At 69.0% G+C, this 41,533-nt stretch carries 40 protein-coding genes and 4 pseudogenes; 19 read left to right on the top strand and 25 right to left on the bottom strand.

Annotated features, from left to right (window positions below; genetic code table 11):
• Positions 1 to 100: 100 nt before the first annotated feature.
• Both AB0L00_RS44175 and AB0L00_RS44170 read left to right on the top strand, forming a co-directional pair.
• A pseudogene (locus tag AB0L00_RS44175) lies at positions 101 to 575 on the top strand (IS3 family transposase); the annotation flags it as partial.
• Between the two features lie 70 nt (positions 576 to 645).
• Positions 646 to 1,095, top strand: a complete 450-nt coding sequence (locus tag AB0L00_RS44170) for a hypothetical protein (protein WP_364443928.1) — start codon at positions 646 to 648, stop codon at positions 1,093 to 1,095.
• A gap of 32 nt (positions 1,096 to 1,127) precedes the next feature.
• On the opposite strand, the gene AB0L00_RS44165 is transcribed toward AB0L00_RS44170, so the two are convergent.
• Positions 1,128 to 2,039, bottom strand: coding sequence for an isocitrate lyase/PEP mutase family protein (locus AB0L00_RS44165; RefSeq protein WP_364443926.1), 912 nt, complete (start codon positions 2,037 to 2,039; stop codon positions 1,128 to 1,130).
• Positions 2,040 to 2,199: 160 nt separating this feature from the next.
• A pseudogene (locus AB0L00_RS44160) lies at positions 2,200 to 2,813 on the bottom strand (helix-turn-helix domain-containing protein); the annotation flags it as partial.
• 407 nt (positions 2,814 to 3,220) lie between these two features.
• Here AB0L00_RS44160 and AB0L00_RS44155 point away from each other — a divergent pair.
• Positions 3,221 to 3,868: a hypothetical protein gene (locus tag AB0L00_RS44155; RefSeq protein ID WP_364443937.1), complete on the top strand. Its 648-nt coding sequence runs from the start codon at positions 3,221 to 3,223 to the stop codon at positions 3,866 to 3,868.
• A gap of 628 nt (positions 3,869 to 4,496) precedes the next feature.
• Here the strand turns inward: AB0L00_RS44155 and AB0L00_RS44150 are convergent.
• On the bottom strand, positions 4,497 to 5,783 hold the full coding sequence (locus AB0L00_RS44150) for a HAMP domain-containing sensor histidine kinase (RefSeq protein WP_364443923.1): 1,287 nt from the start codon (positions 5,781 to 5,783) through the stop codon (positions 4,497 to 4,499).
• Positions 5,784 to 6,183: 400 nt separating this feature from the next.
• Between AB0L00_RS44150 and AB0L00_RS44145 the strand changes: the two genes are divergently transcribed.
• Genes AB0L00_RS44145 through AB0L00_RS44130 form a run of 4 tightly spaced genes read left to right on the top strand, consistent with a single transcriptional unit; the run spans position 6,184 to position 10,704 of the window.
• On the top strand, positions 6,184 to 6,594 hold the full coding sequence (locus tag AB0L00_RS44145; RefSeq protein ID WP_364443921.1) for a hypothetical protein: 411 nt from the start codon (positions 6,184 to 6,186) through the stop codon (positions 6,592 to 6,594).
• A complete protein-coding gene (locus AB0L00_RS44140; RefSeq protein WP_364443919.1) occupies positions 6,591 to 7,301 on the top strand; it encodes an ABC transporter ATP-binding protein in 711 nt (236 codons plus the stop codon). The genes AB0L00_RS44145 and AB0L00_RS44140 overlap by 4 nt, the downstream gene beginning before the upstream one ends.
• Entirely contained in the window at positions 7,301 to 8,047 is a 747-nt protein-coding gene (locus tag AB0L00_RS44135; RefSeq protein ID WP_364443916.1) for an ATP-binding cassette domain-containing protein, read from the top strand. The genes AB0L00_RS44140 and AB0L00_RS44135 overlap by 1 nt, the downstream gene beginning before the upstream one ends.
• A complete protein-coding gene (locus AB0L00_RS44130) occupies positions 8,047 to 10,704 on the top strand; it encodes an ABC transporter permease (RefSeq protein WP_364443913.1) in 2,658 nt (885 codons plus the stop codon). The genes AB0L00_RS44135 and AB0L00_RS44130 overlap by 1 nt, the downstream gene beginning before the upstream one ends.
• A gap of 3 nt (positions 10,705 to 10,707) precedes the next feature.
• On the opposite strand, the gene AB0L00_RS44125 is transcribed toward AB0L00_RS44130, so the two are convergent.
• The 3 genes from AB0L00_RS44125 to AB0L00_RS44115 all read right to left on the bottom strand — a co-directional run bounded on the left by AB0L00_RS44125 (position 10,708) and on the right by AB0L00_RS44115 (position 13,333).
• Positions 10,708 to 11,406 carry a response regulator transcription factor gene (locus AB0L00_RS44125; RefSeq protein WP_364443910.1) on the bottom strand — a complete coding sequence of 233 codons (699 nt, stop codon included), beginning with the start codon at positions 11,404 to 11,406 and terminating at the stop codon, positions 10,708 to 10,710.
• Between the two features lie 600 nt (positions 11,407 to 12,006).
• Positions 12,007 to 12,843, bottom strand: coding sequence for a ZIP family metal transporter (locus tag AB0L00_RS44120; protein ID WP_364443908.1), 837 nt, complete (start codon positions 12,841 to 12,843; stop codon positions 12,007 to 12,009).
• 112 nt (positions 12,844 to 12,955) lie between these two features.
• A complete protein-coding gene (locus AB0L00_RS44115) occupies positions 12,956 to 13,333 on the bottom strand; it encodes a BlaI/MecI/CopY family transcriptional regulator (protein ID WP_364393435.1) in 378 nt (125 codons plus the stop codon).
• A 97-nt stretch (positions 13,334 to 13,430) separates the two neighbouring features.
• Between AB0L00_RS44115 and AB0L00_RS44110 the strand changes: the two genes are divergently transcribed.
• Positions 13,431 to 14,531: a M56 family metallopeptidase gene (locus tag AB0L00_RS44110; protein WP_364393437.1), complete on the top strand. Its 1,101-nt coding sequence runs from the start codon at positions 13,431 to 13,433 to the stop codon at positions 14,529 to 14,531.
• Between the two features lie 119 nt (positions 14,532 to 14,650).
• Here AB0L00_RS44110 and AB0L00_RS44105 read toward each other — a convergent pair whose 3' ends face one another.
• The gene (locus AB0L00_RS44105) at positions 14,651 to 15,034 is read right to left on the bottom strand and encodes a BlaI/MecI/CopY family transcriptional regulator (protein ID WP_364443906.1); all 384 of its coding nucleotides are present in this window, start codon (positions 15,032 to 15,034) and stop codon (positions 14,651 to 14,653) included.
• Positions 15,035 to 15,268: 234 nt separating this feature from the next.
• On the opposite strand from AB0L00_RS44105, the gene AB0L00_RS44100 reads away from it, so the two are divergent.
• The 3 genes from AB0L00_RS44100 to AB0L00_RS44090 all read left to right on the top strand — a co-directional run bounded on the left by AB0L00_RS44100 (position 15,269) and on the right by AB0L00_RS44090 (position 16,906).
• Positions 15,269 to 15,913, top strand: a complete 645-nt coding sequence (locus AB0L00_RS44100; protein ID WP_364443903.1) for a phosphatase PAP2 family protein — start codon at positions 15,269 to 15,271, stop codon at positions 15,911 to 15,913.
• Positions 15,914 to 16,004: 91 nt separating this feature from the next.
• On the top strand, positions 16,005 to 16,205 hold the full coding sequence (locus AB0L00_RS44095; RefSeq protein ID WP_364443901.1) for a hypothetical protein: 201 nt from the start codon (positions 16,005 to 16,007) through the stop codon (positions 16,203 to 16,205).
• 506 nt (positions 16,206 to 16,711) lie between these two features.
• Positions 16,712 to 16,906 (top strand): hypothetical protein, encoded by a 195-nt coding sequence (locus AB0L00_RS44090; RefSeq protein WP_364443899.1) that lies wholly within the window; start codon positions 16,712 to 16,714, stop codon positions 16,904 to 16,906.
• 251 nt (positions 16,907 to 17,157) lie between these two features.
• Here the strand turns inward: AB0L00_RS44090 and AB0L00_RS44085 are convergent, their stop codons facing one another.
• Complete coding sequence (locus AB0L00_RS44085; RefSeq protein ID WP_364443896.1) at positions 17,158 to 17,526, bottom strand: STAS domain-containing protein; 369 nt, start codon at positions 17,524 to 17,526, stop codon at positions 17,158 to 17,160.
• Between the two features lie 704 nt (positions 17,527 to 18,230).
• Positions 18,231 to 19,262 carry a hypothetical protein gene (locus AB0L00_RS44080; protein ID WP_364443894.1) on the bottom strand — a complete coding sequence of 344 codons (1,032 nt, stop codon included), beginning with the start codon at positions 19,260 to 19,262 and terminating at the stop codon, positions 18,231 to 18,233.
• A gap of 226 nt (positions 19,263 to 19,488) precedes the next feature.
• Here AB0L00_RS44080 and AB0L00_RS44075 point away from each other — a divergent pair, with 226 nt between their 5' ends.
• The 3 genes and pseudogenes from AB0L00_RS44075 to AB0L00_RS44065 all read left to right on the top strand — a co-directional run.
• Positions 19,489 to 20,097 (top strand): TetR/AcrR family transcriptional regulator, encoded by a 609-nt coding sequence (locus AB0L00_RS44075; RefSeq protein ID WP_364443891.1) that lies wholly within the window; start codon positions 19,489 to 19,491, stop codon positions 20,095 to 20,097.
• Between the two features lie 67 nt (positions 20,098 to 20,164).
• Positions 20,165 to 20,473: pseudogene (locus AB0L00_RS44070) on the top strand (RICIN domain-containing protein); the annotation flags it as partial.
• Positions 20,474 to 20,492: 19 nt separating this feature from the next.
• Positions 20,493 to 20,540: pseudogene (locus tag AB0L00_RS44065) on the top strand (hypothetical protein); the annotation flags it as partial.
• Position 20,541: 1 nt separating this feature from the next.
• Here AB0L00_RS44065 and AB0L00_RS44060 read toward each other — a convergent pair.
• From AB0L00_RS44060 to AB0L00_RS44045, 4 genes are all read right to left on the bottom strand, one after another.
• A complete protein-coding gene (locus AB0L00_RS44060; RefSeq protein ID WP_364443940.1) occupies positions 20,542 to 21,114 on the bottom strand; it encodes a hypothetical protein in 573 nt (190 codons plus the stop codon).
• Complete coding sequence (locus AB0L00_RS44055) at positions 21,069 to 21,509, bottom strand: hypothetical protein (RefSeq protein WP_364443889.1); 441 nt, start codon at positions 21,507 to 21,509, stop codon at positions 21,069 to 21,071. The genes AB0L00_RS44060 and AB0L00_RS44055 overlap by 46 nt, the downstream gene beginning before the upstream one ends.
• Positions 21,510 to 21,577: 68 nt before the next feature.
• Positions 21,578 to 22,666: a hypothetical protein gene (locus AB0L00_RS44050; protein ID WP_364443887.1), complete on the bottom strand. Its 1,089-nt coding sequence runs from the start codon at positions 22,664 to 22,666 to the stop codon at positions 21,578 to 21,580.
• Positions 22,666 to 23,604 (bottom strand): sigma-70 family RNA polymerase sigma factor, encoded by a 939-nt coding sequence (locus AB0L00_RS44045; RefSeq protein ID WP_364443884.1) that lies wholly within the window; start codon positions 23,602 to 23,604, stop codon positions 22,666 to 22,668. Before AB0L00_RS44045 ends, AB0L00_RS44050 begins: the two co-directional genes overlap by 1 nt.
• Positions 23,605 to 24,399: 795 nt before the next feature.
• Between AB0L00_RS44045 and AB0L00_RS44040 the strand changes: the two genes are divergently transcribed.
• Positions 24,400 to 25,056 carry an isochorismatase family cysteine hydrolase gene (locus AB0L00_RS44040; protein ID WP_364443882.1) on the top strand — a complete coding sequence of 219 codons (657 nt, stop codon included), beginning with the start codon at positions 24,400 to 24,402 and terminating at the stop codon, positions 25,054 to 25,056.
• A gap of 161 nt (positions 25,057 to 25,217) precedes the next feature.
• Here the strand turns inward: AB0L00_RS44040 and AB0L00_RS44035 are convergent, their stop codons facing one another.
• On the bottom strand, positions 25,218 to 25,613 hold the full coding sequence (locus AB0L00_RS44035; RefSeq protein WP_364443880.1) for a helix-turn-helix domain-containing protein: 396 nt from the start codon (positions 25,611 to 25,613) through the stop codon (positions 25,218 to 25,220).
• A 154-nt stretch (positions 25,614 to 25,767) separates the two neighbouring features.
• Here AB0L00_RS44035 and AB0L00_RS44030 point away from each other — a divergent pair, with 154 nt between their 5' ends.
• Positions 25,768 to 26,631 (top strand): SDR family oxidoreductase, encoded by an 864-nt coding sequence (locus AB0L00_RS44030; protein ID WP_364443877.1) that lies wholly within the window; start codon positions 25,768 to 25,770, stop codon positions 26,629 to 26,631.
• Between the two features lie 28 nt (positions 26,632 to 26,659).
• Here the strand turns inward: AB0L00_RS44030 and AB0L00_RS44025 are convergent, their stop codons facing one another.
• From AB0L00_RS44025 to AB0L00_RS43980, 10 genes are all read right to left on the bottom strand, one after another.
• The gene (locus AB0L00_RS44025; RefSeq protein ID WP_364443875.1) at positions 26,660 to 26,839 is read right to left on the bottom strand and encodes a hypothetical protein; all 180 of its coding nucleotides are present in this window, start codon (positions 26,837 to 26,839) and stop codon (positions 26,660 to 26,662) included.
• Between the two features lie 305 nt (positions 26,840 to 27,144).
• Complete coding sequence (locus tag AB0L00_RS44020) at positions 27,145 to 27,498, bottom strand: DUF4387 domain-containing protein (RefSeq protein ID WP_364443873.1); 354 nt, start codon at positions 27,496 to 27,498, stop codon at positions 27,145 to 27,147.
• A complete protein-coding gene (locus AB0L00_RS44015) occupies positions 27,491 to 28,927 on the bottom strand; it encodes an acyclic terpene utilization AtuA family protein (RefSeq protein ID WP_364443934.1) in 1,437 nt (478 codons plus the stop codon). The genes AB0L00_RS44020 and AB0L00_RS44015 overlap by 8 nt, the downstream gene beginning before the upstream one ends.
• A 16-nt stretch (positions 28,928 to 28,943) precedes the next feature.
• A complete protein-coding gene (locus tag AB0L00_RS44010; protein ID WP_364443871.1) occupies positions 28,944 to 30,005 on the bottom strand; it encodes an ABC transporter ATP-binding protein in 1,062 nt (353 codons plus the stop codon).
• Positions 29,998 to 31,728, bottom strand: a complete 1,731-nt coding sequence (locus tag AB0L00_RS44005; RefSeq protein WP_364443869.1) for an iron ABC transporter permease — start codon at positions 31,726 to 31,728, stop codon at positions 29,998 to 30,000. The genes AB0L00_RS44010 and AB0L00_RS44005 overlap by 8 nt, the downstream gene beginning before the upstream one ends.
• 31 nt (positions 31,729 to 31,759) lie before the next feature.
• A complete protein-coding gene (locus tag AB0L00_RS44000) occupies positions 31,760 to 32,890 on the bottom strand; it encodes an ABC transporter substrate-binding protein (protein ID WP_364443867.1) in 1,131 nt (376 codons plus the stop codon).
• A gap of 88 nt (positions 32,891 to 32,978) precedes the next feature.
• The gene (locus tag AB0L00_RS43995) at positions 32,979 to 33,773 is read right to left on the bottom strand and encodes a GntR family transcriptional regulator (RefSeq protein ID WP_364443865.1); all 795 of its coding nucleotides are present in this window, start codon (positions 33,771 to 33,773) and stop codon (positions 32,979 to 32,981) included.
• 2 nt (positions 33,774 to 33,775) lie between these two features.
• Positions 33,776 to 35,173, bottom strand: coding sequence for a HAMP domain-containing sensor histidine kinase (locus AB0L00_RS43990; protein WP_364443863.1), 1,398 nt, complete (start codon positions 35,171 to 35,173; stop codon positions 33,776 to 33,778).
• Complete coding sequence (locus AB0L00_RS43985; protein WP_364443860.1) at positions 35,166 to 35,846, bottom strand: response regulator transcription factor; 681 nt, start codon at positions 35,844 to 35,846, stop codon at positions 35,166 to 35,168. Before AB0L00_RS43985 ends, AB0L00_RS43990 begins: the two co-directional genes overlap by 8 nt.
• 3 nt (positions 35,847 to 35,849) lie before the next feature.
• Positions 35,850 to 37,997 carry an MMPL family transporter gene (locus tag AB0L00_RS43980; protein WP_364443858.1) on the bottom strand — a complete coding sequence of 716 codons (2,148 nt, stop codon included), beginning with the start codon at positions 37,995 to 37,997 and terminating at the stop codon, positions 35,850 to 35,852.
• A 175-nt stretch (positions 37,998 to 38,172) separates the two neighbouring features.
• On the opposite strand from AB0L00_RS43980, the gene AB0L00_RS43975 reads away from it, so the two are divergent.
• From AB0L00_RS43975 to AB0L00_RS43965, 3 genes are all read left to right on the top strand, one after another.
• Positions 38,173 to 39,081: a site-specific integrase gene (locus tag AB0L00_RS43975; protein ID WP_364443856.1), complete on the top strand. Its 909-nt coding sequence runs from the start codon at positions 38,173 to 38,175 to the stop codon at positions 39,079 to 39,081.
• Positions 39,082 to 39,568: 487 nt separating this feature from the next.
• Positions 39,569 to 40,738 carry an ISL3 family transposase gene (locus tag AB0L00_RS43970; protein WP_364443931.1) on the top strand — a complete coding sequence of 390 codons (1,170 nt, stop codon included), beginning with the start codon at positions 39,569 to 39,571 and terminating at the stop codon, positions 40,736 to 40,738.
• Between the two features lie 21 nt (positions 40,739 to 40,759).
• Positions 40,760 to 41,182 carry a transposase gene (locus AB0L00_RS43965; protein ID WP_364443853.1) on the top strand — a complete coding sequence of 141 codons (423 nt, stop codon included), beginning with the start codon at positions 40,760 to 40,762 and terminating at the stop codon, positions 41,180 to 41,182.
• Here AB0L00_RS43965 and AB0L00_RS43960 read toward each other — a convergent pair.
• A partial coding sequence (locus tag AB0L00_RS43960) for a transposase (protein WP_364443852.1) occupies positions 41,179 to 41,533 on the bottom strand: 355 nt, incomplete at its 5' end. The two genes, AB0L00_RS43965 and AB0L00_RS43960, sit on opposite strands and share 4 nt — an antisense overlap.

The raw sequence follows: 41,533 nt of genomic DNA, 5'->3' as shown, positions 1-41,533 counted from the left end.
ACAAACCGACGAATGGACCGAAGCCCGCCGCTACATGGGCCTGGAATTCCTCGCCAAAGCACGGCTACGCCTGGTCGCCGGCGAAACGCCGGACGGCCCGAACGAGTTGTGGATCACCGACATCACCGAACACCCCACCCGGGAGGGAAAGGTGTACTGCGCCGTTGTCCTGGATGCCTACTCTCGTCGAGTGGTCGGCTGGTCCATCGACTCCTCGCCCACCGCGGCGCTGGTCACCAACGCTCTCGGCATGGCCATCGATACCCGGACACCGCCCCCCCGGCGTGATCATCCACTCCGACCAGGGCACGCAATTCGCTTCCTGGGCCTTTACTCAGCGCGCCAAAGACTCCGGCCTGATGCCCTCGATGGGCAGCGTCGGGGACTGTTACGACAACGCGATGATGGAGTCCTTCTGGTCACGGATGCAGGTCGAACTACTCGACCGGCACCGCTGGCGCACCCGCGTCGAACTCGCCAACGCCATCTTCGAGTACCTGGAGATCCAACGACGACACAGCAGCATCGGCATGCTCACCCCGATAGAGTTCGAAAACACCCCCACCGTGGCATGAGATCCAACAACGCGGCTCCACCGAACCCGGGGAAGACCAGACGTACCGCTGGTTCTAGCAGTTTCGATAGTTGGTGCGCGACTTTGGTGATCTGGCGGCAGGCGGCGCGGTCGAGGGCGTCGCTGGCGTGTGCGGCGGCTGCGGGCAACAGCGTGTTCAACGCCAGCGCCAGCGCCAGCGCCAGGTCGAGGATTCGTTCGCGGATCAGGCGGGCCCGCCGCGCATCCAGCACCCCGCGGGCCGGGCCGCACACCTCAGCGATCACCACCGGTTCGAGGTCTGCGGGCATGCCGACACCCTCTGGACCGTGGTCAACGCGCTGGCGCATGCCCGCTCAGTGCCGACGCCGTCTGGCGTTTCGCCGCGGCGCCGCAGACCCCACCGGCATCTGGCCGTCGACCACCGGATCTGTGAGCAGCGCACCCGTGCCGCGTTGGGGGAGCAGACGTTCGTCACGTTGTTCGACGAGGGTGCCGGGGCTCCCGAGCAACCAGGCCATCGCCTACACACTCGCCAATGACGCTTCCGCCGATCGGGGCACCGGGTGACCCCTCAGGCCTGCGGGGGAACGTGAGAACGCGGATGATGCCGGCTGATGTTGCGTTCGAGGAGGGCTGTCGCGGCGGCCACGCCGACCGCGCCCGGGCGCGGCTCGGGAAGCCGCCCCTCGCGTTCCTTCAGCGCGACGAGATCCCTGTCGATCGCCTCCTGCGCGGCGAAGAGGCAGGGCGCGCTGTAGATCGCAACGTCGACCCCGAGCTCCCCCAGTTCGGGGAGCGACAGGCGGGGAGACTTCCCGCCGGTCATCTGGTTGAACAGCATCGGCTTGCCCTGGACGACGGCCCGGACCTTGGTGATCAGCTCGGCGGTGGGTATGCCGTCGACCAGCACGACATCCGCGTCGGTGGCCGCGAGCGCGGCCGCCCGGCGTAGCATCTCGGGTTCTTCGGTGGCGTCGGTACGGGCGACCACGACCAGGTCGCCGCGCGTCCGCAGTACGAGGGTCAGCTTCTCGAGGTACTCCTCCAGCGGGAGGATCTGTTTTCCTTCGGCGTGACCGCAGCGCCGTGGCCGCTTCTGATCCTCCAGGATCACTCCGGAGGCGCCGATCGCTTCCAACTGCTGGACGACGTGGCAGGCGACCTCCGGGTCGGCGTAACCGTCGTCGATGTCGACCAGGAGGTGATGAGCGGGAAAGGCCAGCCGCAGCCGCTGGACGAAGTTCACCATGTCGGGCCAGGCGATGAAGCCGATGTCGGGAAGCCCGTAGTACGAGGCGGAGAACCCGAATCCGGAGACGAACAGGCCGTTGTAGTGCCGGGCCGCCACCGAAGCCGAGAACATGTCGAATATCCCGATCAGCGCCGTGACCTCCGGCGAGGCGATCGCCTGGCGCAGTCGTTCCCCGGGCCGCGCCGTCTCGAACAGTGAGCCGTTGAGCCTGTCTTGCGTTGTCGAATCCATGGTTCCCCCCTGAGACATGGATGCATTTCCTAGACCCCCCATCAAGCTAGGGAGCTCGCGGTTAGCGGACTCGGTTCCGATGGCTAGACGACGGCAAAATGCGCTCGGCGGCGGACTCACGCGCCGTCACGGCCGACGGGCGGTGGGGACAAGCGTCTGACCGACCGGCACGAGCCCAGAACGAGCCGGCGGTGGGACGGATGCCGAGCGGACCGAACTCGTCGAACGCGAACACGCGGTCCGGGAAGCGGTACAGGACGTGCTCGATGCGGTCGAGCTTGGCGTCGCGCTCCGGGTCCGGCGACTCCTTCCACGTCTTGATCCGCTGGAAGGTGACGCCGCGGCGAGCGAGCAGGCACCGTAACGCCTCGCGGCCGATCCGGATCACGCGGCCGTGCACTTTCCGCAGGTAGGCGGCGAGTTTCCGGGTAGACCAGCGGGTGAAGGGCTGGCCGAGTTCGGCCGGGCGGGTGGTGGCCGTCTGGACGACGAAGTCCTCGTCGTCAGGACTGAGCAGGCGGGGACGGCCTCCCGTCCACCGAGGGGCCAGGCAGGCCAGGCCGATCTCGTTGAACCTGTGGATGAGTCCCGGACGGTGTCCTCGTCCGCCTGCACCAGCTTCGCGATCATCGGTACCCGGTTCCCGCCGGCCGAGGCCAGCGGCATCATCGCCCGACGGAACCGCACCGAACTGGTGCTGCTCCGGCGCACAATCTGCTGCAGCTTCTGCCCCTCCCGGTCGGTCAACCCGCGCACACGGACAGGCTGTGCCATGACACCCCCAACGGTCAGAGCAACGGACGTCACCGCACATCCAACCGCGGGGGCGGAACGCGGTCGGGCCGTCCAGGCTCCGCCTGGCTGTGCCCTGCGTGCAGGGCCGGGTCCCCGGTCAGGTCTTCAGCGCGGCACGGATGAGAGCGCGCAGTTCATCGTCAGTGACGGCCGCCATGTCCATGGACCGCAGCCACGCTCTCGCGGGAGGCGTTCTACTGGCTGACTGTCCTAGTCACCTTCGCTCGGCACCGCGACCGGCGACTGGACTCTGGAACTGACCGGCTGGAGCCCGGGCGTCTCAGTGCTGCTGCCGCTCGGCCTCAGCGCGGCGATCACGGCGCTGTGGAGGGTTGGTGCGAACCCGGTGCTGTCCTTCTGGTCCACCTACGTCCTGACCCGCCCCGCTGGGCGCGAACATCGGCGACTGGCTCGCCTCCCCCAAGGTCGCCCAGAACCCAGGCGACCCGACCGGTCTCGCGCTGGGCACGTTCACCACCAGCCTGATCTTCCTCGGCCTGATCCTGGCGACGGTGGTCTACCTGACGGTGACGCGCTCGGATGTGACCGAGACGTACGAGGCGACCCACGCCACACAGGTCACCAGCATCCCGCGCAAGGAGCGCATCGCGCTGGCCGGCTTCGGACTGCTGGCCGTCGCCACCGCGGCCCTGCTAGTCTGGGCCCACGGTCAGCCACACGGCGGCCCAGCGCCGGAGACCGGTGGCACCGCCACCGTCCAGCTGCCTCCCGGCCAGGCGGTGAAGAACGTCCCGCCCGCGAAGGTCGGCGCACTGCGGACCCTCGCATCGACCTCGCTGACGGACGCACGCTCGGGGGACGTGGCCGGGGCCCACGCGGCCGCCCAGTCGCTACGTGACCTGTGGGATGCCGACCAGGTTTCGCTGCAGCCGCTGGACGAAACCGGCTGGACCTCCATCGACGCCCAGATGGACAAAGTACTCAAGACCTTCGGCATCGATCACCCGAGGCCGCCAATGCCGCCGGCGCAGCAGGAGAGCGAACTGAACGCCCTCCTGGCGGACCTGGGCTGACAGACCGCGCAGCGCCCGGCCACCGCACCCGACCGACTGGCTCAGCGTCGTTGCTGTGAGGAAGTTGCCGATGGTCGGCACGTCGTTCTGGGCAATTAAGATCGTGGCGACCACGCTGGGCAAATCGGCATCGAACTACGTGGCGATAACGCCGCTGCCGCCGGGCTGGGCTACACCGGCGGCGCGGCCGTGCTGACCACCCTCCTGGTGCTCGTACTGATCGGCCAGCGGGCGACCAGGCAGACCATGGACGTCGAACGGATGCGGCCGAACAAGCGCTGAGTCATGAACACGCGAGCCCACCAGTCTGGCGCAGGCCGAGTCGGAACCCGAGCACGTCGAGGAACCCCGCGGTTATCGGAACCGACCCCCGATTGCTAGACGACGGCAAAATCCCGGACCTTCCGCGGGCCGAGGGCCGGTCGGTGGTCTCCGTGTAAACAGGAGGTTTCTGCGTCGGCGGTATCGCAGTTGGGTGGGCGTGGGTGCTCGGCTCTGCTCGCAGTCCTGTTCGCCCTGATGAGCTGGGCCTGCTTCCGGAACGACCGTCAGCCGGTCATGGCGACCACGCGCATCTCGTGAGCCGCCCGCCGCGGGCACACGAGACTCACCCTCGGCCGTACCCCGCTCAGTCCCGCGCCAGTGGGAGCAGGAGGGTGAAAGTCGCGGGCACGGGGCGGGTCAGGAGTAGGCGACCGCCTTCGGCCTCGGCGAGACTGCGGGCCATGGCCAGGCCGATGCCGTGTCCGGGGGTCCCTGCCGCGCGGCGGCGGAAGAGATCGTCCGGAGGCCGGCTGATGCCGGGGCCCTCGTCGGCGACGTCGACGGCGAGGGCGTCCCCGGCGTCGCGGACGCTGACCGTGACCAGGCCCGCGCCGTGCCGTACGGCGTTGTCGATCAGGACGTGGAGAATCTGGCGGACGGCCGCGCTGGAGGCATGGGCCGGTGGCAGGTCCGGTTCGATGGTCAGGCGCAGCGGGCGGTCGCGTGCGGCCAGGCCGGAGTGCCAGTTCTGGCGGATCTCGTCGATGAGGACCTTGGCGTCGAGGGTCCCGCTGCGGTCGAGGACGTCGCGCGCCAGGGCGAGCAGATCGTCGATGATCGTCTGGAGGCGGTTCGTCGCGGCGATGGCCGTCGTGATCGCCTCTTCGGAGGCGCCCGCCGGGGTGTCCCGCATGGCCTCCAGGGTGAGCCGCAGGCCGGTCAGTGGGGTGCGCAGTTGGTGGGAGGCGTCGGCGGAGAAGGCTCGTTCGCGGGCGAGCAGGTCGCCGAGGCGTTCGGCGGTGGCGTTGAGGCTGGCGGAGACCGAGTCGATCTCGGGGATTCCGCTGAGCCGGGTCCGTACGCTCAGGTCGCCGTCGCTGAGTCGCTGGGCGTCGGCCGACATCTCCTCCAGCGGCCGGGCCAGGCGCCGGGCCTGGCGCCTGGCGAGGATCGCGGTCAGACCGACCGCCAGCAGGGCGACCCCCAGCATGATGAGCCAGGTCCGTGCGATACGCCGGTAGACGACCTGCTTGCCGGTCGCCGCGCGGATCACACCGGTGACGCGTTCGTTGTCCGCGACCGGCACGGCGACGACGATGTTGGACCCTGCGGATTCGTTGACCGCGCTGCCGCGCAGCGCCGCACGGACCGCTCCGTCGGCGTGGGCCGGTCCGCGACCGGTGATCTTTCGTCCGGTGGCGTCGTAGACGCCGAGGGTCATGTCGGGTTCGCTGCGGGGTAGTTCGATGGGGTCGCCTCCGGCCAACTGCGCGGGTGCGACCGCGACGGTGGTCCCGGTGGCCAGCCGCGACAGTTCCGCTCGCTCATCGGCGGTGTAGGAGCGCGCCAGGCCGATGGCGAACGGTATGCCGAACAGGCTGATCGCCAGGACGGCGGCCAGCACCGCCAAGGTCACGATGCGTCTGCGCACGCCCGTCCCCCTCAAGCGACTGCCGATTGCGGGCCTGCTGCCAGTCTGCCGTCACGGTCACCGATCGGACCGCTCCGATCACTGATTTTGCCGTTGTCTAGCCATCGGGGCCAGGTCGGCTAACCGGGAGGTTCCTAGCGTCAGGTGTGACGGATGGATTTCTCCGAAAGATCGGGGGCCGCTCATGACAACTCCTCGAAGTGTGAGCCACGTCGGGGGCGCGGTTGTGCTCGTCGCAGCGTTGGCCGCGTGCGGCGGCGGAAACGGTCGGTCGGTCGCCACGTCGGGCCGAACCGCTGCCCGTGCGCCCTCGCCGCCGACGCCGACGCCGAAGGAGACCAACCCTCCCGGTGACATCCCCGACAGCCAGGTCTTCGTGCCGTTCACCGCGGCGGGCGGCTTGTTCACTGTCAAGGTCCCCGAAGGCTGGGCGCGAAGCCAGAACGGGCCCGCGACGGCATTCACCGACAAGTTGAACACCGTCCGTGTCGAGGCGCGCCCGGCGGCCAGCGCGCCGACCGTGACATCGGTGCGGGCGACCGAGCTGCCTCAGATCCGGTCCTCGACTCCCGGATTCACGCCGGGCGATGTCACGCTGGTGCAGCGGAAGGCGGGCCCCGTCGTACGGATCGCCTATCGGGCCCAGTCTCCCGCCAACCCGGTGACCGGCAAGACCACCCAGGACGAGGTCGAACGCGATGAGTTCTGGAAGGCCGGCAATGAGGCGATCCTCACTTTGTCGGGTCCGGTGGGCGCCGACAACGTCGACCCGTGGCGGACCATCACCGATTCCCTTCGGTGGCTGCGATGAGCCTCGGTGCGATCACTTCCACGGCCGGTGAGGTCACCGGTCCGGGAGACGACGTCGCGTTGTCGGCCCGTACGCTCTACCGCTTCTACCGCGCCGGGGACGAGGAGACATTGGCGCTGCGCGGCGTGTCCTTGTCGCTGCGCGCCGGGGAGCTGGTGGTGGTCGTAGGGCCCTCAGGCTCGGGCAAGTCGACTTTGCTGGCATGCCTGGCCGGGCTGGATGAGCCCGACGGCGGCACCGTCGTGGTCGGCGGGCGGCGCATCAGCCATCAGCCCGAGACCGTACGGACCCGGTTGCGGGCGCGCATGATCGGGCTGGTGTTCCAGTCCGGGAACCTCCTGGAACACCTGACCGTGCGGCAGAACGTCCGGCTGGCCCAGCGGCTCGCCGCCCGCGGTCGGCGCGATGACGCCGACGCGCTGCTGGACGTGGTGGGACTGTCGGCGCGTGGCGCGGCGTACCCGAGTCGGCTGTCCGGAGGTGAGGCGACGCGCGCCGGCCTGGCGGTCGCCCTGGCGGGCGATCCCGCTGTGGTGCTGGCGGACGAGCCGACCGGCGAGCTCGACTCAGTCACCGAGCGGCAGATCCTCGATCTGCTGGCCGAACGCGCGCGCTCCGGGGTGGCGGTGCTGGTGACCGGTCACAGTTCGGCCGTGGCCGCCGCTGCTGATCGCGTCATCCGGCTCCGTGATGGGCAGGTGGTCTGATGAGCGTGCGCGACGGTGCCACCACGCGGGCGGACGGCGCGTCGGCCGCGCCCGCTGACCCTGCATTGGTGCGGTGCGTGAACGTGGCGCGCACCTTCGGGACCGGGCCGACGGCCGTCGTCGCCGTGCACGACGTGTCCTGCATGGTGGTGCCTGGGGCAGGTGTGGCGTTGATGGGGCCGTCCGGATCAGGCAAGTCCACCTTGTTGCACCTGATTGCGGGCCTGGACGCTCCGACCGGCGGGATGATCGCCTGGCCGGGCCTGGGCGGTGGGCCGAACGGCAGACCCGGCCTGATCGGCGTGATCTTTCAGGGGCCCAGCCTCATCCCCACGTTGGACGTCACCGAGAACGTCGCCCTGCCGCTGCTGTTCGCCAGTGTGCCCCCCGAGGCCGCTGCCGCGCGCGCGACGGCGGCCCTGGACCGGGTTGGGATCGCCGACCTGGGGCCGAAACTTCCCGAAGAGCTGTCCGGCGGGCAGGCCCAGCGCGCGGCCGTCGCCCGTGTGATCGCCGGCCGCCCGAGGCTGATCCTGGCCGACGAGCCCACCGGTCAGCTCGACCACGAAACCGGCGGCCACGTCATCTCGGTGCTCCTCACAGCGGCCGAGGAGCTCGAGGCCGCACTGATCGTCACCACACACGACGCTCAGATCGCCTCCCGGCTGCCCAACCGATGGACCATGCGCGACGGCGGCCTCACCATTCGCGGCACCGGCCCGGGTGCGGACGACAGGAGGCCATAATGATCTGGATCTGGCTCCACGGCCTGGTCCGCAGGCGCGCCGCCCGGATGGCCGCCGCGGCGGCAGGGGTCGCGGTCGCGGTGGCGTTGCTCGCCTGCCTCGGCGCGTTCCTCGCCGCTTCCAAGGCGACCATGACCGTACGGGCCGCCTCCGGCGTGGCGGTTGACTGGCAGGTGCAGGTGACCTGGGGCACCGATCCGAGCGCGATCGTCGGCACCGTTCGGGCGGACCCGGCGACCCGGCAGGCCCTCCCGGTGGGTTTCGCGCAGACCAGCGGCTTCACCTACACCGGGCCGACCATCCAGACCACCGGATCCGGTATCGTGCTGGGCCTGCCTGACGGCTACTCCCGGGCCTTCCCCGGCGAGGTTCGTACGCTCACCGGATCCGGGACCGGCGTGCTGCTGGCCCAGCAGACCGCCGCCAACCTGCACGCCGGACCCGGCGACACGATCAGCGTCGGCCGCACGGGCATGGCTCCGGTACGCGTGCGCGTCGACGGGGTGGTGGACCTGCCGCAGGCCGACTCGCTGTTCCAGAAGATCGGCGCTCCGCCGGGCTCCCAGCCGTCGGCGCCGCCGGACAACGTGCTCCTGCTGCCCCAAGCCCTCTGGCACCAGGTGTTCGACCCGCAGGCCGGGACCCGCCCGGACCTGGTCACCACGCAGATCCACGTCCGACGCTCCCACGCGCTGCCCTCGGACCCGGCTGCGGCGTACACGGCGATCACGGCGGCCGCCCGGAACCTCGAAGCCCGGACCGCGGGCGGGGCCGTGGTCGGGAACAACCTGGGGGCGGCGCTGGACTCTGCGCGTCAGGACGCGGCGTACGCGCAAATCCTGTTCCTGTTCCTCGGCCTGCCCGGGGCGGTCCTGGCCGGACTGCTGACCGCCGCGATCGCAGGCGCCGGAGTGATCCGGCGGCGTCGCGAACAGGCACTGCTGCGCTCCCGCGGCGCCTCCGTCCGCCAGGTGACGCGGCTGGCCGCTGTCGAGGCCGCCGTGGTGGGCATCACTGGCAGCGCCGTCGGCCTCGCCGGCGCGGCGCTGGTCGGCAGGGTGGCGTTCGGCTCGGCGCGCTTCGGCGCCACGACCACGACCGCCGCCGCCTGGACCGCGGGCGCCGCCGGGGCCGGTCTCGCGATCGCCGCGCTCACCATCCTGGTGCCCGCGCACCGGGACGCCCGGGCGATGACCGTGAACGCCGGGCGCCTCACCGTCGGCCGTACCCGGTCACCGGGATGGAGCCGCTACGGGCTGGACTTTCTGCTGCTGGCCGCCGCCGGCGCGGTGTTCGCCGTGACCGGCCACAACGGCTACCAACTGGTCCTGGCACCCGAGGGACAGCCGACCATCTCGGTGTCGTACTGGGCGTTCGCCGGGCCCGCGCTGCTGTGGCTCGGCGCCGGGCTGCTCGCCTGGCGGCTGTACGACCTGCTGCTCGGCCGGGGGCGGCGGCTCGTCGGGGCCGGGTTGCGCCCGCTCGCCGGTGGGCTGTCGGGCACGGTCGCCGGGAGCATGGCGCGCCAACGCCGGCTGCTGGCCCGCTCCATCGTGCTGCTCGCCCTGGCGGTGGCCTTCGCCGCCTCGACCGCGACCTTCAACTCCACCTACCGTCGGCAGGTCGAGGTCGACGCTCAGTTGACCAACGGCGCCGACGTCACCGTGACCGAGTCACCCGGCGCGTCCGTCGGGCCCGACCAGGCTCGGAGGCTGGCCGCCATGCCCGGGGTCAAGAGCGTCGAGCCGCTGCAGCACCGCTTCGCCTACGTGGGCTCGGACCTGCAGGACCTGTACGGCGTGCGGCCTGGGACCATCAGACGCGCGACCGCCCTGCAGGACGCCTACTTCACCGGCGGCACCGCGGAACAACTCACCCACACGCTCGCGGTCCGGCCGGACTCGATCCTGGTCTCGGCCGAGACCGTGAAGGACTTCCAGCTGCGCCCCGGCGACCTGCTCAACCTCCGGTTGCAGAACGGCCGGACCAAGCGCTTCACCACCGTACCGTTCCACTACATCGGCATCGTCAAGGAATTCCCGACCGCCCCGAAGGACAGCTTCCTGGTCGCCAACGCCTCGTACGTGGCGCAGAAGACCGGCAGCGCCACGATCGGCGCATTCCTGGTCGACACCGGCGGTCGGCGCATCGCTCCGGTCGCCCACCGGATCCGCTCCCTGCTCGGCACCACCGCCACGGTGACGGATCTGGCCACCACCCGCCGGGTGATCGGCTCGAGCCTGACCGCCGTCGACCTAGCCGGGCTGACCCGCGTCGAGCTGACGTTCGCCCTGTTGCTCGCCGCAGCTTCCGGCGGCCTGGTGCTCGCGCTCGGCCTGGCTGAACGCCGCCGCACCTTCGCGATCGCAACCGCCCTCGGCGCGAACCAACGGCAGTTGCGCGGCTTCGTCTCCGGGGAGGCCGCCACGCTAACCATCGGCGGGCTGCTCGCCGGCGCGGTGATCGGCGCTCTGCTATCGCAGATGTTGATCAAGGTCCTGACCGGCGTCTTCGACCCGCCGCCCTCGGCACCGGCGGTGCCCTGGCCCTACCTCACGGCCCTTGGTTTGATCACCGTCACGGCGCTGGCCGCGGTGGCCGCCGCCGCCGTGCGGCTGGCGCGCCGTCCCGCCGTGCAGGTCCTGCGGGAGCTGTGAGCGTCAACCGGAGGGGGTCTCCAGCCGGTAACCATGGCCACGCAAGGTGACGATGCGCGGGATGACGGTGGTCTCGTCAGCCGCCTCCGCCAGCTTGCGGCGCAACATCGCGACATGCACGTCCAGCGTCTTAGTGGAACCGAACCAGTGCTCGTCCCACACGTCGGCCATCAGGTCCTCCCGGCTGATCGCCACCCCGGCCTCGCCTGCGAGCCTGGCCAGCAGGTCGAACTCCTTGGCCCGCAAGGTCACCTCGCGGTCCGCGACGAAGCACCGGCGGGACGCCGTGTCCACCACAAGATCGCCGACCGCGAAGCGCGGCTGCCGCGCGGGCAGCGGCGCACCGCGCCGCAGGTGCGCCCGGATCCGGGCGAGCAACTCCGCGAACCCGAACGGCTTGCTCACATAGTCGTCCGCACCGGCCTCCAGCCCCATGACGACGTCCATCTCCGTGTCGCGCGCGGTGACGATAACCAGCACGCATCCCGGAAGGACGGCCCGGATCCGGCTGCATACCTCAACACCGTCGAGATCCGGCAGGCCCAGGTCCAGCAGGACGAGATCGAAGGAGGCCAGCGTCGCCTCACGGATCGCACCGCGCCCCGAACGCCGCCAGACCACCTCGTGATCGTGCAGGCGGAGCTGGGACTCCAGCTGACTCCCGATCGTCTCGTCGTCCTCGACGATGAGCAGACGTGCCACTCACTCATTCTAGGGAATCCGAACGCCGCCTACTATCGTGGTAGTAGGAATCGCCTGAGGCGAATGGGAAACGATGCTGGTCAACCTCCTGTCCGGCAGCGCCGACCTCGTGTTCATCTGGCACCTTCAACTCGCGCCGCTGCTGATCGACCGGCCTGGCCGAGGTGACGCCGACGACCCGGCGACGCGGCGTGCGAGTGACGCATCGAGAGGATCACAAGCACGTGATCGCCGTCAGGGCGATCAGGACGTAGAGGTTTCCGCACACGAATTCGAAGCCGTGCCGGTAATCTTCCCGGTGCCCGCCGAAGGGAACGGTGCGGATCAGGCCCTGCGGCAGCGCCGACAGAGGACATCGACCGGGCCGCCCGCTGGATGGCCGCCGTCGTCGGCGTCATCGTCTTCGTCCGCCAGCGACGCCTTACCGTTCTCCTCGGGCGGCAGGGGCGGAACTGCCCTTGCCGCACGCCGCCGTCGGGCACCCGGCCAGAGCCATCGCCGTTAGGAGCAGAGCGTGACGAACACGCCGTTCTTTCACGGCCGGCCTCCGGTGCGGGGTTCGACTACTACCCCCAATAGTGCATAGATCCCGGCCAGGGCTCAGGCTCCTGCGGCGGTCACGATGGCATCGGTGGCGAATCCGGCCAGCACGCCCAGCAGGATGCCCCAGGTGGTCAGCGTCTTCAGCCCCAGTTTGCGGGCCACGGCCAGCAGTTCGATCACCACGTACAGGATGGACCCGGCGGCCAAGGTGAGGAATCCAATGGACACCGTGTCATTGACGACACGCTGGCCGATGAGAGTGCCCAGGAACGTCGGGCCGCCACCGATGAGGCCGAGTAGTGCCAGGTAGCCCCATGACGGGCGGCGGTCTTCGGCGGCCATCGGGGCGACGATTCCGAATCCTTCGGTGGCGTTGTGCAGGCCGAATCCGATGATGAGCAGGACGGCGAGTTGCAACTCGCCGTGGGCGGCGGAGTTACCGATCGCCAGTCCCTCGGCGAAGTTGTGCAGCCCGATACCGATCGCGATCATCATTGGCAGGTCACCCAGACGCGACAGACCGGTGGGATCGGCCCGGAATTCGGTGGCCGACGCGGCGCCGGGACCGGATCGTGCCGGGGCCGCCGGCCTGGCGCGGCGGGCGACCGCGCGGTCGAAATGAACGAGGCCCAGCAGACCGATACCGAAGCAGACCGCGAACACCGCCCCGTTGCCGGTCGCCGCGCCGTACCCGTGATGGCCGAGGGCGGTGTCGATCGGCTCCCATGCGTGTGCGAGCACGTCCCACAAAAGGAAGATCAAGATACCGGTGGCGGTCGCGTTCAGCAGGGCTCGAACCTTCGGCAGAGGCGCGCGCAACCGACCGATCGGCAGGCCGAGGTAGATGGTGAAGCCGGCTATTGCTCCCAGCACGGCGATCTGAGCGGATCCCATGAGCACACTCCGAGGGGTCGAAAGGTGACGCGTGCCCTTGCCACACCGTCCGCGCACGCTAGATTAGGCAAGGCTCACCTAATACTACTGGAATAGTAGTGACCGCCGGTGCTCAGCCGGCGTTGTCGTGGCGCACAAGTTGCTGCAACAGGCGTTCGTCCTCGGGGGCCAGGTCGGACACGAAGCGGGCGAGTACGGCCGCGCGGTCATGACGCCGCTGGAGCAGGTCATGCATGGCGGTGGCCGTGTGCGCCGCCTCGTCGACGTTGGGCGAGTAGACGAATCCACGCCCGACCCGCGTGCGGGCGGCCAGGCCTTTGCGATGCAGCCGTGCGAGCGTGGTCGTCACCGTGGTGTAGGCCGGGGCGCCGGGAAGGACCGCCTGCACGTCGGCGGGGCTCATCGGCCGGCCGCCCTGCCACAGCGCGGCCAGCACGGCGTCCTCGAGCATACCGGCGGGCCGTCGCCCCTGCTCTCGCTCCTTGGTCACGCCGATCTCCATGCACGTTGGTATTACTTCGATAGTAGATCACCCGGCGCGAGAGGGCGTCCGAGCGACCACGGCGCGTACGCCCATAATGAAGGGCATGGTCCTCGCCGTATGGATGCCGCTGCTGATGCCTTTGCTCGCGGTGCCGCTCATCCGTCTCCTGACGGACCGGCTGTCACCGCGGTCGGCTTCGTGGCTGCTGGCCGCCACCGGCGCCCTCCTGGCCGGCTGCACCACGCTCGCCCTCCTCTCATTGACCGGCACCGGACTTCTTCAGATTCCGTTCGTCGCGGCCATCGAGCACCTGTCCCCCTTCCTACTGCGGCGAATGTCGCCGGTCCCCGTACCGGTGGCTTGCGCGGCCGGCACGGCGCTGGCCGCGACGCTCGTCCTCGCGGCCCGGAGGCTTCGCCGACGGCTGGCCGCGCTGGCACTGGCCCGGAACGCCGTCCGGTCCCGGCCGGGCGGCCTGGCCGTGCTACCGGACGACCTGCCCGACGCCTATGCCGTCCCCGGTCGCCCCGGCACGGTCGTGGTCACGACCGGCATGCTGCGGGCGCTGGACGCCCGCGAACACGATGTGCTGCTCGCCCACGAGCATGCGCATCTCGCCGGCCGCCACCACTGGTTCACCCTGGCGATGGACGTGGCGACCGTCGTCCATCCCGCACTGACCACGCTTCGCGCCCCCTTGCGCTATCACCTCGAGCGCTGGGCCGACGAGTCGGCGGCGGACGCCGTCGGAGACCGGCGTCTCGTCGCCCGTGCGATCGCACGGGCCGCGCTCGCGCGGAGCCGGGCGGGAGTGCCCGGATCCACACCCGGCCCGGTCCTGTCCGCCACCGCCGGTCCCATCCCCCGCCGCGTCGCGGCGCTCCTGACCTCGCCTACGCCGCGACGCTCCCGGTTGCTGCCCGGCATAGCGACCGCCCTGGCCGCCTGCCTGGCGATGTCCGGAGCCGGAGCGCTGGACGCCGCCACCGATCTGCACGGGAACATGGAGGCCATGGAGGAACGCCATCACCCTGAGGTCGGCGGCCCTCACCGGACCTTCAGCGGCCATCGGCACGCCAGGAGCGAGGCCGGCAGGCTCACTCGTGATCACCACGGCAAGGCCCGCCCGGTCGGTCGGTCAGTGGTGACCGGTGGTGAATCGACCCAGGTCGGCCGCGACGCCGGGCGCCGAACGCGGACGTGAACCCGGCCGGGCACGACCCGGAATGCGGCCTTGATCGGGCGTGGCGGTCGGGCGGCCGGCCCGGCGGACACGGGGGAACAGTAGCGGCAGGCAGACCAACAGGTGCATCGCCACGTCGTTCACTCCTGATCCGGCAGGCCGCCGAGGAGCTGCCGCAGCAACTGCTCATCCTGGGGGGACAAGTCTTCCACGAAGCGGGCGAGCACCGACTCCCGGTCCGAGCCGGAATCCAGCACCTGCCGCATCCGCCGCGCGGTCAGCCCGTGGGTGTCGGCGATCGGCGCGTACGCGTACGCCCGGCCCTGCTTGCCACGCTTCAACAGACCTTTGTCGAACATCCGGGACAGCACCGTGACCACAGTGCTGTAGGACAGATCGTCACTCAGACGTTGGAGCACCTCGCCGGGGGTCAGCGCCTGCGGGGTGGACTGCAGGATACCGAGGACCTCGGCCTCCAGCGCGCCGCCCGGTCTGCGCTCCCCTGGAGCGTGGCCGGCGTTCACGAGTTGGCTCCCCTCCGTTCATCATCTACAGTCCTTTGAAACTTCTACGAACATGTAGAAGTCGGTGCGCCGACGAGTCTGTCATGCCGGCCGGGCGTGGCAGGCACGCCCCGGTCGGCGCGCCGCCGGAACCCGGTGCCACCCCCGGAACCTTTACAACGCTGTGAATCCTGGCTTGGCGCGCCCCGGTCCGGCCGACCTGCGGCCTTCCTCGGCTTTTGGAGATCGTCTTCGATGACAGTCCACCCCGTGCAGCTCGCCTTCGACGGCTCCGGCATCGACGGCTCGCTGTTCACCGCGATCACCGACATCGCCCGCGACACCCGGTGGCTCAACACGCCACTCGAGATGTGGACCAACGCCGGACTCGGGGTGTTCGCTGTGCTCATGCTGGTCGGCTGGTGGAACGCCCGGCGCCGTGACACTCCCGCCATGACCGTCGCCCTGGCGGCGCCGGTCGCCGTAGCAGTGGCCTTCACCATCGCGGAAGTGGCCAAGAAGCTGATCACCGAGGTACGGCCGTGCTACTCGCTGCCACATGACTACTTCGTGTCCGCCTGCCCCGTCCGCACTGACTACGCCTTCCCCAGCGGCCATGCCACCGTCGCCGCCGCCACGGTGGCCGCGCTGTGGCTGCTCGATCGCCGCCTCTCCATCATCGCCGCAGCCTTCGCGGTCCTCGAGGGCTTCACCCGCGTCTACCTCGGCGACCACTATCCCCACGACGTCATCGGCGCCGCCCTCCTGGCACTGCCGGTCGCCTACCTCCTCAGCCGGACCCTGGGCCACGTCGCCGTCCCCCTCGTCACCCGCCTGCGCACCGGAGCCCTGGCACCCGTGCTGACCGCCGCGCCCGCCGGCGCCGACACCACCCGCTGAAACACGCGGGGCGAGGAGATAACGCCAGCCACCGCTGCGATGCGCGGTTCTCGAGCTCCGTGGCTGCTGGGGGCGAACCTACGCTGAAGTTGTGGCGCTGATGGTCGACGACGAGTGGATCCGCAGTAACCGGTGCCCGCAGACGGCGGTGACGATCTCCGGCGGCCGCCGGGTGCTGCCGTGGCGCCCCGGCTCCTACCAACTGCGTCAGGCGATAGCGGCGATGAGGCTGGCCGAGAACGGTGACCTGGGGACCGATCCGGCCGCCGTCACCCCGACGTCGGATGCGTGAAGGTGGCCACGGCATCCTACCCACTCCGACTGTTTCACCGTAAGTGAGTTGTTGTTCACAGTGGGCAATGACTGGTATTGATCAGTCACCGCCTGTCGCGCGGAACACGCGGGCGGGGCGGGGCAGCGCGGGCCGGGACCTGCAGACGCGCCACCTTCCTGGCCCGCGCCCACCAGCACTGCAGCGCATGGCCACGGACACGGTGAGGTCATTGTGTCCGGAGGGCGTGGCCGGACCACGCGTGACCTGGTGGGCGGCCGTTCCCGAGCGGTCACGCCCGTGCTCCTGACGCTAGGTCGTCCAGCCTCCCACCGCCTCACCGGCGTCTGGGTGGGCCTCGGCGTCGGCGCGCAGGTCCGCCGTGCGCACCTTCAACAGGCCGAGTGCGCCGGCGAGGTCGGCGAGCTGGTCGCGTTCGGCTGCGCTGACCGGCGTCGCCCGGGAGGCCAGGACGTCGATCGTCTGGGTGACGGCGTCTTCCCATCCCCGCCGCAGCGGCCTGGGTGATGCGCCGTCTCGTACGGGCGGGCAGCCGGTCGGCGTACCGGCCCGGCAGTGCCCGCACCTGCTGGGCCATCCGCAGGCCGGCGCGCCGCGGCGGACTCGCGGCGACGTCGGTGTCGCTGCGCCATCGCGTCGGCGGCGGAGCGTACGAGCAGGGCGACGTCGCGCAGGACCTACATGACCTTCCCCTCCGGTGATCGCCGACGGCGTAGCGAAGGGCGTGGCCGGTGGCCTGCGACGTGGAGTTGGGCTGGCACGGACTTACCCCGGTCGCGCCCCGGTTCCCACGCCACTCACCAGCGGACGGGCCGCGACCTACGTTGCATAGGTTGCGGTTTCGCGGTGTTTGCCAGGTCGTTCGGGGGTTCGCCTAATGGCGTTATGTAACCCCAGGGTCTTTCTTGCCTCGATGTCGCCTGCCGTCGGGCAGGCGCTTGGGCGGGAGGGTTCAGGCGGGGACGCCAGGGCCGGCGAGCGCCTCGGGTTCAGTGGGCCCCTCGGGTCCGGACAGCTCCTGCACGCTGGGCACGAAGGCGTCCAGTCCCGCGATGGTCAGCCTGCGTTGCAGGTACACCGTTGGGCGCAGCAATATCAGCTGCCCGCCGGCCGGGCGGATGGCTCTGTGGGCACGGATGAAGCAGGCCATGCCGCTGCTGTCGCAAAAGGTCAGCGCCGACAACTCCAGCGCGATGCGCCGGAGCCCTGAGGCCAGAAGCGCCTGCAGGTGGTCCCAGAACAGTTCGACGGTCCCGTAGTACAGTTCGCCGGTCAGGTGCATCACGATCCAGCCGGCCTGGGGCCGGTCGGTGATGGTCAACAGCTCCCCCGCCGTCACAGCCGTCGCCCCCCAGCGTGCGCTCTGGATGCCGGTGCGGATTTACCCTGCGGCGGGCGATCTATTGCGCCGTGTCGCCGATGGATGGCGAACAGAGTGCCAAGGGCTTCGGTGAGACCGTCGTGGGTGGGGCGGTGGGTGAGGGTGTAGCCGGGCTGCTACAAGCTGCGTCAGGCGATAGCGGCGATGAGGCTGGCCGAGAAGGGCGACCTGGAGGCCGATCCGGCATCCGTCATCTCGATGCTGGGTGCGTGAAGGCGGGGTGGATGGCCGGCCATCCATCCAAACGACGCCGGTCACCGACCCGCCAGGCCAGACGTCAGGCCGCCCCGCATTTGGTCCGCAACTTCACGGCCGTCGCCCCTGACCTGTTGTGGGTCGGGACGTGACGCAGATCGACATCGGCGAGGGACCAATGCATCTGGTGACCGTGGAGGACATGTTTCGTCCGCCGGCTGCTGGGGTTCGCCATGTCCGCCCACCAGGACGCGGATCTGACGATCGCGTCGTCGCCGATGGCTGCGGCCACCCGCAGCGGGAACGTGGAGTGGTGATCTTCCATTCCGACCGCGGCAGGAGCTCACGTTCGGGAGCCGACGGCGAGGGCGATGTCGTCCGCGTACGGGGCCGTGTGCGGCGTCGCGGGATGGACCATGGTTCGGTGTGGCCCATCCCGCGCAGGCGCGTCAGCGCCGCTGCAGCTTTGCGAGCATCAGGGTCGGGTCGTTCCCGGCGAGGTTCGCGCCGTTGGTCACATAAACCCGGTTTCCTCGAACGCGGACGGCCGTGGTCCCCTGCATGCCGTCATCGGCGCCCAGCAGGGTCTCGTGGGCGCCATCCGCGCTCACACGCACGAGCTTGCTGCTCTGGTTGATCGCGGCAAGGATCTCGCTGTTCCGACCGGTGAAGTCGAAGTCGTCGATGCCCTCCAGCCCCGTGGCCCGGACCTCGGCGCGACCGGAGCCGCCGTCCTTGGTCACCGGGATGCGGACGATGGTGCCGCGGTCGGAGTTGGTCGCCCACACGGCGCCGTCGTGGATCTTCATGCCGTTGGCGCCGAAGAAGCCGACGGGCGTCAGGGCTGGGTCCGCCGACCACACCGAGGCCTCGCCGCCGCTTAGCGGGGCCTGCCAGATGCGCCCGCCTGCGGAGTCGGTGGCCAGGAAGCGATGCCGCCTACCGTCGATGACCAGTGCATTGGGGAAGGTGTCGGCGGGCAGCGGCACGACAAGCCGGGGCTCGCCAGAGCGACGGAGCTGCCAGATCCCGGTCAGCCCGCCCTGCCCGGAGGAGTAGAGGAAGTACACGGCGCCGCTGTCCGACCGGGCGACCCCGGTGACATCGGGGGCCCCGACGACCGGGGTAGTGGTGCCGCCGCCCGGAGGTAGCGGCATGGTGGCGAGTACCTGGAGGGCCCCGTTCCGCGCGACCCTCACCACCTGGCGGGCGGAGATCATGCCGATGACCACGCTGCCGCCGGGCTCCAAGGCGATGCTCTCGGCGACCTGGCCTGCGGCCCGGTCGAAGTGGGCGAGGACGCGCACGTCGCCCAGGCGGGTGCCGGCTGTGCGGTCAGGGTCTGTCGGGATGGTGGCCGAGACCGCGGTCGGGTCCGGGGCGGCGAGGGCCGCCGGAGCCGTAGCGAGCGCGGCGAACAGGCCGACGAGACCGAGCGTGGCGGCGCGCCGCCGCAACCGGGCGGGTCGGTCGAGGGACATGGCTTTCCTTTCCGTCGTACGGGACGGAGAGGGACGGCGATGGCGCCGACCGTGATCGCAGACATGGAGCCGGCGACGCCGGGCGCCCCGTGGCGTGAGATGACGAACACAGTTCTTCTTCCACCTCCCCGCCAGACTGTATCGCTCAGTACAGAAGTTCTGTGGCAGACTGTATCAGGCAATACAAAGAAACTGTACCGAGAAGTACAGAACATGGAGGAGGTCCATGGGACGCACACCGACCACCACACGGGGTCGCGCGACTCGAAAGCGCATCCTTGACTCGGCGGCAGACCTCATCGAGCGGCGCGGCGTCGCGGCGGTGACGCTGGAGGATGTCGAACGCGCCGCGGGGGTCGGCCGCAGCCAGCTTTACCACTACTTCGACGACCGTGACGACCTCATCCGATCTGTGGTTCATTGCACCGTGGACAAGGTGTTGGCCGCGCAGGAACCGCTGCTCTTGGAGGTCGACTCGCTGGCCGGCATCGACCGCTGGTTCGACGCGATCGTGGCCAACGGAACGCGGCGGGACGCGGTCGGTGGCTGTGCGATCGGCTCGTTGGCCAGCCAGCTCAGCGGCCGCGACGACCTCACCCGGCAGGCGTTCGTGGACGCCTTCGCGCGCTGGGAGGCCCCCCTCATCTTGGGCCTGCGCCGGATGCAGGAGTCAGGCGAGCTGCGCCCGGACGTGGAAGTGACGGAGTTGGCCGACCTCACCATGGCCGCGATCCAGGGCGGCCTCCTACTCGCCCAGGTCCGCCGCACGCCGGACCAGCTCCGCCTCGCCCTGCGCGGCGCGCGGGCGGCACTGGAAGACGCGCTCACCCCCTGACCTGAACGCGGTCCGCCTGCCGCTCAGCGCAGGCGGCCCATCATGCACTACCGAAACCACCTGCGGGGTGCACAGCAAGGCGGCTGCGCTGCCGAAGAGAGCGAAATCCTCGGCGGCCTCGGGCGCCGTGATCAAGAATGTGATGACCGGGATGTGCGTCGACATCCCTGATTTCGGCAGAGGGACGATCGACGGCCGGGTGCAGCAGCACACGTGTGACGGATCGTCCGCCGACAACCAGCGGTGGGATCTGGTCGCGGGCCCGAATGGCGCCGACCTGTTCACCATCCGCAACACCAAGGACGGCTGCTGCCTCGACCTGCCCGACTACGGGACCGCCGACGGGGCTGATGTGACCGAGTGGTACTGCGACCCCCGGCCCCGGCGACAACCAGATGTGGTATCTGGAAAGGAAGTCCTCGGGCGAGTACTGGATCCGGAACGTCAAGAGCCCGGGCGACGAGTGCCTCGACGTGGCCAGCTTGAACGGCTCTGGTGGGCAGGACGCCAAGCTGACCATCTATCCGTGCAGCTACCACCCGCTGCGGCGTCGACGTCCGGAGGGGCAGCGCCGTTCAACTCCGGCAACGCGGTCAGCAGCACGCGCATCACCGCACGGGGGTCGCTGGTTCCGGGGCCGCCGGCCGGGTCCGTGTTGTAGGCCGCCCAGTACTCCGGCCACACGCTCGTGATGACCACCAGGTGGTTGCGGCCCATCAATACATCGGCCAGCCTCGCCAGCGCCTCGCGGCCGTCAGTGTCGTCGGCGTAGTGCCGCAGTTCGTTCAACCACAGCACCGACCCGCCCGGCACTCCCTGTTCCAACATCCTCACCAGGGCGCCGGCGGTAGGCGGGTACAGCACCGGTGTGCGCGGCAGCCGTGCCCGCACGGCCTCATAGGCCGCGCGGGACTTGCCCGTTGAGGAAGCACCGCGCAGCACGACGAGACGGTTCGCCGCCACCTGGGGACTCAGCACCGCATAGAGCAGATGATCATGCGCCCGCTGGACATACACCGGTAGCGGGGTGCCGCCGATCGCCCGGTGCACGCCCAGGCGTACCGGCCCCACTGCTCGGCCGGCCAGCCTTCGCTCACCTGCTGGCCTACTCCGACGTGCGTACCCGCTGCCGACGCCGACGGGCGACGCGGCATCCGGTGGCGCTCGACCTCGGTATCGCGGCTCTGCTTGGCCTCGGCCAGCAATCGCAGCCACCCGTCCACGTCACCGGGCGCGCTGCCCAGGCCGGGGTCACGACCAGCCCTCCCAAGGCACAGCTCCACCACCGCCACTAGCGGCCCGGTGCCCGCCGGCAGATGCTCGCCCTTCTTCCAGTCGTACAGCACGCTGCGGGACACCACGCGGGGCAGCGCCCGCACCACACCGTCCGGGGTCAGCCCAGCCGCACGCAACAGCGCGGTGAATGCGTGTACGGGCCACCCGGCTGCCGGGCGGCCCGTACGTTATCACTGGTAGCGGGTCAGAACTTGCTGGCCTTGATGTCAGCGAGCCTCACCCGGGAGGTGTGGTAGTACGTCGCGTTCAGCGGCTTGCCCGGCTCCCTGTTGAACAGGGCGACGGGAGAGCCTGTCTTGGCGTTGATGACCAGCGACTCGACGAGCCCCGAGTGGTCCAAGTTGGGCCAACTGTCCGCCAGCGTGAGCGTGGGCTGGCCGGCGGTGGTGGTCTTCGTGACCTTGACGTGCGGCATCGACGCCAGGATTCGGAGCACGCCGGCCCGAACCTGGGGGTTCTCCGGTGCCGCGACGAGCGCGTCGAGAGAGTTCGTCCAGATGAAGTTCTCGGTCTGATCCTTCTTCTGCGCAGGGGTCAGCGGCTTCAAGGGCACATACTTCTTGCCCTTCGCCTTGGCGATGGCCTTGAGCTTCTCGTTCGCGGCCTGGGTCGGGTCCGGGTGGGGCTTGCCCGGGACGAGGTTGGCAACGGCCATCCGTGCGCGCGCGGTGCCGATATCGCCCTTCACGGCGTAGAGCGCCGCCGCGATGTCACGTTTGAACTGGCCCTCATCCTCATGATGGGGATCCTTGACCGCCTTCACCAGGGAATTCTTGCTCACCGCCCAGTAGTAGGTGCCGTCGTCGCTGAACAGGTCGACGCCGTTACCGCCCACCGCGTCACTGGTCGGTGACTGGTTACGGATTTCCAGCGTCGCGTCGCCCGACAGTTCGGCTCGCAGCGGCGTGATGTCCGCGGCCAGCTTGGCAAGGATCGGGTTCGCCGCTGCCGACGTCGCGCCCGCGGAAGGACCACCGTTCGCCGATGTCTTGTGGCTCGACGCCGATGTGGACGTGACGACCAGCGCCACCGCCGCGGCCGCGGCCAGTCCGACGGCGCCGAAGCCCGCCGTACGACGCGCGCCCCACCGAGTCCGCCTGCGAGATGCCGCCTTGATCTCCGTCACGCCTTCGACCTCCGTCGTCCCTTTGTTCTCCGATACCTCTTCCACGGCCATCGCCGCCTGCAGCACGGCCCTCGCCTTCTCGAAGGCGGCCGGCCGCACCGCCTCGGCACCCTCCAGGCGCCTCAGCAGGTCCATCTCGTCAACCATCAGTTGGCCCCCTTCACCGCGTTCTGATCGGTCAACAGCGCGACCATTCCTGGCGCGTTTCGCAGCGCCATGCGTGCCTCGTGCAGGCGACGGCGCGCTGTTCCCGGCGGCATGCCGAGGACCCGCCCCGCGTCGGCGACGGTCAGGTCCTCCCAGGCGACCAGGGTCAAGATCTCCCGCTGCTGCGGCCCGAGCAGCGCCAGAGCGCGCCGCAGCACCGACTCGCCGTCGACACGGTTGTCCACGGCGGCCCACGGATCCCACCCGGACGCCACAACGCTCATGTCCGCCACCGGCTCCTCCGCCGGGCGGGATCGCCAGTACCGCCGGAGCGTGTTGTGCGCCACGCCGATCAGCCACGGGCCGGCGTCGGGGAACGCGCGGTCGTACTTCGCCCGGGACTTGAACGCCGCCACCCACACCTCACCGAGCAGGTCCTCGGCAGACTCCCGGCCGGCCCGTCGCGTGAGGTAGGCACCCACCGCTGCCTCGTGACGCCGGACGACCTCGACGAAGGCATCCTGATCGCCGTCGAGCGACCTGGCGATCAACTCCGCATCATCCGGATCAGATGTCATGACTCTCCTCGCAGCCGGATTGCCCCACATCCAGGGATTGCCAACCGATACGGCAAAACGTTCAGCGCTGGTCAGCGCCTTGGCTCTCGAAGCTGCCACCTTCCTGGAGCAGGGTGCGGATCGGCAGGTCCGAATGCTGCCGGGCCGACGGCCGGTCGACCCGGCCGACCACCGTGGCCTGATCCAGAGGCTGCGCGTCGGCTCCATCCAGATCTCGCGGTCGACGACCTCGACCAGGCCGAGAGGTAACCTCAGCCACTGACCGACCTTGCGCCAAGCGTGGTGTCGGGCACGCGCGAGTGCATGGCGATTCATCCAGCGTTCGACCTTGTAGGGGCCGGTCGTCTTGTGGCCGAACACGGGCAACGGCGGAGGGCGACTCTGGCGTTGCCCGCCGACCTCGACGACGCTACACAGCGCTCTGAGGGCGTTCGCCCTTTTAGCACCCCAATGGCCGCAGAAGACCCCAACAACAGCCAGCGCGCATGCCGCCGACCGGCCGCGCGTCTCACGACTCACTGCCTGAACGAGCTGGCCACCTCGGCAGACACCAGCGGCGGTCCCGCGATGTGACCGAAGAGCACGCTCCCCCGGCGCCGGGGAGTCATCGGCGGGCGGCGCAATCTTGCTTGCCAGTCCTGGAGGTGCGAACGTGCACACCAGGCTCAGGGACCAGGTGTCCTGGCCACCGCGCTCGGCGACCAGCGAACGACGACGGTGTCTGCCTCCCTCAACGGCTACTCATGGCGCGAGCGCTCGTCGCGTCGCTGACCTCCCCCATCCCAAAGGAGGCCGGCGCGGGCGGCACGTGTCTCCAGGTCGGCGTCGCGGGCCATCCGCCATGCGGTTTACCAAAATTGTCCGGTTACCCCGCCGGAACTTTGGTCGGTCGCGGACAAGTCCTTAATGCCCCGGCTCACTGGATCTGATGCGGGCTCGCCGCATGTGATCCGGCCGGGCGGCTATCTGATGCCGGCTCAGTGAAAGTGATGCGAGATCTGTGGGGGCTCTGCCACGATCGTGTGCGGGCGATGACGCCTTACGTGGATCGAGAGGGCCTTGCCGTCGGATGCCGAGGTGCGGCAGCACGAGTGGTGGATCGATCCTCGGGAGTATGCCCGGCATGAGGCTCGCCGTGGCCGCCGGTTCGCGTTCGTGAACCTTGTCCCGGCCCGTACCGCGCTCGTGGTGATCGACATGGTGCCGTTCTTCGTGTCCGAGAACCCGTACTGCCGCGGCATCGTGCCGAACATCGCCCGCATCGCCGATGCCCTTCGAGGAGCGGGCGGCACGGTCGCCTGGGTCCTTCCCGCAGTCGGCGAAAGGACGCCGGTGCTGGATGAGTTCTTCGGCCCGGAAACAGCCGAGGCATACCGCGCGTCCGGCGGGACGGGTCCGCTGCCCGAGCGGTTGTGGCCGGAACTGGTGGTCCGTCCCGGTGATGTGCTGGTGGAGAAATCCGCTCCCAGCGCGTTCTTCCCCGGCCGCTGTGACCTTCCGGGAGTCCTGGAAGAGCGCGGCGTCGACACCGTTCTGATCAGCGGAACCGTCACCAACGTGTGCTGCGAGTCCTCCGCCCGCGACGCCGCCACCCTCGGACTGCGGGTCATCATGGTCGCGGACGCCAACGCGGCCCGGCGCGACCAGGACCACAACGCCACGCTGCACACCATCTACCGGTCCTTCGGCGACGTGCGCTCGACGTCCGACCTGCTCGACATGGTCCAGGCCGCTGACGTCGCCCATGCGCACTCTTCCACAAGCATCACGTTCACTGAGCCGGCCACCAGCACGACGGATCAGTGGATCTGATGCAAAGGAGAACAAGCCGTGTGCCCTCGCATCAGAACGAGCCGCGCCAGGACACTTACTGAGGTTGAACTCGTGTGTCGCCGCGTTGCTCAGGTGAGTCTGATTGTCGGGCCGGTCTCGGCAAGGCAGCCGTCTATGGCCAGACCGTCGGCCGCCGCCGATTACCGGGTGCGGTCGTCGTACTCTTCGCGGGCGGTGATGACTTCTTCGATGTGCAGCACGGACCACTCCGTGAGCGCCTTCAGCGGTTCCCGCAGCGTCTGGCCGAGCGCGGTCAGCTCATACTCCACGTGCGGCGGCACCTCTGGGTAGACGGTCCGGCTGACCAGCCCGTCGCGTTCGAGGGTGCGCAGCGTCTGGGTGAGCATCTTCTCGCTCACGCCCGCCAGAGCCTGCCGGAGCTGGCTGAACCGGGAGGTCCCGTTCCGGCCGAGTTCGCCCAGCACGAGGACCGCCCACTTGCTGCCGATCTGGTCGAGCAGGTCCCGCGACGGGCAGCCGTGCTCGTACGGATCGAATGACGGTATGGGCCCGGTCACGTTTTCGACAGTCGCCATACGGCTCACCTCGATGCTTTCGCTGGGGTAAGTACCCTACCAAGAAGTGGCTACTTTCCAAGAGAGAGTGTGCAGGTCATCCTGAATTCCATCCCGCCGCGGACGAACCGCGACAGGCGCGCGAGGCATCGCGCGGAAGGAAGGAATGACCACCATGTCGATCGTCGTCACCGGAGCCACCGGCCAGCTGGGCAGGCTCACCGTCGAGGCACTGCTGCGGCGCGGGATCCCGGCCGCGGACATCATCGCGACCGGCCGGGACATTGCCGGGATCAAAGACCTGGCCGACCGAGGCGTCACGGCACGCCGCGCCGACTTCGCGGACACCGACAGCCTGGCCGAGGCCTTCGCGGGGGCAGACAGACTGCTGCTGATCTCGGCCTCGGTCCCCGTGGACGAGCGGGTCGCCAACCACCGCCGTGCGATAGACGCCGCGGCGGCCGCGGGCGTGTCGCTGGTGGCGTACACGAGCACGACGCACGCGGACACGGCCACCACCATCATCGGCGCCACGCACGGCGAGACCGAGGAGTACCTGCGAGACCGCGGAATCCCCAGCGTGCTGCTGCGCAACGGCTGGTACCTGGAGAACTACACCAGCCAACTGCCGCAGATCCTGCAGAACGGCGCCGTCGTCGGCGCCGCAGGCGAGGGGCGGATCAGCGCCGCGTCCCGCGCCGACTACGCCGAGGCCGCAGCGGTCGTCCTCACCACTGAAGGCCACATTGGCGCCGTGTACGAGCTCGGCGGCGACGAATCCTTCACCCTGACTGAGCTCGCCGCCGCGATCTCCGCTGCGGCCGGAAAGCAGGTTACCTACGCTGACCTCCCGGTGACCGACTTCGCTCAGGTACTGGTCGCCGCGGGCCTACCCGCCGAGCTGGCGGAGGTCCTCGCTGACGCTGACCTCGGCATGAACCGCGGCGAGATGTACACCGACTCTGGCGATTTGCGCCGCCTGATCGGCCGCCCGCCCGTGACCCTGGCCGAGGCACTCGCGGTCGCCCTGCATGACTGAGGTTGAACTCGTGATGTGGCCGGGTTGCTCAGGTGGCTCTGATTGTCAGGCCGGTCTCGGCGAGGCAGCCGTCTATGAGTTCGCTGCGGTACTGGATGTGCCGTAGGCCGCGCCGGATGCGCTGGACGAGGTGTTCGGGGGCGCTGAAGGCGGCGTTGGAGAGCCAGCCGCGTCGCAGGAGGGACCAATCCGTTGGGGGCCTCGACACCCCACGCGCCGCGGATGATACCTGCGACCTTCAGCTCGGCCGGATCCACGACCAGGCCCGTCTCCTCCTTCAGCCCAGGTCGCCCTCCACCGTGTCCAGCTGAGACCGCAGTTCCCCGACACGGACGTCCAGCGCGTCGAGCTCGCCAGGAGGCGTCGGCGTTGCCCAGCAGGTTTCGCGCTTCGCTGCGTTTGGCGATGCCGGCCTCAACTACGGCCATCTCCTCTTCCCACCGGGTGACGGCCTCCGCATCGCGCACGTTCGTACGGTGCGTATGCTCGGCCGACCGGAGGGCCCGCCATCGTTCAGCTGTGCGCAGCCGCATTCCCGGTGTCAGGTCCGGGGACGGTCAGATCCGCGAGTGGGATGTGCTGCTGGCCGGCGTGAATGTCTCGGTCGGCCAAGCTGCCTTGGATGGCCGGGCGCGGGAAGGATGCCTTTATCACCCGGATGGCGGGCAGGTGGTACAGCTGGACGACCGCGGGGTCTACTCGGTAGAGGACGCCGATCGTGTCTCGGGTGAGCACGCCGGATTCCTCGACCCATTGGTAACTGGCGGCGGATGCGAAGAACACGTCGAGCGTGATCCAGAACGGGCCGGCGTTCTTCGATCGGACCAGTTCGGCGATGTCGGCCAGGGTGCGGGGGGTCTCAGCCATGCCCGACCTCGCTGTACACGGTGCGGAACAGTTGGTGTGGCGCCTCGACGTCGACCGCGTGGTTGAGCACGAACTTATAGACCGCACCGCGCTCCATCTCGGCCGGGGACGTCGCGAACGCGAAACTCGGCAGATATTCGCTGCCCGGCAGCGGTAGATGCAACAGGAGGGGATTGGCGATCTTTGCGATGGCCGTCGCGGCGGCCTGGTCGGCGGCGCGCGCCTGGAACAACACCCCTACCTCGCGTGGCGCCGCGGTCTCGGGTTCCAGCGGGCCCAGTACGGCGTTGGCGCCGTAGCAGCGGATCTGGATCTCATAGTCGCCATCCCTGAGGCCGAGCAGCGTACGCACCTGGTCGGTGACCATCATGCGCAGGGTGCTTTGCCATGTGGCGAGGTGACCCAGTATCTGTGGGTCGCGGATGCCGACGAGAATGACCGTCTCATAGCCGGCGAGCGAGCTGCCCTCCAGTTTCACCGTGTACTGCTGGGCCGGCTCGAATCGGGAACCCTCGACGCGTACGCGCCGGTCGTCCAAGGCCACATAGGTGGCATCGGAGGTATCGATGGTGCCGGAGGGTTCCCGCATCCGGAACGGGTCGACGTTCTCATAGATCATGTGTGCCGCGACCGAGGTCGGCGTGCACGCGGCGTGCTCGTCGAGGGGTTCGACGGTGAAGCCACCACGGTCGATGCGTACGTGGACGCCGCCGCTGCGGGGGCTGGTCGTGCAGAGCCCGCCGCATTCGACGGTCTTGGCGGCGTGCCATGCCGGGCCGGCCGGCAGGCCATGACGGAGGGCGAGTGCGGCCACCGAGGACGTGTCGGTGGCGCGTCCGGTGAGGATCACCTGGGCGCCCGCGTCGAGGGCCTGGGCGATGGGCTCGTGGCCCATCAACCCGACGATGTGCGTGCAGGAGTGCAGCGTGTCGGGCTGGAGAGGGCCGAGCGGGGGCAGTGGCCGGATACGCCCCGCGTGCAGAGCCGGCAGCAGCGTGCTTGCCTGCTGCTCGCTGTAGATTTTGGCGAGACGGAACGACCATCCACCCTGCTCGGCGATGGCGGTGACCATGTCGGCGATCCAGTCGACACCGGAATCGGTTCCGGATGTGCCGCACGAGGTCACGATCAGCGGTATCCCGGCTGTGCTCGCGGCCGTCAGCAGCAGGCGAAGGTCCCGTTCGACCGCCGAGCCGGTGGTCTTGGCCGTCGCTGTGCCGAGGTAGTACGGACCGGAGTCGGTGGAGCCGCCGTCGACGGCGATGGCGTCGGCGCCCAACTCGATGCCGCGCCTGATCGTGTCGGGCGGGAATCCGCCGCCGAGCATCCCCACGGGGAAGATGACACCGACCGAATCGGGGGTGCCTGCCGCAGGGCCGTCGGCGTCATAGGGATCGGACAAGATATGGGTCACTTGAGCTGGCTCCATCACAGGTGAGGAACGGTCAGTCGACAAAGGTGGCGACCGCAGGGGGGATTCGTACGTGAGATGTGTCGCCGCCGGGACGAGTCCGGCTGCGGACGATGAGCTCCAGGCCGCCGACGCTCACGCGGGATTGGTAGTGATCGCCCAGGTAGGAGGTGTCGAGGATGGTGGGCTCAGGCCCGTCCCCCGCGGTATCGGTGAAGACGATGTCCTCTGGCCGAACGGCCACCGTCGCCGGCAAGCCATCGGCTCCGTCGCGGCGCCCTCGAACGACGATTCCGTCCGGGAACTCGGGGGTGAGCAGCAGGCACTTGCCCCCGGGCCCGGTGCGGACGGTGCCGGTGAGGAAGTTGCACTGACCGACGAATTCGGCCACGCGGCGGTCCGCCGGTTCGCCGTAGACCTTCTCGGGGGTGCCGCTGCGCAGGATGCGACCCTGGTCCATGACCACGATGCGGTCGCTCATCGCCATCGCCTCGTTCTGGTCATGGGTGACGAACACGGTGGTCAGGCCGAGGCTGTGCTGCAGTTGCTTGAGCCAGGTCCGGGACCGCTCGCGGAGTTTCGCATCGAGGTTGGAGAACGGTTCGTCGAGCAGGAGTACGCCCGGTGAGTAGGCCAGGGCCCGGGCGAGAGCGACACGCTGCTGCTGCCCGCCGGAAAGCTGGTATGGGTAGCGGTCGGCGTAGGCGCCCATCTCCACCAACTCCAGGACCTCGGCCACCCGGGACCTGATCGCCTGTTTGCCCTGCCTGCGGACCTTGAGCGGGAAAGCGACGTTGCCGGCGACGGTCAGGTGCGGCCAGATCGCGTAGGACTGAAACACGACGCCGAGGTTGCGGTGCTCGGCCGGGCTGTCGATGCGGGCGTCGGCGTCGAAGAAGGTGTCATCGCCGCAGCGGATCGCTCCCCGCTCCGGTGACTGGAATCCGGCGATCGACATCAAGGTGGTGGTCTTGCCACATCCGGACGGGCCGAGCAGGGTGAGGAACTCCTTGTCCCGTACGGTGAAGCTGACATCGTCGAGGACCCGGTTCGTGCCGAATGACTTCACCAGGTGCTCGACGTGGATTTCAGGCATGACGGACTCTCCTGATTGCGCGTGCCCCGATCGCGAGCACGACGGCGACGATGAGAACTTGAACGACCGCGAGCGCGGCGACCGGCCCGACGACGCCCTGCTGCCAGTACTGCAGCATCGTGACGCCGATGACCTCGGTGCCGGGTTTCTGCAGGAAGACCACCGGGTCGTAGTCGTTCAGGAGGGTGATGAACATCAGCAGGAACGCGGCCAGTAGTGACGGGCGCAGGATCGGCAGCAGGATGCGCCGCGCGATGGTCCACCATCCGGCGCCGCCGGCTCGGGCGGCCCGGTCGAACTCATCGTTGATCCGGGCCAGGCTCGGGTAGATGACGACATAGGCCAGAGTGATGTTGCGGACCGACAACGCGATCAGCTCACCCCAGATGTTGTTGCGGACCTGCGCACCCGGCGGGCTGACCATGAGGTAGGACCAGAAGAAGCCGATGCCGAAGATGATCCCGGGCACCGCCCGGGGATAGACCAGCATCGGGGAGATCGTGCGGCGTAGCGGGAACCGGGACCGGTGGGCGACCAGAGTCGCGACGGCGACGAACCCCACGCTGATCGCGCTACCCAGCAACGCGATCAGCAGCGAGTTCGTGATCGAACGCCGGAAGGCCACGTCGGTGAGCACCTGATGCCAGCTGTGGCCGGTGAGCAGGTGCCACGGCGCCACCAAGGTCGTCAGCGCCTTGACGCCGGACATCATCACCAGGCCGAGCAGCGGGATCGCGCTGGTCACCGCGATGAACGCGCCGACCAGCAGCGACAGCGGACGCCGCCAGCCGCGTAGGTCGAGCGGCTGGTAGGCGCCTCCGCCCCGGGCCCCGGCGGCCACGAAGCGTTGCTCCGCGCCCAGCAGGCGGCTCCGCAGGAGCAGCAGAACCGAGACGACGAGCAGGAGCAGCACCGCTCCCGCGCTGACGTAGGACGGGTCGGGGGTGATGCTGCCGCTCCAGGCGCTGTAGAGGTAGCTGGCGTAGAAGTCGATGTGGGCCGGCGGCCCGAGGAACAACGGGATGCCCAGCACCTCCAGCGACAAGGCGAAGATGAGCACCGTGCAGTCGAGCAGGGCCGGGCGCAGCAGCGGCAAGGTGATGGATCGGATGACCTGTACGGGACTTGCCCCGGCGCTGCGCGCCGCGTCCTCCAGTGAGGAGTCGGTCCCCGCCAGCGCCGCCTGGCAGGTCAAGAACGCGATCGGGATGGTCACCGCCGCGCCCAGCAGGGCCATGCCGGGGAGGGAGGACAGGTTCCAGACCGGCAGGTGGAGATTACGGCCGACCAGGCCGGTCAGGTAGCCGCTCTGGCCATAGATCGAGACCCAGCCGACGATCAAACCCAGCGGAGGGATCACGATGGGCGCCAGCAACAGCGTCGAGTAGACCTTCCGCCCTGGCATGTTCGTGCGTCCGCACAAGATGGCGAATGCCGATCCCGCTGCGACCGCGAGCACGGTGGTTCCGACCGCGAACAGCAGGGTGTTCTGGACGGCGCGCCAGAACGCCGGGTCGGCGAACAGGGTCCGGTAGCCCTGCACGGTGAAGACCCCACCGGGCAGGTAGTAGGGCTTGCTGCGGAACGAGGCATAGAGCAACGGCACGAGCGGGCCGATGACCAGCACGACGACGGCGCCCCACACGATGCCCTGCGACCAGCCGACGGGCAGGCGGCCTCGGTGGAGGCGTGGCCGAGCCACCGGTGCGGCTGTGGTGGTCACGCTCCTACCCCTCTCCCGTATCCGGTGCGGATCATCGGTGGAAGGACTGGTTCCAGCGCCTGGTGATCCCTGCTTGCGCGTTGAGCACCTGCTGGTCGATGGGGACCGTGTACACCGTGCCGGCGGGAACCTGGCTCTTCAGATTGGTCAACGAAGCCGTGCAGCCACCCGCCGGCTTGTAGTTGTTCATCGATGCCTCGAACCCGCCCGCACACAGCGCGTCCTGCCCGGCCTTGCTGTAGAGGAAGTCGAGGAACAACTGCGCCGAAGCAGGGCTGCTCGCCTTGGCCGTCACCGCGATGGCCCGCGGAATCAGCGGGGTGACGTCCTTCATGAACGTGTAGCCCGCCAGTCCCTTGTACTTCGGGAGGACGCCCTGCGCGAGCCCGGACGTGATGTAACCGACCGACGCCCCTCCTTGGATTATCTGCTGCAGACCGTCCAGGCCCTCGTTGTAGGTCTTGGTGTTGGGCGCTATCGCGTCGAAGTAGCTCCACACCTTGTCCGCGCCGAGCACGTGGATCATGCCGTACACCGCGGCGTAGGCCAGCGGGTTGTCGATCGGATACGACACCAACTTGTACTTGGCCGGGTCGGCTTTGCTGTCCGCGGCCAGTTGCGCGTACGTGGTGGGCACCTGCGCCGAGGTGAGCAGCTTGGAGTTATGGGTCTGCAGGATCGGCTCCGGTGACATGACGAACACGCCGTGACCCTGGTTGGTGTCGGCGGGGAAGTTCTCCAACCCGGTCGGGGTGACGTTGGCGGGGACACCGTTCTGCTCGGCCTGTAGCCACGAGGCCGGGGCGCTGGCGAAGACCAGATCCGCGGTCCGCGCTCCCTGGGCGGCCTCGGCCTCGTACTTGGAGAACACCTGGTTGTCGCTGAGGTCGGTCTCGGTCACCTTGATGCCGGGGTACTGCTTGCCGAACGCGTTCATCACCGGCTGCAGGTACTGCGTGGGCGCGTTGCCGTAGATGACCAGGCCCTTCTCCGACTTCGCCGCGTTCACGAGGCGAGCCACCGGCGTCGGCGCACTGGCCTGCGACGCACCACCCGCCGACGTCGAGCCACCGGAGGACGAACACGCCCCCAGCCCCGCGCACATCACGGCGATGACCGCCGCGGCTACCGGCTTGTTCCAGCGAAACCCATCAGGCTTCATGATCTCGTCTCCTCCATAGCATATTTGCTATAGCAACCATGTCGACACTTGAGTCAGCGCGAAGTGGAAGGGTGTGTGGTGTGGTCGGTTACCGGCCGCGATCGTCGGCCGGCACTGCTGTCCGCTCGCGTTCGGCGAGGGTCAGGAACCGTTCGCCGGCATGGAGGGCGTGGGTGCGCGTGAGCTCTTCGGCCCGATCGGGGTCGCGTGAGCGCAACGCCTCGAGGATCTCTTGGTGATCTTGATGACCTTCGTGGGCCGGGTAGTCAGTGCCCAGGGTGGTGGCCGCATGCAGTCGCGCCGTCCAGTCGAACGCGGTCGCGGTGGCGATCATGTCGACGAGCATCGGATTGCCGGAGGCCTCATCGATCTGGGAGTGGAAACGCCGCGTGAGGGTGAGGATCTCCCGCGCCACCTCTTCCACCGGCCGTCCATCGCGCGTGACCCGCTGAGCCGCCGCGTGCGTCTCGGCGATCTGGCCGAGCTGCCGAGCCGACGCGCGGGTCGCCGCGAGCCGCGCCGCGACCCCGCGAAGTGCCGCCTCGATATGGACGAGCTCGCGGAGTTGGGCGATCGTCGGTGCCGCGACCGTGAGCGTCCGCCCCTCACGCACGAGGAGGCGTTCGTGCTCCAGCCGCGATATCGCCTCCCGGATGGGTGTCGGGCTCACCTGGAACTGCGTGGCGAGCCCCCGCTCGGTGAGCCGCTGTCCGGGGACGAACGTGCCGTCGGTGATGCTCTGGCGCAGCGCACCGTAGGCCTGGTCCGCCAGCGATGGACCGGTCGTCAGCGGACGCATCGAACCACTCATGCATCCCACCCGATCTCCGAGAGGGGCGCCTCCGAAAGGCGCCAGGCTATTTGCTATAGCGAACTTCATCATCTTCAGCCATCCACTGTCAACGAACGGGAGAGGCGTGGCAGTTCGATGGCCACGTGTGCGCCCGGTTCTGGAGTATCGGCGGCCCAGATCCGGCCCTCGTGCGCTGAGGCGATTTCGCGGGCGATCGCCAGGCCCAGACCACTGTTGCCGCTGGCGCGATCACGGCTGGCATCGAGCCGGACGAAGCGGTCGAAGACCCGTTCTCGATCCCCCGCCGGGATGCCCGGTCCATCGTCGAGGACGTGGATGCGGACGGTGTCAGGCGTCGCGACGACCGTCACCGTGACCTTGGCCCTGGCATAGCGGACGGCGTTGTCCAGCACGTTGCCGACCAGCCGGCCGAGGTCGGCGCGATTGCCGTAGAGACACGCGTCCTCGGCGAGGTCGATGTCGATGGTGAGTGCGCGCGCCGGGGCGGCGCCGACGACATCACGTACGAGGTCACCGACGTGCACGGTCTGCCGGTGGCCGACCGGGGTGTGCTCATCGGCCTTGGCCAGGCGCAGAAGGTCCTGGATGAGCCGTTCAAGGCGCGCGGTCTGGTCGGCGGCGCGGGCCGCCACGGTCGGCCACGGTGCCCGGTCGGAGTGGGCCAGTGCCACGTCGAGGGTGGTGCGTAGCGCGGCCAGCGGGCTGCGCAGTTCGTGGGAGGCGTCGGCGACGAAACGCCGCTGGCGCAGTACGGAGTCCTCCAGCCGGGCGAGCATCTGGTTCATCGTTTCGGCCAGGTGCCCGATCTCATCGGCCGCGCCCGGTTCGGGCACACGGCGGGACAGATCGGCGGAGGTGATGTCGGTAACGGCGTGCCGAATCTGCTCCACCGGCCCGAGCGCGCGCCCGACCACGATCCACACGGCCACGGCTGCGAAAGCCAGGATGACCGGGAATCCCATGATCAGATGGACGGTGAACTCCGAGTCGATCGCGCTGAGGATGCCGGTGGGGGTGCCGGCGACGATGGTGACCGGCCTCCCGTTGACGGTCTGGCGAATCGCCACGACTCCCACATCGTCGGGTATCACACCACCGGCGCCCTTGAGGCGGACCGGCCGGCTCGATCCGGCGGGAAGCGTGAAGGCGGCCGGGACCCCGGTCAGTCCCCGGGTCGCCGCCAGCACGGTGCCATCGGCGGCGATCACCTGGGCCTGCGCGGCCGGATCCAGCGACGAGCCAGGCAGCGGATGGGGCCAGTTCCCGGTCGGCGACGCCTGGGCGATCTGAGTGATATAGGTCTTTAGCTGGGTGTCGACAGACCGCCGTACCGAATGCATCTGCAGCAGGTAGAGCAGGACGATCCCGCCCGTGATGGCGGCAGCAGTGATCAGGCTGGCGACGATGGTGACACGCGTACGCAACGATCGCCTGCGGCGCAACCGAGCCCGCAGTCCGGCCTCAGCCACCGTGGTCGTCCTCGATCAGGTAACCCTCGCCCCGTACGGTAATGATGATCGGCGAGCCTGTCGGCGAATCGATCTTGCGGCGCAGCCGGTGGATGTGGACCTCGACCACCGCCGGGCCACCGTCGTACGCGGCGTCCCAGCAGTGGTCGAGCAACTCGGTCTTGGACACGACGCGGCCTTGGCGCCGCATCAGGTGTTCCAGCACCGACATTTCCCGGCTGGACAGCTCCAGTTCCACCCCATCGCGCCATGCCCTGCGGCTGGCCGGATCGAGGGTGAGGCCGGCGGCCGTGATCACCGTCGGCCTCACCCCGAGCCCGCGCCGGGTGAGTGCCCGCAACCGGGCCAGCAGAACCGTGTACGAGAACGGCTTGGGCAGGTAGTCGTCCGCGCCGACGTCGAGCCCTTCGGCCAGATCCAGGTCGTCGTCCATCGCCGTCAGCATCAAGATCGGCGTCCACAGACCCTGGGCTCGCAGCCGGCTGCAGACCTGGAAGCCGTCCAGCCCGGGCAGCATGACGTCGAGGATGATCACATCGTGACCGGTTTCCTGGGCCTTCCACAGACCCTCTTCACCGTTCTCGGCGACGTCCACGACGTACCCTTCCGCCTCCAGCCCCCATCTGAGGGACTCGGCCATGTCCGGCTCATCCTCGACTACCAGCACTTTCATGGCTCAAGCATCTCCCACGTTCACCGGGATCCGCTCTCGCGGGGTCGGCTCCGAGGTGCCGGCCCGAGGCAGCCGCAGCAGCCGGGCGGCCCAGTCGGGCATCCACCAGTTGGCCTTGCCGAACAGCGACACCAAGGCCGGCAGCAACAGCATCCGTACGACGACGGCGTCGAGCAGGACACCGGCGGCCATCCCCGAGGCGAGCTCACGGACCGTGATGTCGTTGGCGCTGGCCAGGGACGCGAGGGAGAAGAAGAGGATCAGCGCCGCGCTGGTCACCAGCCGCCCCGTCCGTGAGACTCCCTCCACGATCCCTTCATGGGTGGAACCGGTACGGTCATAGCCCTCCCGCACCCGGGCCAGAATGAACACCTCGTAGTCCATGGAGATGCCGAACAGGAACCCGAACATCAGCATCGGCACGAAGGTGTCCACCGATCCGGTGCCCGACACGCCCCACAGCGCCTGGGTGCCGAGCCCGTGCTGCCACACCAGGACCACGACACCGTACGTCGCCGCCACAGACACCGCGTTGAGGAGCACCGCCTTCGCCGGGAGCAGGATCGACCTCAGCCCGCGCGCCAGCAGCAGGAACGTCACGAGGGCCACCAGACCGAACATCAGCGGAAACGCGCCGTATGTGGAGTTGACCTCATCGATCTGCTGCGCGGCATGACCGCCGACCAGCACACCCTGCGGCACTGTGCGCCTTACGTCGCTCAGCGAGGTCCCCGCGTGCGAGGTACCGATCTGATGGTTGGGCAGCACGACCACCAGGCCGTTGCCTCCTCGCTGCCAGGACGGGCCGGTCGGGGCGACCGCACCACGCACGCTGGACAGGCCGCTGAGCGACGTCGCCACCGCCTCCGCCTGCCCGGCGGAAGGCACCCAGATCGGGATGGTGGTGAGCGTGCCGCTGGGAAATCCATCGGCTTCGAGGGCGTGCAGGCCATCGGCGTAGGGTCCGCTACTGGCCAGCGCGGATCCGGTCGGCTGGGCGACGTTCATCGTGGCCGCGGCCCCGGTCAGCCCGAACAGGATGGCCAGGCCGCACACGGCGGCCATGACCCGGTGGCGGATGACCTGGCCCGACCACCACGTCCAGAACCGGCTCGCCTTTCCGCTGGCTCCGCGTCGCGGCCAGTCCAGCCGGGGGCCCATCTTCGACAGCACCGCCGGCAGCAGTGTCAACGCCACCAGCGTCGCGGTCGAGGGGATGAACAGTCCGGAGATGCCGATTCCGCGCACCAGCGACACCGGGACCACGATCAGTGCGAACAGGCCCAGCGACGCGGTGATACCGCTGAACATGACCGCGTGCCCGGCCCGCTGCATGGCGGCCTGCACCGCCTCGGCGTTCGGCCTGCCCGCAGCGCGTTCCTCACGCCACCGGTTGACGATGAGCAGCGAGTAGTCGATCGACAGGCCGAGCCCGAGCAGCGCGACGATGTACTGCACGGCCGGGTTGAACGGTGTTCCGGACGGCACCACGAACGTCAGGGCGTAGATGAACAGTTGCATCGTCAGCACCGAGATCAGCGCCATGATCAGCGGCAGGAGCGCGAGGAAGGACCCGAACACCCAGGCGAGCACGATCAACGCGGCCAGCGCGCCGACCAGCAGCTCCGTCACCACACTGGACTTGCCGCTGGAAGCGTTACCGGACGCGAGCGCGTTGATGCCGGTGCCGTGCGCCGTGGCCCCCGGCACGGCGACTCTGGCCGCCGCGGCCAGCCGATCCAGCACTGGCCCCGGTATGTCGCTCCCGGCCACGGGCGGATAGACGAGCAGGATCGTGCTCCGACCCCCGTTACCCACCAGGGCCTGGTTACCGGTCGAAGCGTAAGAGATCTCCCGTAGCGCGGGCATCGCCTTCGCGATCTGTGCGTCGAGGCCACGCAGCTTCGCCGCTATCCCTTTAGACGTGACCGTCGTGCCGTTCGGCAGATCGATCACAACCACGCCCGTGTCCGACGCGCTGCCGCCATACTGCCTGGCGATCTCCTCATTCGCCGTGTACGCGGCAGTGTTCAGGTGGATGCCGCTCTTCAGCCGGCCCGATACCGACGGGGCCAGCAACAACCCCACCCCGGTGATCGCCAACCACACGAGCCCGACCACCAACCGGTGCCGGACCACCCATCTACTCAACGAGCCCAAAAGATGCCTCCCGAACAGAGTCCCGCTGTGTCAGCCCCGGACTCTAAGAAGCACCGGCTTTCAGTTCCCTTACCATCGCTCCGGGTAGTGGGTTCTCCTACCGGGCGCCTGGGGAAGGCCTGCGGCGAGGAGTTCGGCCAGGCAGGCGCAGCGCTCGATCAGCACCGTGACGAAGGCCACCGCGCGCCGGGCGGTCCGCCGCTCGGCCGGCCCGGAAATGGCTATATCGGCGCTAGTGCCCACTGAGCTGGGCGAGCGGCAATGGAGTGACGTCCTGGCGATCGCGGCCAAGGAGCCCGTTCGCAACCGCGTCATGCTCGCTCTGGCCTACGATGCTGCGCTACGGCGCGAGGAGCTGTGTTCGCTGCCCACCGATGACCCCGACCCCGCGCACCGGACGCTGCGGATTCGGGCGGAGACCACCAAGAACCGGCTGGAACGGGTGGTGCCGTACTCGGCGGCGACCGGCGTGCTGTTGTCGAGCTACCTGGCGCATCGGGCGAGGATCAGCAGGGCGTGGCCCGTTGTTTTTGTCGGAGTCGCGCCGCAACCAGGCCCACCCGTTGACGTTGTGGACCTGGTCGAAGTGCGCACGTACGTCAGTGACTGGGCAGCCGGCCAGCTGTCTGTCTACGGTGCGTCACGGCGACCCGGCACCGCCGAGTTGCATAGTTATGCAGCAGGGAGCACACCCGCGATGGCCACGCTGCACAAGATCGCGACAAAAGAGCACCCACGGAGCACCCGCGCCGCTGAAACGATCACTACAAGATCCACCAAACCGACGAAACCCCAGGTCAGCGGCCAGGTGAGTGGTAGGGCGCCTGGGACTCGAACCCAGAACCTATGGATTAAAAGTCCACAGTTCTACGAGTATCCGCAGCTCGACGCGCTATCGTGTCCTGCTCCACAGTGCCACTACGTGTCATTCGGTCCGCATTCGCCATTCCTTTTACAACGTACTAGCCCGACGGGGTACCGGGTGCTGCCGGACGGTACCGCGACGTACGAGCACCCGCCGAGCAACCAAACCGGCCGTTGGGCTTGGATAACTATGCGTCGCGCCCGCTCCTGAGGTCTGACACCCATCGCCGAGTGTGTCCGCTGGCGATGGGGCAGCGCTCTCGACAGGCTGCTGGGCGTCTCCCCAGGTCGCTTTCAACGCCTCCTGCGCCGCGCAAGCCGTCGGCGTGCGTAGTCCGCCCGCACTCCGTGCGACTCGTACCAGCACACGCGGCGCAGCAGTTCCGGAGCTACCATCGCCAGCTCGGCAGCGGAGCCCGTGACCGTATGTGCTTCGTCGACAAGCACGATGCCAGAGCGCGTCGCTTCCTCAGCGAGGTCAATGCGACTGGATTTCCGCATGACAAGTAGGCCCTTTCTCGGTCGCAGGGAAACGGTCGCCTGCTCATACTCTGTCTCGCTGATGTAACCCGACTGCTCCCCGACAGGAACCCGTCGGGGAGATCGGCGGCCAGTGTCAACGACGCGCGAATGTGGGCTCTGGCACGGATTCCGTGATCTTGACCCGGCAGGACCGCCCGGCTTGGTGATCATGGTTGGTGACGGTCTCGGAATTGTTGACGTTCTTCTTCCCGCACCTGGCTGACGTGTGTATCGATCGGGTTTTCCGCGCTGGTAGGTCGGTGCGGATTCAGGCGCGAACCGGGACGTCGGAGGCGGTGTGCCCGTCGTGCGGGATCATGTCGGGGCGGGTCCATAGCCGGTATGAGCGGCGGCTGTCCGACAGTGCGATCGGCGGCCAGGAGACCATGATCCATCTGCAGGTCGGCCGGTTCTTCTGCAGCAACGAAGCCTGCGGCAAGCAGACCTTCGCCGAGCAGGTGGCAGGCCTGACCGTCCGCTATGGCCGGCGCAGCGTCGGATTGGGCGCGCAGTTGCGGGCGATCGCGCTGGCGCTGGGCGGCCGGGCCGGTGCCCGCCTGACGCATCGGCTGGCGGCGGCGGTGAGCCGGATGACGCTGATCAGGATGATCCGCGCCCTTCCCGACCCGGATCACCATGCCGGTCCCGTGGTGCTGGGGGTGGATGACTTCGCGCTACGTCGGGGCCATACCTACGGCACCGTGTTGATCGACATGGCCGCCAGCCGCCCGGTCGATGTGCTGTCCGAGCGTTCCGCCGATGCGCTGGCCGCGTGGTTGGGTCGCCATCCCGGCGTCCAGATCCTCTGCCGTGACCGTGCCGGGGCTTATGCCGACGGCGCCGCCCGCGGCGCGCCCGAAGCGATCCAGGTCGCCGATAGGTGGCACATGTGGCGAAACCTCGGCGAGGCCGTCGAACGCACTGTCGCCAAACACCGCGCCTGCCTGCGCGACCTGCCATCCACAGTGATGGATGAAAACCATCCGCCCGTGCCTGCACTGGCCGATCCGGGACCCGCCAGCCCGCAGCGCCGAAGTGGACGGCTGCCGGAGCGGACACGCCGTCGGCATGCCGCCGTCCACGATCTGATCGCTCAAGGGCACCCGCTCCGCGCGATCGCCCGCGAGCTGGGGATCAGCCGCAACACCGTCCGCCGATTCGCTCGCGCCAGCGAGCCCGAAGAACTCCTGGTCAACGACGGCACCGGACGACGCCGGAAAACGCTGGACCGTTACGCGCCCTACCTGCGGCAGCGATGGATGCAAGGCTGCACCAACGCCGAGCAGCTCCTCGGCGAGATCCGCGCCATGGGCTACCGCGGAGGCGGCACCGCGCTCCGCCAATAGGTCCGGCCATGGCGCTCGAGCATGTCGGCCACTCTGCCGCCTCGCGTTCCGCCGACGGTCCGGCAGGCCGCCGGCTGGATCCTACGTAACCCCCAGCACCTGGACACAGACGAGCAGCAGAAACTGGACGCGCTGACGGCCGCCTGCCCAGCAGTGGCCGCCGTCCGCGAACACGTCCGCGGCTTCGCCGTGATGATGCTGCACCTTCGCGGACGCGACCTCGACCGCTGGATGGACGCAGTTCAGGCCGACGACCTGCCCGACCTGCACTCCTTTGTGGCCGGACTACGCCGGGACTACGACGCCGCCCGCGCCGGCCTGACGCTGCCCCACAGCTCGGGCAAGGTCGAAGGGCACGTCAACCGCATCAAAATGATCAAACGCCAGATGTATGGCCGCGCCAACCCCGACCTGCTGCGCAAACGCATCCTGCTCGCCGACTAGGGCCTGTCTCGAAGTGAGTGGAGCCATTCGTTGATGGCGGTGATGTGGATGGTGGCCTCGTAGCGGACGGCGAGCTTGTCGTACCTGGTCGCGACGGCGCGGTTGCGTTTGAGCCGGTTGATTCCGCACTCGACCGCGTGACGCTGCCGGTAGGCGACCGCGTCGAAGGCGGGCGGCCGGCCACCGTTGGAACCTTTGCGGCGCCGGGCTGCGTCCTGGTCGGCCTTGCTGGGGATGGTGGCTTTGATCCCGCGGCGGCGCAGGTGAGCGCGGTTGGCGCGGGAGGTGTAGGCCTTGTCGGCCAGGACCCGGTCCGGCCTGGTCCTGGGCCGGCCGCCGCCCAGGCGGGGC

The sequence above is a fragment of the Actinoallomurus sp. NPDC052308 genome, assembly GCF_040679195.1.
GTDB lineage: Bacteria > Actinomycetota > Actinomycetes > Streptosporangiales > Streptosporangiaceae > Actinoallomurus > Actinoallomurus liliacearum.
The sequence above is the reverse complement of the archived record's forward strand: the minus strand, read 5'-3'. Positions and strand labels throughout refer to the sequence as shown.

What these genes read in the sequence shown, in the direction of transcription:
- AB0L00_RS44010 (WP_364443871.1), bottom strand. Translation starts at nt 30,005, where the DNA reads ATGCCTGAAATCCACGTCGAGCACCTGGTGAAGTCATTCGGCACGAAC.
- AB0L00_RS43965 (WP_364443853.1), top strand. Translation starts at nt 40,760, where the DNA reads ATGTCGGCCACTCTGCCGCCTCGCGTTCCGCCGACGGTCCGGCAGGCC.
- AB0L00_RS44130 (WP_364443913.1), top strand. Translation starts at nt 8,047, where the DNA reads ATGATCTGGATCTGGCTCCACGGCCTGGTCCGCAGGCGCGCCGCCCGG.
- AB0L00_RS44050 (WP_364443887.1), bottom strand. Translation starts at nt 22,666, where the DNA reads ATGGTTGACGAGATGGACCTGCTGAGGCGCCTGGAGGGTGCCGAGGCG.
- AB0L00_RS44140 (WP_364443919.1), top strand. Translation starts at nt 6,591, where the DNA reads ATGAGCCTCGGTGCGATCACTTCCACGGCCGGTGAGGTCACCGGTCCG.
- AB0L00_RS44110 (WP_364393437.1), top strand. Translation starts at nt 13,431, where the DNA reads ATGGTCCTCGCCGTATGGATGCCGCTGCTGATGCCTTTGCTCGCGGTG.
- AB0L00_RS43995 (WP_364443865.1), bottom strand. Translation starts at nt 33,773, where the DNA reads ATGATGAAGTTCGCTATAGCAAATAGCCTGGCGCCTTTCGGAGGCGCC.
- AB0L00_RS44030 (WP_364443877.1), top strand. Translation starts at nt 25,768, where the DNA reads ATGTCGATCGTCGTCACCGGAGCCACCGGCCAGCTGGGCAGGCTCACC.
- AB0L00_RS44000 (WP_364443867.1), bottom strand. Translation starts at nt 32,890, where the DNA reads ATGAAGCCTGATGGGTTTCGCTGGAACAAGCCGGTAGCCGCGGCGGTC.
- AB0L00_RS44035 (WP_364443880.1), bottom strand. Translation starts at nt 25,613, where the DNA reads ATGGCGACTGTCGAAAACGTGACCGGGCCCATACCGTCATTCGATCCG.
- AB0L00_RS44015 (WP_364443934.1), bottom strand. Translation starts at nt 28,927, where the DNA reads ATGGAGCCAGCTCAAGTGACCCATATCTTGTCCGATCCCTATGACGCC.
- AB0L00_RS44120 (WP_364443908.1), bottom strand. Translation starts at nt 12,843, where the DNA reads ATGGGATCCGCTCAGATCGCCGTGCTGGGAGCAATAGCCGGCTTCACC.
- AB0L00_RS44135 (WP_364443916.1), top strand. Translation starts at nt 7,301, where the DNA reads ATGAGCGTGCGCGACGGTGCCACCACGCGGGCGGACGGCGCGTCGGCC.
- AB0L00_RS44075 (WP_364443891.1), top strand. Translation starts at nt 19,489, where the DNA reads ATGGGACGCACACCGACCACCACACGGGGTCGCGCGACTCGAAAGCGC.
- AB0L00_RS44090 (WP_364443899.1), top strand. Translation starts at nt 16,712, where the DNA reads ATGCGCCGTCTCGTACGGGCGGGCAGCCGGTCGGCGTACCGGCCCGGC.
- AB0L00_RS44165 (WP_364443926.1), bottom strand. Translation starts at nt 2,039, where the DNA reads ATGGATTCGACAACGCAAGACAGGCTCAACGGCTCACTGTTCGAGACG.
- AB0L00_RS44080 (WP_364443894.1), bottom strand. Translation starts at nt 19,262, where the DNA reads ATGTCCCTCGACCGACCCGCCCGGTTGCGGCGGCGCGCCGCCACGCTC.
- AB0L00_RS44100 (WP_364443903.1), top strand. Translation starts at nt 15,269, where the DNA reads ATGACAGTCCACCCCGTGCAGCTCGCCTTCGACGGCTCCGGCATCGAC.
- AB0L00_RS43985 (WP_364443860.1), bottom strand. Translation starts at nt 35,846, where the DNA reads ATGAAAGTGCTGGTAGTCGAGGATGAGCCGGACATGGCCGAGTCCCTC.
- AB0L00_RS44020 (WP_364443873.1), bottom strand. Translation starts at nt 27,498, where the DNA reads ATGGCTGAGACCCCCCGCACCCTGGCCGACATCGCCGAACTGGTCCGA.